A 56,001-nucleotide genomic window follows, 5' to 3' on the forward strand; every position below is an offset into this window, starting at 1 on the left:
TTCATGGTCTCGTAGTAGTGGAAGCCGAAACTCATGAGCAGGGTGGTGAAGACCAGTCCGCCCAGGGAGGGCATGAGCCCCGTCAGTCCGACGCCCAGGCCGAGCACGACCACGGACAGCGCGGCCAGCCGGTGTTCGGAGATGATCAGGATCATGTAGATGGCCAGCAGAGCCAGGAAGCCGGGGACCTCGCGCACGGACTGGACCACACCCATGCCCAGACCGTCCAGTCCGGCCACCTCCACGGCGAAGTTGTTGAGCAGGGTGCGCCAGCCCTGGAAGGCAGCGCTGGTGCAGATGACCAGCACCAGCAGGAATATGTACATGCGCCGTTTCTTGTCTGCGTCCGTCATGTGAATGGAATCCTTGGTTGGGGGGAGCAAGACAATAGGGCTTGGACCCGACAAAGATCAAGTGTAGAATCATCCCATGCCCGATACCCCCATTCTCGTGTCCGCCTGCCTGGCGGGCATCCGTTGCCGCTACAACGGCGAGGTCGAGTCCTTCGAGCCCGTGGTGGACCTGGTCCGCCGGGGCCGCGCCGTGCCGTTCTGTCCCGAGGTCTTCGGCGGCCTGCCCACCCCGCGCGCCCCGTGCGAGATCCGGGACGGCCGGGTGGTCGACGCCGACGGCGCGGACCGCACCGCCGAGTTTAGGCGCGGGGCCGGGGAGGGGCTCGCGCTGGCCAAGCTCATGAGCTGCCGCGAGGCCGTGCTCAAGGCGCGTTCCCCGTCCTGCGGCTCGGGCGAGGTCTATGACGGGACCTTCACCGCCACGCGCGTGGCGGGCGACGGATTCTTCGCCCGGCTGCTCAAGGAGCACGGCATCAGTGTGCGCACCGAGGAGGACCTGGAGGGGTGAGCCCACGTCTGGAATTCGCCGGGCTGCCCCTGGCCGTGAAGGCCAACCCGCGCGCCAAGCGGGTGCTGGTCAAGCTGGTGCCGGGCAGGGGGCTCGAAGTGGTCACGCCCAAGCGGTTTGATCCCTCACTGGTGCCCGGCATCCTTGAGGAGAAGCGGGCCTGGATCGAACGGACCCGCGACCACATGCTCGCGGCCGGGACCGACCTCTCGGGCACGGTGCCCGAACTGCCCGAAAGCATCGAGTACCGCGCCTGGGAGCGGATTGTCCGGGTAGACTACCTGGACCGGCCGGGTCCGGTCCGGCTGCTGGAGAATGCGTCCCGGTGGCAGGTCGCCGGGCCCCTGGTGGACCGCGAACCGATCATTGAGAAGCTGCGCGCCCAGACCGTGAAAAAGGCCCGCGAGGTGCTCCTGCCCTGGCTCGACCGGGCCAGCCGGAGGACCGGGATGGCTTACTCCGCCCTGCGCGTGCGGCGGCAGAAGACCCGCTGGGGCAGTTGCTCGTCGCGCGGGACCATCTCCCTCAACGCCAAGCTTCTGTTCCTGCCGCCGGACCTGGTGGACCACCTGCTCCTGCACGAGCTCTGCCACACTCGCCACCTGAACCACTCCAAGGCGTACTGGGCCTGCGTGGCCGGATATGAACCGGACTACCGGCGGCTGGAGGACGAGGTCAGCCGGGGCAATCGCTTCGTGCCCGTCTGGTTCCGATGAGCCTGGCAGAGGCGTGTTGTCGCACCGCCCTGTTTCCGGTTGACGGCCCGTTCCGGGTTTTGTAGGCTTCGAAACATGTCGAAGTCCAAGGCTGAAACCGGGCCCGCAGAGGGTCTTACCCCCGAAGACGAGCTGGAGCAGATGGCGCGCATGTTCAAGGCGCTGTCCAACCCGCACCGGCTGCGCATCTACCGCGAGCTGGCCTCCTGCGTGTGCGGGTCCGTGGCCAAGTCGCCCGAGGAGTTCCGCAACTGCCAGTGCGGGTTCGCCGACCGGTTCGGCCTGGCCCCGTCCACGGTGTCGCACCACTTCAAGGAGTTGCGCGAGGCGGGGCTCATCCACATGAAGCGCGAAGCCAAAAGCGTGCTCTTCTGGGTCGACCAAGAGGCCGCCCGCAAGCTGCGCCATGTGCTCAACGGATAGCGGGAAACGGCGGAGGGCCGGGGAGTTCTCTTTTTTTGGCTTATGTCTTCGATGATTCGTGAAGTCTAGAATGTCCAAAGCCGCGCGGCGAGTCCGTGCAACACAAGGAGCCTGTATGAAACTGATGGCCTTCAATGGCAGCCCGAGGAAAAAATGGAACACCGCGACGTTGATCGAGCACGCCCTGGACGGCGCACGCGAGGCCGGGGTCGAGGTGGAGCTGGTCCACCTGTACGACCTGGATTTCAAAGGGTGTTCGAGCTGTTTCGCCTGCAAACGGCACGGGCGCAAGGAGATCGGCGTGTGCGCGCTCAAGGACGAGCTCAGGCCGGTACTGGAGCGGTTCAAGGAGGCGGACGCCCTGCTGCTCGGCACACCTGTGTACTACGGCTGCGAGTCGGCCTGCACCCGGGCCTTCCTGGAGCGGCTGCAGTTCCCCTACCTGAACTACGCGGACTACTCCAAGCCGCATTTTCCCGGCAAGATCGCCACCGGGCTGCTCTACACCATGAACATACCGGAGAGCCGCCTGGAGCCTCTGGGCTACCCTCCCATGTTCGAGCGCACCCGCGCCAACCTGGCCCGGCACTTCGGCTCCTGCGAGCTGCTGCTGTCCATGAACACCACGCAGTACAGCGACTACGACAAGTTCGAGACCGGCTTCGACAAGAACGACAAGGCCCGCCAGCGCGCGGAGCAGTTCCCCCAGGACTGCCAGGCGGCCAAGGAACTCGGCGCGCGCTTGGCCATGGGCTACCAGTCCTGATCCACGCCCACTGCCGTCCAAAAGACCGGGGCCGACACGCGCAAGCATGTCGGCCCCGACCTTTACCCCCAAATCGCACCACGCCCCAACGCCCGCCAAAGCGCACGCCAGAACGCGCCCCGCCTCCGCGAAGCGGCACCAAAAAGTTTAGGAAGGGAGTGGGGATGGGGGTCCGGGAGAAGGGGAGAGGGAAAGCCCTTTACAAAGGATTCCCCTCTCCCCTTCTCCCGGCCGATCGCTGCTGTCCTCATCCGTAAGGCTCGAAGACTCGCCAACGGCTGGAGGCCCGGAGGCGTCTTAGCTCTCGGCGTCTTCGAATTTGGTTTGGATGATGGCGGCGTCCCGGGGACCGGCTTCGAGTTGCAGGGATTTGGACTGTCCGTGGCAGCGCACGCCTTCGGCGGTCAGGGTGATGTACCCGGCGGACAGGGCGGTGGTATAGGGCATCTGCTCGCGCATCTCGTCGAAGTTGATGCGGCTGGGGAAGATGACGGGCACGGCGGCGCCGGAAAAGTCTTCGAACATGATGTATTTCATGGGTGGGCTCCTTGCGGTAGACAGTAGCCGTTGGCCGTCCGCAGATCAAGATGTTGCCTGAACCTGTCCGACAGGATACACGTACACCCCATGCGGGAATACAAAAAAATCGGCGTCTGGCAGACCGCCTTCCTGGGCGATGCGGTCCTGACCCTGCCGCTGCTCAGGGCCCTGAAGGACCGGTATCCGGACGCGGAGATCCATTTCTTCGTGCGTGCCGGGGTGGAGTCCGTGTTCGCGGGCCAGCCCGAGATCGCGCAGGTGCGACCCTTTGCCAAGCGCGGCGCGCAGAAATCCCTGAACGCCGCGGTGCGTCTGGGCTGGGAGATCGGCCGGGAAGGCTTCGACCTGTGGATATCCACCCATACCAGCCTGCGCTCGGCCCTGGTGGCCGGGGCCACGGGCATCAGGCGGCGCATCGGCTACAACCGGCCGTGGTACAACCGGCTGGGCTACACCGAGACCGTGGACCGGCGCTTCGGCGAGCTGGCCGAGATCGAACGGCTCATGGAGTTGGGCCGGCCGTTGGGTATCACCGGCCCGGCCCCCGAAGCCCGGCTGGTCCTGCCCGAAGAGGCCATGCGGGCGGCAGACCGGTTCTGGAAGACCTCAGAGTTCGACCGGCCCGTGCTCGGCATCCACCCCGGCTCCACCTGGCCGACCAAGTGCTGGCCCGAGGAGTATTTCAGCGAGATCGTCCGCCGCGCCGCGGCTGCGGGCGCGCACGTGCTCGTCTTTGCCGGGCCGGGTGAGGAGGCGGTGGCCGCGCAGGTCATCGACCGGGCCCAGGCCGACCCGCACCGGGTGACCAACCTGGCCGGACAGCTCTCGCTCCCGGAACTGGCCGCCTACCAGGGCAGGCTCGACGCCTACCTGACCAACGATTCCGGTCCCATGCACCTGGCCTGGACCCAGGACGTGCCCCTGGTGGCGCTGTTCGGCCCGACCGTCGAGTCGCTCGGGTTCTTCCCGCGCGGCGGCCACTCCACGGTCCTGGAGAACAACGGGCTGACCTGCCGCCCCTGCGGCCTGCACGGGCCGAAAAAATGCCCCGAGGGCCACTTCAAGTGCATGCACGAACTCACCCCGGACCGGGTCTGGGACGCGCTCCGGATCAAGCTTGGGCTGTCGCAAGAGGAATTGTGAAAAAATAGTAATCAGTGTTGATTACTGCTTGTTTATATATGGAGAGAGTCTACCATACATATCCTGTATGGCCGCTGAACTATAGTTTGTACCTTTCCACGCCTTAAATTCACGCTCTATATTTTCAGCTGTAACTTTTTCCCCCTGTGACCTGAGGGATTCAGCACAATATAAAACAGTCCCTGCACATTCAAGGTTGTTGAAATCAAAGTCTTCGACAACCGTTTTGAACTCATTCAAATGGTTTTCGATCAGGGCAACCGCGTCTTGGGGTGGTTTCGAATATCCACTTAAATCGTTGACTTCAATTGTGTAGCTATTCTGTCTGATTTCATCCCAAAATGCCATACTTCCAAGTGTGCTAGCAAGATCAAATGAGAATGGCCCATATGTATAAGGCTCAAATTTAAATCCTGTAACAAACCCTTGTGTATTGAGAAAGTATAGAAATTTGTGCAAAACAACTTTTTGCAGAGGAACTTCATTTGACTGAAGGATCCTGAGCACATTTGCAACCATCTGCTTGTTCATATCCCTCATTTAGCACCCCTCTCTTCCGCTTCCAGTCCCATTAGCAATTTATTTGCATCAGAGTGTCTTGCCGGTTTGACGTACACTCGGAAAATGTGAACTGGTTCATCTGCTAGCTGTCTGAATATCCAAGATCGATCGGTTATGTCAACATACCGTTCTGGCCTTCCTTTACCTTCACGAGTTGACAGAGTTATTTTGCCGTACTGCTCTGCTGGAGAATTTTGAGCTTTCGCTTCCGAGCCGTCCGGTTCAGTTCCCCTTTTCAAAATTTCGACTGGCTGCTCTTGAGTGAAATAATCTTCCCCTTCAGCAAAGTCAGGAGCATCACGCAATTTGCGAACAAGTGCCTTGAAAAAAAATTTCCCCTCAGATGAAGAACTGGTTGTATCGATTACAGGGACAAGGTGTTCATTTCTGAAGATGTAATCTGACCATTCACTTTGTGACTCTTTTGCAGCTGTAATAATAGTATAATCATCAACAGTGGCAAGTCTCTCAAAGTCGGCAAAGACTATAGCTCCATTTTCAATTGTTAGAGGCAGGACGTTGGGCATCTCTTGTACGAATCGTCTTAAAACCCAATCATACCCACTACGTGTCCTGTGATAGGGTATTTGTAAGTTGTAGTGGTATCTAGAGACTAGAAAAGATTCTGCAACGTGTAAATCTGCCTCGTCGACGACAAGAGAAAAATGCCCGGTAGCGTCCTCTTCACGAGCAGCAAATATTTGTAAATACCGTGCGAAATCATACTCTCCGTATTTAACTCCACAGGAATGAGAATCTCGCAGGAGATAATCAGCCCTATCGGCATCAAGCTGTCCTGAAATAATTTCGTGAAAAAGTTTGTAATGTGCTGGTGGTTTTTTTGCGAGAAGGGCAGCGACAACAGAGGGGTTAATATTTTCTGATGTTATGACATCAGAAATGCCTGCATAGTTATTAATGATATATTGGCTAAGGTCTTCGTGACTTAACCCTTGTAACCATTCTTTTTCTACAGCATGAGAAAAAGGAAGGTGTCCAATGTCATGTAATAATGCAGCAAAACGTAAAGTTTTTATAATCTTAGCGCTAGGTTCTAAATTCAGTTGGGTGTGCTTATGATCCATTACCCCAGCGAGCATTAAAGTAGCACAGTGCATAACTCCAATTGAGTGCACAAAACGTGAGTGTTCCGCCGACGGATACACGTATTTTGTTAAGGCCAGTTGATGAATTCTGCGTAGCCTTTGAAAAATCGGTGAATCGATTATTTTTAGTTCAGCGTCTGTTAGGAGTATGAATCCGTAAAGTGGATCTCGAATGCGATGTTTAGCATCAATTTTTTTAAAATATTCTTCCACATCGTAGTCCTAGTTTAATGCATTTTTTATTCAACTACTCCATTTTACAAAGAACAGCAAGTACGTAATCTTGAGTTGCTAGTGTGTAAGCAATGTTGTCTCTTGTCGAACGGCGATAAAAAATGATCCATCGAATCTAACCTAACAGCATGAAAAAGGGCGGTTCCTTGCGGAACCGCCCTTTTGTTATCGGGTGACGGAACGGGTCGTTGCTAGCAGGTGCCTGCGCCCTTGCCGCTGGACTTGCAGTTGATGCGCGTGATGGCGCGCTTCAGGGCAGCCTGGTTGCGGGTGGCCTCAACCTTTTCCTTGGCGGCCTGGGCGCGCTCTTGGGCACGCTCCTTGGCCTTCATGGCGCGTTCCACGTCGATCTCGGTGGCCTTCTCGGCAATCTCGGCCAGGATGGTGACCTGGTTATTGCTGACTTCGGCGAAGCCGCCGGAGACGAAGACGTAGTACGCCTTGCCGTCTTGTTTGTAGTGAAGATTGCCGATCCCGAGTGCGGACAGGAAGGGCACGTGGTTCGGCAGTACACCGAATTCGCCCATGATGCCGGGCGCGCCCACGTATTCCACGTCCTCGGAAAGAACCTTCCGGTCGGGAGTGACAATTTCAAGCTTCATAGTGGCCATGAGTTACCTCGCTTACTGCTTGGCTTTTTCGATGGCTTCCTCAATCGGGCCGCACATGTAGAAGGCCTGCTCGGGCAGGTCGTCGTACTTGCCGTCCAGAATGTCGCGGAACGCCTTCACGGTGTCCTCGGTCTTGACGTACACGCCGGGAACACCGGTGAAGACCTCGGCCACGTGGAACGGCTGGGACAGGAAGCGCTGCACGCGGCGGGCGCGGGCAACGGTCAGCTTGTCCTCGTCGGACAGTTCGTCCATACCGAGAATGGCGATGATGTCCTGCAGGTCCTTGTACTTCTGGAGCACGGACTGGACTTCACGAGCGGTCGCATAGTGTTCCTCGCCCAGAACGTCCGGGGAGAGGATGCGGGAGGTGGAGTCCAGCGGGTCGACTGCGGGGTAGATGCCCAGCTCGGCGATCTGACGGGACAGAACCAGGGTACCGTCAAGGTGCGCGAAGGTGGTGGCCGGCGCGGGGTCGGTCAAGTCATCGGCGGGCACGTAAACGGCCTGAACCGAGGTGATGGAGCCCTTGTTGGTCGAGGTGATGCGCTCCTGCAGCTTACCAAGGTCGGTGCCCAGGGTCGGCTGGTAACCAACCGCGGAAGGCATGCGGCCGAGCAGCGCGGAGACCTCGGAACCCGCCTGGGTGAAGCGGAAGATGTTGTCGACGAAGAGCAGCACGTCCTGGCCTTCCTCGTCACGGAAGTATTCCGCACAGGTCAGGGCGGTCAGGGCGACGCGGGCACGGGCTCCCGGAGGCTCGTTCATCTGGCCGTAGACCAGGGCGGCTTTCTCCAGAACGCCGGCGTCCTTCATTTCGTGGTAGAGGTCGTTGCCCTCACGGGTGCGCTCACCAACACCGGCGAACACGGAAATGCCGCCGTGCTGCTTGGCGATGTTGTTGATCATCTCCATGAGAATAACGGTCTTGCCGACACCGGCGCCGCCGAACAGGCCCATCTTGCCGCCCTTGGGGAACGGGATGAGCAGGTCAACGACCTTGATGCCGGTTTCGAGCAGTTCGACGTTGGTGGCCTGTTCGGTGAAGGCAGGGGCCTCACGGTGAATGGGCATCCGCTTTTCACAGGGCACTTCACCCAATTCATCGACGGGCTTGCCGACGACGTTCATGATGCGGCCCAGAGAGCCGGAGCCGACGGGCACGGTGATGGGCGACTCGGTATCCGATGCCTCCATGCCGCGGACGAGACCTTCGGTGGCGTCCATGGCGATGGTGCGGACCACGTTGTTGCCCAGGTGCTGAGCGACCTCGCAAATCAGATCGGGTGCGTCCATGTTGTTGGGGTTTTTGATCTCCAACGCAGACAGAATGTTGGGAAGATTCCCTTCGGTAAATTCGACGTCGACAACGGCGCCGATTACCTGAACGATTTTACCAATATTAGCCATTTTTCATAGCCCCCTTTTATCCTTTCAGCGCTTCCACGCCGCCGACAATGTCCATAAGATCGCCAGTGATGGCGGCCTGCCTTGTCTTGTTGTAGAGCAAGGTCAGGGTGTCCGTCAGTTCGTCGCACGCCTTGGTGGCGTTATCCATGGCCGCCATACGGGCCGCGTGCTCGGATGCGGAAGTATCCAGCAGGGCGCGGTATACCTGGACCTTGATAAACCGAGGCAGAAGCTCGGCCAGCAGGCCCTCGACAGACGGTTCGTACAAGTAGTCTCCGGTGGATCCGGACTCGCCTTCGCTTGCAACCTCTTCCTGAGCAGCCATGGGCAGGACCGTCAGGTTGACGGGCGGCTGTTTGGCCATGCTCTGGAATTCGCCGAAGCACACGTGGACCTCATCGAGGTCGCCCTCGATGTACCCGGCGATCAGCTCGTTGCCGACGCTCGCCGCCAGGGTGAAGTCGAAGTGGGTCATGGCGTCGGCCTCGGCGCGCACGATCTCGAAATCGAGCTTGCGGAAGGCATCGCGGGCCTTCTTGCCGATGCACCAGACCTTGACCGTCTTGCCCTCGGCCGCCTTGGCCTGGGCCAGACGTTTGGCCGTGTTGATGATATTGATATTGAACGCGCCGCACAGCCCGCGGTCGGAGGTAGCGACCATGATTCCCACGGTCTTCACTTCCTCACGGACTTCCAGCAGCGGATGTACCGATTCGTCGGCACCGGCCGCCAAGTCGCCGAGCATCTCGTAAAACTTGTTCGCATACGGACGGAAGCGTTCGATACGCTCCTGTGAGTTGCGCAGTTTTGCCGAGGCCACCATTCCCATGGCCTTGGTGATCTGCTTGGTTTTCTTGACGCCAGTGATCTGATTCTGGACGTCTCTTAACGAAGCCATTCAATTACCCCTTAGGTTAAGCGCTGAAGCCTTTCTTGAACTCTTCGATCGCGGCCTTGAGGTCGGCTTCGACGGCGTCGTCGATTTTCTCTTTCTCGGCGATGGCGTCGAGAACGGCGGACTTGGCGTTGCGCATGAAATCCAGGAATTCGGCTTCGAACTTCTGGACGGCTTCAAGCGGAACTTCGTCGATGAAGCCGCGGGTACCTGCGTACAGCACGGCCACCTGCTCCTGGACGGTCAGGGGCTGGTACTGGGGCTGCTTGAGCAGCTCGACCATGCGGGCACCGCGGTTGAGCTTGGACTGGGTGGCCTTGTCCAGGTCGGAGCCGAAGGAGGCGAACGCCGCCAGCTCGCGGTACTGGGCGAGGTCGAGGCGCAGGGTACCGGCGACCTGCTTCATGGCTTTGATCTGCGCGGAACCGCCGACTCGGGAGACCGAGAGGCCGACGTTGATGGCCGGACGGACGCCGGACAGGAACAGGTTGGGCTCCAGGTAGATCTGACCGTCGGTGATGGAGATAACGTTGGTCGGGATGAACGCCGACACGTCACCGGCCTGGGTCTCGATGACCGGCAGGGCGGTCATGGAACCGGCACCCAGGGAGTCGTTGACCTTGCAGGCGCGCTCCAGCAGGCGGGAGTGCAGGTAGAAGACGTCGCCGGGGAAGGCTTCACGTCCCGGGGGGCGGCGAAGCAGCAGCGACATTTCGCGGTAAGCGGTGGCCTGCTTGGAAAGGTCATCGTAGCAGATCAGGGCGTGCTTGCCGTTGTCGCGGTAGAATTCGGCCATGGTCGCGCCGGTGTAGGCGGCGATGTACTGCAGGGGGGCAGGCTCGGAAGCGGTGGCCGAAACGATGGTGGTGTATTCCATGGCGCCGTGCTGACGGAGCACGTCGGCGACCAGGGCGACGGAGGCCTTCTTCTGGCCGATGGCCACGTAGAAGCAATGCACGTCGGTGGTCTTCTGGGCCAGGATGGCATCGACACAGACGGCGGTCTTGCCGGTCTGGCGGTCACCGATGACCAGTTCGCGCTGGCCGCGGCCGACCGGAGTCATGGCGTCGATGGCCTTGAGACCGGTGTAGCAGGGCTCGTGAACGGACTTACGGGCGATGATGCCGGGGGCCTTCATCTCAACCGGACGGGTCTCGGTGGACTCGATGGGGCCCAGGCCGTCGATGGGCTGGCCCAGGGGGTTGACCACGCGGCCCATGACGCCGTCGCCGACCGGGACCGAGTAGATCTGGCCGGTACGCTTGACCGGGTCGCCTTCCTTAACCCCGGTGTCGGAGCCCAGCAGGGCGACACCCACGTTGTCTTCTTCCAGGTTGAGGACCATGCCCATCAGGCCGCCGGGGAATTCCAGCAGCTCCATGGCCATGACGTTCTCAACGCCGTGCACGCGAGCGATACCGTCACCCACGTAGAGGACGGTGCCGGTCTCGCTCATTTCAACACGAGATTCGTAATTCTGAATCTGGTCCTGAATGATTTTGCTGATTTCTTCTGCTTTGATCTGCATTGCCCTACTCACCCCTTTTAATATTTTCTTTCAAAATCTGCAGCTGAGCCTTGAGGCTGGCATCCATGACCTTGTCCTCGACCTTGAGGACGATACCGCCGAGAATGGACTCGTCGGTGGAAAAGGACAGTTCCAGCTTCTTGCCGGCCTGCTTCTCCAGTTGGCTCTGGATTGCGGATTTTCTTTCCTCGTTGAGTTCGCTCACCGTGATGAGTTCACCGGTGACGACGCCGGAGACGGCATCCATCATAGCCTTGTAGTCGGCGGCGATGGCGGGGAACATCTCGACACGGCCGCGGTCGGCCAGCAGGTCGCAGAAGTTCTTGACCATCGGTTCCAGCGACATCCTGTCGACCAGCTGGCTCACGACCGCTTTCTTCTCCTCGGCGCTGAAGGCCGGGTTGCGGAAGAAGGCCATGGCTTCGGGAGCTTCCTCGATGGAAGCGCTGATGGCAGCCAGCTGTTCGCCGTATTTCGCCTGTTCGGCCTCGCCCTTGGCGGCGCCGACGGCAAAGAGTGCCTTGGCGTAACGGCGGGAAACTACGTTACCGATCAATTGAGCACCACCTTTGTTAAATAGTCATCCACGAGCTTGTCGTGGTCTTCGGCGCTCAGCTTCTCGGCAACGATCTTTTCGGCGGCGGCCACGACCATGTCGGCCATTTCGGCGCGGATGGTCTTGACGGCGGCCTGCGCTTCGTTGGAAGCGGTGCGCTTCGCCTGGTCGGCCATGGCGGCGGCATCGTTCTTCGCCTTCTCGATGATGGCGGTCTTGATGGCTTCGCCCTGAGCCTTGGCGTCGTCCAGAATCTGCTGCTTTTCCTGAGCCATGTTGGCGATGCTCGCCTCGACTTCCTTGAGCTTCTTCTCGGCCTCCACCTGACGGGCCTGCAGGTCGTCCAGATCCTGCTTGATGCCGTCACGGCGTCCGACGAAGAAGTCCTTGATCTTGGAACCCGCGGCCCACCAGATGATCGCGAGGAACAGCGCCAAGTTGATCAGCCGGAAGATATACCGCTCCAGCTGGTAGTCCGCAATGAACCACCCCTCGAGATGGGGACCGTGCTCACTGGCAAAGGCGACCGCGGAGATCGCCAGAGCGGTCAGCAGGACCGTAAAAAACAAGTACGTCCGTTTCAAAGTGGGAACCCTCCTCTTGTCTAAGCCTGGCCCAGGATCTTGCCTGTCGCCTGCTCAGCGTAGTCGTACACGTCCTTGGTCAGTTGCTCCATGGCAACCTTGACCTCGGACTGGATCTCGGCACGGTTGGCCTTGATCAGGCTCGAGGCTTCCTTGCCGGCTTCGGCCAGCATGGCCTGTTCCTCGGCCACGCCTTCGTCCTTGGCGGCGTTGCGGATCTCTCCGGCTTCCTTGCGCGCCTCGGACAACTGGGCCTCGTAGTCGGCCACTTTTTTCTCGGCGCTGGAGTTGAAGCCCTCGATCTTCTCCAGCTGGTCGGACATCAACCCCTTGCGCTTCTTGATGATTTCGCGGATCGGACGGATCAGCACGACATTCAGCAAGAAGATCATGACAATGAAGTTCAGACCTTGGATAAAAATTGTTTTGTCAGGTACTACCATACCATATGCCCCCGATGAGGTTGTGAATTTTGGCGCAAAGTCACTGGGAATTACCCAATTTCGCGGGTTGTGTCAAAGGCTTTTTGCCTTTGAACCTGCGTGAATTCAAGCTTTCGAAATCGGTCTAGGACGGATCGGAATTCTTGTCCGGCTTTGCACCTGCGGCGGCGTCCAGGCTGCCCATGACGAGTTCGCCTTCGAGCACCGCACCTTCCTCGACTACCAGGACCGGAGTCCTGATGTTGCCCTGCAAATTCGCGGTCTTGTGCAGGACGACTTTGTTCTTCGCCTCCACTTCACCCTTGATCCTGCCGGAGAGCACCAACTGGCCGACCTTGACCTGGCCGTCCACCACGGCGTCCTGACCGATGACCAGCGTTCCTTCGGAAACCACCTCACCCTGGAAGTTGCCGTCGATGCGCACCGCACCCTGGAAATGCAACTTGCCGTGATAGTTGGTTCCCGCCCCCAAAAACGCATTGATCTCATCTCTGGCCATGAAAACCCGCTCCTGCAAAACCTGGTTGTGAAAAAAGGGGCTTGTTCCGAGTCGATCAGGCCTGTTTGAACAGGAACCGGCGCATCGACACATTGAGCACAAGCCCGACGAGGCAAAAATTCACCAGGGTGGCGCTGCCCCCGTAACTGATGAACGGAAGCGGTATGCCGACCACTGGCATCAGCCCGAGGACCATACCCGTATTAATCAGGATTTGCCAGAAAAAATAGAAGAACACACCGGCCGCCAGGTAGGACCCGAACAGGCCTCGCGCGTCCCGGGCGATGACCACCATTTGATAAAGAAATACGCAGAATAAGGTCAGCAGAATCATGGTTCCGACAAAGCCCCATTCCTCCCCGAAAACGGCCACGGCGAAGTCCGTGTGGCGTTCCGGCAAAAAGCGGAGCTGGGACTGGGTCCCCTCCAGGAAACCCTTGCCCCAGAACCCGCCGGAGCCGATGGCGATCTCGGACTGGATGATGTGGTAGCCCGCGCCCAGCGGGTCGGTGGTCGGGTCCAGAAAGGTCATGATGCGCTGCTTCTGGTAGTCGTGGAGGAAGAACCAGGACAGGGGCAGCAGGCAGGGGATGGCCACCAGGCAGGTCTTGAAGACCCTGGCCGTCACGCCCCGGAACAGGATCATGCCGCCCAGGATCATCAGGATGGACAACCCCGAGCCCAGGTCCGGCTGCTTGATGATCAGCCCGGCCAGGACCAGGCCCACGCCGAACACGTAGGCCAGGCGAATAAAGTTCAGTGGTTCGCGTTCCCTGGACAATATTCGGGCGCCCACGATGAGGATGGCTATCTTGGCCAGCTCCGAGGGCTGGAAGTTCATGAACCCGAGGTCGAGCCAGCGCCGCGCGCCGTAGATGGTCTTGCCCGCGAAAAACACGGCCACGAGCAGGACCACCGTGGTCCAGAACAGGGGCCAGGCCAGGGTCTTGAGGTGGCGGTAGTCGAAGAACATGAAGACGACCATGCCGAACAGCCCCATGAGCCCCCAGAGGAGCTGGCGGTGGTAGAAGGGGGCCATGTTCATGCCCTCTTCCAGGCGGGTGCCGCTGGCCGAATAGAGGTTGAGCACGCCGATGAGGAAGAGGATCACGGCCAGGCCGAAGAGCGGCCAGTTGATATACAAGAGCAGCCTGCGATCAATCGGCACGGCGCTTCTCCTTGTGCTTGAGGGACAGGGCGCGAACGGCCCGGGCCTTGGCCTTCCGTTCCTCGGGGTTGGGGGTGACCTTGCCTTCGAAGAGATAGTCGATGACCGCCTTGACGATGGGCCCGGCCCCGGACCCGCCGTGCAGGCCGTGCTCCACCAGGCAGGCGATGGCGAAGCGGTGCCCGTCCTTCTCGGCGATGGCCGCCATCCAGGCGTGGTCGCGGAACCTGTAGGGGATCTGGTCGTCCTTGAGCTCTTTGAGTTCGTCGGTCAGCCGGACCACCTGGGCCGTGCCGGTCTTGCCGCCCACGACCACGCCCTTGGTGCGGATGCGGCGGCAGGTGCCGTGCGGGGTCTCCACCGTGTCGACCAGGGCCTGGCGGAGCAGTTCGATCTGGTCGGGGCGCAGGGGGATGTCCGCCTGGACCACGGTTTTCTCGTCTTTGAGCAGCAGGGGCTTGAGCAGCCTGCCGCCGTTGGCGATGCCCGCGAAGAAGCGGACCACCTGGAGGGGCGTGACCAGGGTGAAGCCCTGGCCGATGGCCATGTTCAGGTTGTCGCCGCCCTGCCAGGACTCGCCGAACCGTTTGAGCTTCCACTCGCGGGTGGGAATGTTGCCCGCTTTTTCGTGGGGCAGGCGGATGCCGGTCTTCTCGCCGAAGCCCACGGCCTTGGCGAACTCGCTCATGCGGTCCACGGTGAGCTTCTTGCCGAGCTTGTAGAAATAGACGTCGCAGGATTCCACCAGGGCGCGGTTCATGTCCACCTTGCCGTGACCGCCCCGCCGCCAGCAGCGGAAGATGCGGCGCCCGAGTTTGACGAATCCGGGGCAGAACACGGTCTCGTTGGGGGCGATCATGCCGTAGTGCAGCCCGGCCCCGGCGACTACGTGCTTGAAGATGGAGCCCGGCGGGTAGACCGACTGGATGACCCGGTTCTGCATGGGGTGCAGGGGGTTGTCCCGGAGCTTGGCCCACTGCTTGGAGCTCAGGCCCGAGGAAAAGTCGTTGGAGTCGTAGGACGGGGCCGTGGCCAGGGCCCAGAGCTGGCCGGTGTCGGCGTCCATGACGGCCACGCCGCCTGCCTCCTCGGCGAGCCAGTCCATGCACAGCTTCTGCAACCCCAGGTCGATGGACAGGGATATCTCGTGCCCGGCCTGGGGGTGCCTGAGGACCCGCTCCTTGAGCCGCCTGCCGTTGACGTCCACCTGGTACTGGGCCAGCCCCTTGCTGCCGCGCATGCGGTCCTCAAGCATGAGCTCGATGCCCTGCTTGCCCACGTAGTCGCCCAGCGCCAGGTCGGGCCGCCTGGCCATGTCCTCCTCGTCCGCCTCGGCCACGTAGCCGAGCACGTGGGCGAGCAAGGTGCCGTAGCGATACAGCCTGCGCGGCCGGAACTGGATCTCCAGGCCGGGCCAGCGCAGCTTGTTGGTCTCGACCAGGGCCAGTTGGGCGAAGGTCAGGTCCGGGACGATGATCAGCGGCTCGAACGGTTTCACCCGCTTGCGGTTCTTGTTGTACAGGGTTTTGAGCTCGAAGTAGTCCTTGCCGGTCCAGGCCGCGATCTGGTGGACCAGGCGGTCCACGTCCGGGCAGTCCTCGCGGATGATGCCGAGCGCGTAGGCGGGCTCGTTCACGGCCAGCAGGTCGCCGTTGCGGTCGCGGATGAGCCCGCGCGGCGAGGGGATGGACTCCTGGCGGAGCTGGTTTTCCAGGGCCTTGGCCTGGTACTCCTCGCTGCGGTGGATCTGGAGATACCACAGGCGGATGGCGAACAGGCAGAAGAGCCCCAGGATGAGCGCCTGGAGCAGGATCAGGCCCGAGCGGGGGGCCTGTTGTTCGGATTCGTTATAAAGGTCTGACATCCTGCCGCAACCTCGCGGGGAAGAAGTGGTCCGCCAAAAACCAGATCACGGGGAAGACCACGGCCTGGATCGCGCCCTGGATCAGGATGGGGCGCATGGGTACCTCCAGGTTGGCCAGGGAGGACAGGCCGTAGATCAGGGCCGGATGGAGCGCACCCATCCACAGGCCGAGCAGGGCCATGAACAGGTAGGAGCGGGCCTCGAAGAGCCAGCGCCCGGCAAAGAAGGCGGCGGCCAGCAGCCCGTACCAGGCCAGGCCGTAGCCGAAGGGCAGGTTGCCCGTGCCCTCGATCAGCAGAATCCAGATCACGGCCAGCACCGAGGTGCGCTGCCCGTTCTCCTCCTGGAGGGAGACGATCAGGGCCGGGGCGAAGACGTCGATGCCCGGCACTGTCCGCTGGGCCCATACGCCGAAGACGGTGTAGGCACCCCACCAGAGCACGGCCAGGGCGCTATTGGTCGGCAGCACCGCTTGCCTCCTCCTTCCCGGATTCGGGCCTGGCCGGGGCTTCGGGCGCGGCCGTATCGCCGGTCCCGGCCTCCACGGCGGCCTCAGGCTCGCGGCTGAGGAGCAGGACCTCTTCGAGTCCGGCCACGTCCACCAGGGGCTCGGCCTGGACCGTCAGGAACAGGGAAATGTCGGACCGCCTGATCTTGGTCACCCTGGCCACGGGCAGTCCCTTGGGGTAGATGCCGGACAGCCCGGAGGAGAGCAGCAGCTCGCCGGGATCCACGGGCGCGTTCTGGTTGACGTAGCGCAGTTGCAGCGGCTCGCCGTACCCTTGGCCCGAGAGCATGCCGGGCGAGCGGTTGTTGGCCCCGATGACCGCGATGCGGGAGTTGGGGTCGGTCAGGAGCAGGACCGTGGAGGTGGCCGCGCCCGAACGCAGGATGCGCCCGACCAGCCCCTGGAGGGAGGCCACGGGCATGTCGTCGGTCACGCCGGACGCCTTGCCCTTGTCCACGACCACGGTGTCGAGCGCGCCCGCCGGGCCCATGCGCTGGCCGATGACCCGGGCCCCGGAAAAGGTCCACTTCTCGGGGGCGCGGAAGCCGAGCAGGGCTTCCAGGCGGGCGGCGGACCGGGCCTGCGCGCCCATGAGCATGTTGGTCCGCCGCAGGTCGGCGGCCTCGGCCCGGAGCGCGTCGTTGTCCTGCTTCAGTCCCACCAGGTAGATGTAGCGGTGCCAGAAGCCGGAGACCTGCTCCGCGACCCAGATGCCGGGCTTGAGGATGATGCCGGAGATGTCCAGCCCGGTGTGGGAGGACAGGGCGTCCAGGTGGCCGGTGCGCAGGTTCCAGGTGAACAGGGACAGGTACACGAAAAGACAGGCCACGATGAGGATGGCGATCTTCTTGAGTCCTCTCATGCGTCCTTCCCCGCAAACTTATGAAAGCGCACAATTGCGGCTTCGGGCAATCGTGCGCTTTCGGATAACCGTTGTTTGGCCATATCGTCCGTTAGTCGGTGGTGATGTCCTTGTACAGGTCGATATTGTCGAGCGCCTTGCCCGAGCCGAGCACGACCGCGGTGAGCGGGTCCTCCACCACCGTGATGGGCAGCTGGGTCTCGTGCTGCAACAACTGGTCGAGCCCCTTGAGGAGCGCGCCGCCGCCGGTCAGGACGATGCCCCGGTCGACGATGTCCGCCGCCAGTTCGGGCGGGGTCTGCTCCAGCGCGATGCGCACGCCCTGGACGATGCCCTCGACCTGCTCGGAGATGGCCTCGCGGACCTCTTCGGCGGTGATGGGACGGTTCTGGGGGATGCCGGTGACCAGGTCGCGGCCTTTGACTTCCATGATCGGCTCCTCGTCTCCGAGCGGATAGGCGGACCCGATGTGGATCTTGATCTGCTCGGCCGTGGATTCGCCGATGAGCATGTTGTACTTGCGCTTGACGTGCTGCATGATCGCCTCGTCCATCTTGTCGCCGCCGATGCGCACGCTTCGCGCATAGACGATGCCGGACAAAGAGATGACGGCGATCTCGGTGGTGCCGCCGCCGATGTCCACGATCATGTTCGAGGTCGGTTCGGTGATCGGCAGGTTTGCGCCGATGGCCGCGGCCATCGGCTCCTCGATGAGGTAGACCTCGCGGGCCCCGGCGGATTGCGCCGATTCCTTGACCGCCCGCTTCTCGACCTGGGTGATGCCCGTGGGCACGCAGATCATGATCCGCGGCCGGACCAGGCGGCGGGAGTTGTGGACCTTGGAGATGAAGTGCCGGAGCATGGCCTCGGTGACCTCGAAGTCGGCGATGACGCCGTCCTTCATGGGCCGGATGGCCACGATGTTGCCGGGCGTGCGGCCGAGCATCTTCTTGGCCTCGGCGCCCACGGCGAGAACGGTCTTGCCGCCCCGCGAATCCTTTTTGACCGCCACCACCGACGGCTCCGAGAGCATGACGCCCTTGCCCTTGACATAGACCAGGGTGTTGGCCGTGCCCAGGTCTATGGCCAGGTCATTGGAGAATGAGCCGATGATTCTGTTGAGCAGGTTACCCATGTACCCCCCGTTCGAAATTCGAAATGTGTCAGAAACCTATGCGTGAAACGCGCTTTCCAATGGGCGGGAAGTGCGCTAGCGTACAATATGAACTGCAGATTCGTACCAAATGAAACCGGGTCTAGCAATATGCCAGCACTGGTTTGCCATTTTTTTCTCAAGTTTTTCTAAAAAAAATCATGGTCCGCATCCATCGACTGTCCGCCTACCTCCGCCGACGGTTCGGCGAACGGGTCCAGAAGATCCCCCTGGACGCCGGTTTTTCATGCCCCAACCGGGACGGAACCCTGTCCCGGGAAGGGTGCGTGTTCTGCAACCCGCAGGGCTCGGGGTCGGGCCTGCTCCGCCGGGGACTATCCATACGGGAACAATGGGATTTCTGGCGTGACATTCATGTGAAGAAACACGGTCTGTCCCGATTTACCGCCTATCTCCAATCCTATTCCAACACCCACGGGCCGGCCGCCAAACTGGCCGCCGCCCTGGACGGACTCGGCTCCCTGCCCGGCCTGACCTGCCTGGCGCTCGGCACCCGGCCCGACTGCCTGGACGAGGAAAAGCTCGACCTGCTCGCCGCAAGCCGCGAACGGCTCGGCCTGGCCGAGGTCTTTCTGGAGCTCGGCCTGCAATCGGCCAGCGACGCGACGCTTGCTCACATCAACCGGGGCCACGACGCCGCCGCGTTCGCCGGGGCCGCGCGGGCCGCCGCCGAGCGCGGACTGACCGTGGTGGCCCACGTCATGGCCGGGTTGCCCGCGCCGGACGGCCGCGAGGGGCTCGCCGAACTGCTCGACACCGTGGCCTTCGTCGACGCGCTCCCGGTGGGCGGGATCAAGTTCCACAACGTCTACGTCTGCCGGGGCACGCGCCTGTCCCGCTGGTTCGACGAGGGGCGCTACGTCCCGCTCACCCAGGCGGAGTACCTGGACTGGCTGGGCGAGGCGATCATGCGCCTTGATCCGCGCGTTGTCATCCACCGATTGAACGGCAACCCGGCCCAGGGCGAACTGGTCGTTCCGGCCTGGGCGGGCAACATGCGCCGGGTGCACAATGCCGTCCGTGCCCACTTCGTAGAGCGCGACATCTGGCAGGGCAAGTTGAACGGGGCGGAGGACGGCCCGCCCGAGTGGTTCGACCCGGAAAACGGGGAGGGGCGATGACCGGGACCTTCGGCGAATGGGTGCGCAGCGGCCGATTCGGCCTGCGTCTGGATTGGCGGGACGGACTGGTCCGCCGCATCGAGGTGGCCTGGGCCGGGGACGTGCGCGAGTCCGATCCTCTGTCCGCAGCCGGTGTGGGACTCAAGGCGGCCCTGCTGCGCTACGAGGCCCGCCAGGCTCCGGACTGGCCGGACCTGCCGTTCGATTTTTCAGGTATGAGCGAATTTCAGAAGGCCGCCATCGAGGAGCTGCGCCACATCCCGCCGGGGACCACCCGGACCTACGGCCAGATGGCCGCCGTGCTCGGCCGCCCCAGGGGCGCGCAGGCCGTGGGCCGGGCCATGGGAGCCAACCCGTTCCCGGTCCTCTATCCCTGCCATCGCGTGGTCGGCGCGGCCGGCGCCATGACCGGCTTCTCCGCCTCGGGCGGCATCGCCATGAAAAAAGCCCTGCTCCGCCTCGAAGGCGCGGAACAGGCCTTGTTGCCGGGGTTGGAAGAGTAGGAATGCCTCCGGGCCTTCAGCGGTTGGCGAGTCTTTGAGCCCTACGGATGAGGACAGCAGCGATCGGCCAGAGGGGGAAACTTTCGAGAAAGTTTCCCCCTCTGGACTCCCCCCCTCAAAGCTTTTTGTGTGCCTTCGGCAGGGGCTTACGGGTGCGGGAGGGCGTCCTTCTCCCTTTTGTCCTCTTTAAAAAACATCCGCGATTCGAGGCAGAGAAAACGGCGGAAGGCGTTCGCGTCTCGTCCTTCCGCGACCGCACGCACCTGAGCGAAGCGAACAGGGGATTCTTAAAAGTACCCACCACGTTTCTAAAAAGCCGCCCCCTGCCTTGTTTTTCAAACATGGCAGGGGGTTGCTTTTGGGTGATCAATGGTGATCCCAGATGATTTGCGGTGATTTCGGAAACGCTTTTACACGTCTTTTTACACATGCGCTAAGCAGAATGTCGTTTTATTCTAGCAGATTATAGTGATAAGTTAAGCCCCTGTCACCACGGCCATTTCATGGCGTTATGGAGCAAGGAGCAGTCTCATCCAGGCCGGTGTTGACGGCGTGAAAGGCCGTAAACAATCAACCGGAAGGTCGCTTACTTCCGTTATTTCAATGGGTTGAAAACGCCATATTTACCACAAAAACCATAGTTGCCGCTGAAAATGACACTTGGGTGACACGCAAAATTTGCCGGAAGGAGAAGCGGGAGGAATTGGTGCTCGCCCAATCGTTCGGTGTTCGACTCAGAAATAGTACACGCACCGGAGTTCGCCCCTGGCTGCGTTGAGCTTGTTGCCGAACTCGGTGTCGGAGGAACCGAGCGGCAGGATGAGCCGGGGCCTCAATTCGAAGTTGGACGTGAGCATGTAGGACGCTTCGGGGTTGAGGGAGAGGCTTCGGTCCCCGAGGTTCATGATGACGGTCGCCGTTGTCGTCAGATAGAGGATGTTGAAAGGCTCCTTTTGGGAGACTCGGAAATACAGGTAGTCCTGCCCGACGCTGCTCCGGTTGTAATCGGACGATACCTTTTTGCTTTTGTTCAGGTCGGCGGCGTTCCCCGTGGCCTGATAGGTGTCGTAGGCCGTGTGCACGTAATCGTAGTAGGTTTTCAGTTGCGAGGCGGTATACCCCTCTCCGTTGTGATAGTATTCAAGGAGATAGGTCGTCTCGTCCTCGGTCAGGTAGCGTGCGCCCAGGAGGAAGCTCCAGGCGTCGTGTTCGTGGATGCTGCTGGTCCCGTCACTATTGAAAACAGTCTGCTCATGGCCCAACCGGACCGCCGTTTCGCCGTGGATGGCGAAATTGTCGGTGATATTCGTGGCGAAGTCGATGCCGAGGGACGTATCGTAATGGTCGCCGCCCATGGCCATGACGTCTAGGTCCACATCGGCCAGCAGGAAGTAGAGTTTGCTCCCGTAGAGAACGCTTTCGTCCGTTGCCAGCCCCGTGTTCACCCGCTCCCATACGGGGACGACCACCGGGGTGAACGCCAATGTCTGCAACGGGCCGTCGAAGCTGAAGATCGCATCGGCGACGCCCATGACGTAGCCCTCGCGGCTCTGGTCCGGGTCGTCCACATCCTTCGGACGGCTGGCGAAGCTCACGGGGTTCCAAGCATATCCCTTGCCCCATTTGAGGACCTTTTTCCCGGCCTCCAGCGTGAACCGGGGGTCCGGCCTCCAGGAGGCCACGCCTTCCTCGAGCATGACTTGACCGGCCCAATGCTTGTCTTCCTTGAAAAAGCGTTCCGACGGCTCGTCAGGCTCGCTGGCCGCCGACAGGGGCAACTGGCTCCACCCGACGTCGGCACGTGGACGGGCATAGAATCCGAACGTCTCGTATTTCAGGGACATTTCGGGCTTGATCTGGAACAGCATGTCCGCCTGGAGTTCGTCCTTCGGGGAATCGAAGAAGCGTTGCTCGTACACCGCAGAATTCCTATTCATAAGACGTTCGTACATCCGAAGCTCGGCCTGCCCCCAGAACTCGAAGAGCTTTTCTTCCATCGCGGGAATATCAAAATCCGCATCGTACAGGGGCTCATCCTGGGCAAGGGCCGAAGCCGAGGCAGCCAGGATGAGCGCCAAGCAGAAGAACGGCCCGAGCCATGTACCGGCTTTCATCATTCTGCTTCCCGCCATCACTGACGAAGGGTTTCTATCCGCGGCAGGTAGTTGAGGGTGAAGACTTCATCCGAGAAGTCCCTGGCCTTCATCCGGGCGAAGATCATCACCGAGAGGTACCCCTTGTGGAGCGGGCTGTCCGTCTCGACAATGGCCGGGCGGACGAATCCGTCGCCGAAGTCGGTCATCTTCTTGAAATGCAGGGTTTTGATCAGCATCCCGGACGCCGCGAGACACTTGATCTCCGTCGGAACCAACCGGTCCTTGGCCACCAGCATCTCCAGCCTGTCATAGGCAACCTCGTTGGTCTTCGCCTTCAGGCGAAGCAAATAGGCGTCACCGCTTTCCTCCAAGGATTCGGGCGTATATTCGGCACTATAGTCTAGGCGCATGATATCGGCATTGTTGAAGATGCCACCCGTCACCGATTGGAGGCTGGTTATCCTGACCGGTTTGGCCACGCTCGGAATGTGGAGCCACATGTTGTCGCCTAGGCGCAAGGTCCCGCGCCCCTTGTCGCTGGAAGGCTCCAGGAAGACGGAGGCCACCATGTCCTGGCCTTTCTTGATGGTGTAGAGGACATATTCCCTTTTGCTCCCGTCCGGCTCGATGTTGATGAGCTTGCGGTAGGATTCGTAGCTGACCGGGGCCAGGTTGCGGTCCACGGCCAGGAGCACTTCCCCTGCATCCATGGCGGAAGCCTGATTGCCGCCGCCAAAAACAAGGCAGACGGCAGCAACGAACAGGACATATTTCAAAGAGTACATGTGCGGTATCCTCATGCGGTTATACGTGGCCGAGCGCATCGACGGGTTCCATCCGGCTTGCCTTCCACGCGGGTTGCAGCGCCGCCAGGGCGGAGGCCACCAGGACGATGGCCGACAGGAAGAGCATTTCGCCGGGGTTGATGTCCGGACGCACGATTAGGTTATCCATCCGCCCGAAGGAGAAGGCCACTCCAGCCGCCTTGAAGGCCAGCAGACCGCCCACGCCCAGGATCAGGCCGAGCGCCGTCCCCAGCACGCCCAGGAGCACGCCCTCGGCCACGAAAAGCGACATGATCGTTCCGGGGGAGGTTCCCATGGCGGCGATGGTCCCGATTTCCCGCACACGCTCGAAGACCGACATCAGCATCACGTTGAGCACGCTGATGAGGACGATGGCGACCATGACGATCTTCACCGTGACCAGCATCAGGTCGATCATGTTCGCGATATTGGAGAACGGCGACAGCTTGTCCCAGGTGTGCAGCTCGAAGGCGGGCTGCCCCTTCTTGTTCGTGAATCCGCCAAGCGTTGCCGTGAGCGACCCGGCGATGGACTTCAGCTTGTTGAAGCTGGAAACCCTGACCACGATCTCGGTGACCTCGCCCGGTTCGGTGCGCAGGAGGCTGCGGGCGTCCTCGATGTGCATGTAGGCGTCTTTTCCGCCCGGTCCCATGAGGTCTTCGATGATTCCGGCAAGCTGAAATTCCATGCCGTTTACCGAGCCGTCCTTGTTGGTGGCGACCAGCACCACGGAGTCGCCGGGCTTCATCCCCAGGCTCTTGGCCACCTTTTCGGGAATGACGACCTGACCCTTTTCGAGCAGGTCTTCGCCGGAGCCGGGGGCTCCCTGCTTCATCCTGCCGGCCAATGCCGTGCAGACGGCCATTTCCCGTTTCGGGTCGATGGCCGAAAGCCTGACGTTGGTGCTTTCCATATAGTTGCTGAGGACCGCGCCGAGCTTCAGCCTGGGCGCATACGCCTCCACGCCGGGGGTGGCGTCGAGGGTTTCCGCGATTTTCTTGTACGCCTGCCCCTTCATGTTCAGGTTGAGGGGCATGGTGTCGATGGATGAAAAATAGCCTTTGCGATGGATTTGCATGTGCCCGATAACCGAATCCGTGATGATGCCGATCATCATGGACTTGAACGATCCGGCGAGGCCCGAGAACATGACCACCATGCACACGCCGATGACGATGAGCAGGGAAGTGAGGGCGGTACGCCGTTTGTAGCGCGCCAGATTGCGCAGGGCGATCTTGAATATGTTAAGCATGGTCGTTGCCTCCCTGGATAAGCGGATTTCCGGCAAGCAGCCTGCCGTCCTCAATGCCGTGCACCACATCGGCGTGTTCGACGATGCGCGGGTCGTGGGTGGAGAAGACGAAGGTGGTCCCGTAGGTGTCCCGCATCTTTTTCATCAGATCGATGATCTTGTGGGCCGTATCATGGTCGAGGTTGGCGGTGGGCTCATCCGCCAGCACCACCTCCGGGTTGGTCACCAGCGCCCGGGCCACGGCCACGCGCTGTTTCTGTCCGCCCGAAATCTGGTCCGGCCGCTTGTCCTTCTGGTCCGTCATGCCGACGGCCTCCAGAACGGCCATCACGCGTTCCCGCCGTTCGCTCGCCGAAGTCCTGGTGATCATGAGCAGAGGGTACTCTATGTTCTCATACACGCTCAGGACCGGGATGAGATTGAACGACTGGAAGATGAAGCCGAGATGCTTGCCGCGAAAATTCGCCGCCTCCTTCTTGCCCAGTGTGTCCACCCTGGCGCCGGTCACCCGGACCTCCCCGGACGACGGCTTGTCCATGCAGCCGATGATGTTCAGCAGCGTGGTCTTGCCGCTGCCCGAAGGCCCGACGAACGTGACGAGTTTCCCTTTCTCGATAGAGACGGTGACCTGTTTCAGGGCTTCGGTTTCGACCTCCCCCGTCAGGTATTTTTTCGAAATGCCGTTCAGTTCGATCAGCGACATGGTTTTCTCCTGTATGCATGGCCCAAGGGCATTCCCCGGCCATGCCGTTAATCCCGTTCCGGTTTTCCTCCGGTCATTATCCCAAATCCGGGCCTGCGGCCTCCGTAATCCCGAATCGCCTGGATCAACCCGGAAAACTGATCCGGCCGCAACACGCTTTTCTCATGGAGCAGGAGACGAAGAACCTCGTCTTTCATGTCGCCCTGGTTCGCAAGAATCTTTTGCTGAATGACTCGGATCACCTCTTCATCGGCAACGGGTTTGTCCAGCAACTCAAGCAACTGCTTTCGCAACTGCATCGTTTCCCGGCGGATGCGGTCGGTGTTGGTCTTGAAGGCCAAGGCATAGGGCTCCAGTGCCTTCCATTGTTCGGGAGTCACCTGCACGCCTTCATACCTCGCTGCAAAAAACTGGTCACCAGAAGGGCGGGACTTTTCCAGCGGTGTCTGATTCTGCCCGGAAAAATGCTGCATCCCCCAGAACAGGATGAAAGCGACGTTCAATCCTACCGACAGGGCCAGCAAAGACCGCTTCAAATAATGCATGGTTTACAACCTCCCCCCCGTCGCTGAATCCGGCCAGCACTGCGGCTTCGATCGACCCGCCGGGAGCGGCGCTCAGGGACGCGAAGACCGTTTTCTCCGTCTGCATCATAGTCCGTTCCGAAACCGGATTGCCGTGGCTGTTCCACCCGAGCAGGCCGCCCAGAAGCAGGCCTGCCGCCAAGGCTGACGCCGTGGCCGTCGACCCCAGCCACCTGCGGGCGATCACCCGGAAGCCTCCCTTTTTCGGGGTGTCGAAATACTCCCGCGAAGCCCGGGCCATGATCCGGTATCCCAGATCGCCCGGCATCTCCGGAATGCTCAGGGAAGCAAGAGGCGCATCCAATGCCTCCAACCCGGCAAGACGCTCCCGGCATGACGCACACCCGTCCAGATGACGTTCCATATCCCGCATCTCCCGTTCGGGCAGTTCCCCGTCCAGGTAGGCGGAAAGACGTGTATGGCAATTTCGGCAATGCATGTGTGTCGACCTCATTTCCATTAAACGATCCAAGTCCGGAAAACCCCCGGCTTAGACCGAAAAAAGTTCATCGTGATCCCAGTTTATCCCGCAAGGCCTCGCGTCCCCTGGACAGCAGCCGCTCGACGCCCTTCCGTGACGTTTCAAGAACAACGGCCATTTCATCATAACCGAGCCCTTCATAGTACCGAAGCACGACGGCCATGCGAGGCCTGGGAGGGAGAGCGTCCAATGCCCGGCGCACGCGGGCCGCGTTCTGGTTCATTATCAACGCCTCCTCCTGCCCGGGAGACGAATCGGCCAATTCCGGATAGTCGTCCGCCTGTTCCGTTTTTTTTCTTTTGGCATGATCCAGGCAGAGCCGGGAGATGATGACGTGGAAGAAGGTCTTGAAACGCGCGGTACGGCGATAGCGGCCAGACGCGCCGAGCAGCCTGATGAAGGCGGCCTGGACGATGTCTTCGGCATCGTTCCCGGAGCCGAGAAAACGGCAGGCAACGCCCCAGGCCCAGGACTGGTGGCGTCGGACGAGTTCCCCGAAGGCCTGCCGGTCCCCGTTGCCCGAGGCCTCCAACAGGACTTCGTCCGGGAGTTGCGATCGGGACCTATCAGGCAATCCACCGCCTCCGGATGTTTCGAAGGCTCGCCCAGAACAGCGCCGCACAGAACAGGCCGAGTACAGGCAAGTCCAGATACCATGGCAGAATGTGGCCGCCATGGACAGCACCATGCAGGACGTCGGCCCCGTAAGTCAGGGGCAGTACGTAGGACACGGGCTGGAGCAGGGCGGGCAGCCTCTCGATGGGGAAGAAGAGCCCGCACAGGAAGATCATGGGAAAACGGAAGAAGTTGGAAAAGGTCTGCGCCTCGAACACCTCGCTGACGGCCACCGCGATGAACAGTCCCTGGAACGTGGAGGCCACCGCGATGAGGATCACTGCGGGGATGAACTGCGCCCAGGCGATCTGGGCGAGGTCGGTCAGGAACAGGGCCATGATCACGGGTACAAAGGCGTTGCACACGCCGAAAAAGATCGCCCCGCTCGTCTTGGCAAGCATCAGGAGCTCAAATGACATGGGTGCCAGCAACAGCCGTTCGAAGGAGCGGTTTTTCTTCTCGAAGGTCACCGTGACCGCGAGCATGGAGGTGGTGCCGAACAGGATGGAGATGGCCACCACGCCGGGGAGTAGCTGCGGAATGCTTTCCAGCCCGCTCCCGGAGCGGATGAAGAACATGGCTGTCCACGCCAGGGGGAAGATGATGCCCCAGCTCACGTTCGGCGGTTTCAGATAGTAGGTGCGCATGTCTTTTGCCAAGATATTCCAGAAGGCGATCAGCTTGTTCATTTCTTTCCCCCCTTCATCTCCTTCTCGTGATGCATGGCACCGGATTCTATGCCCGTTATCTGCACGAAAACATCCTCAAGCGAGAGGCGTATCCGACGCGCTTCCGTGACCGTGAATCCCTGTTCCTCGATTCGGCGCACCAACGGCCCCACATGCACGGGGGAGTCCGATTCCACACGGATCGACTGTTGCTCGGGGGGCGAGATAACCAGCGAGGGGAAGGCCTGGCTCAACCCTTCACGAACCTTTTCCGTCAAGGCCTCCTGGCAGGTGATTTCGAGGACATGCCGTCCTTGCAGGGGCTGGATCAGGTGTTCCACCGAGTCAACGCCGACGATGCGCCCGGCAACGATGAAGGCGATGCGGTCGCAGAGCCGTTCGGCCTCCTCGATGTAGTGGGTGGTCAGGAAGATGGTCGTCCCGGCCTGATGCAGGTCGGCCACGAGCTGGCGTATCTGGCGTCCGCTGGCCACGTCGATGCCCGTGGTGGGTTCGTCGAGAAACAGGATGTCCGGCCGGTGGATGATGCCCGCCGCGATGGTGAGCTTCCGCTTCATCCCCTTGGAGTACCCGCCGAACTTTCGGTCGGCAGCCTTGACGAGATCGAAATCGCGCAACAGCGCCTTTGCCTGCTCCCGGCGCTCGTCCTTCCGGATGCCATACAGCGATGCGCAGAAACACAGGTTCTCGAACCCGGTCAGCTCGGGGTAGAGGTTGCTCTCGTCGGGGACAACGCCGATCAGGTGCTGGGCGACCCTCGGGTTTTGGGTGCAATCGACGCCGCAGAGTCGAATGTTCCCGGAATCCGGGCGGGCCAACCCGGTGAGCATGTTGATGGTCGTGGTCTTTCCAGCCCCGTTCGGCCCGAGAAATCCGAACAGCTCTCCCCGCTCCACGGCGAATGACACGCCGTCCACGGCCTGCACTCCTTCAAACCGCTTGCTCAGGCCTTCGACCGCTATTGCTTCGTTCATCATCAGGATGGACCTCCCGAACCGATTCTTGTTTTGATCTGTTTCGGCGTATTCATCAAACCCCATAAAAACCCTGATGTAACAGCTTGGCGCACAATCCGAACAGGAGCAGGCTGAACAGGAGCCTGACCGTCCGGCCCGTCAGCCTGGTACTCATCAGCCTCGCTCCGGCCTGACCGCCGAGAAAGGCGACCACCGCCGCAGGTAACAGGAAATACCAATCGACCTCCCCCATGGATGCGTATCCCAGGAAGCCGGTGAGTGAGGAAAAGCAGACGATGAAGGTGGATGAAGCGGCAGCCGTCTTGGTCGGAATTTTCAAGAAGAAGATAAGCAAGGGGACGATGAAGACCCCGCCTCCGATTCCCAGCAACCCGGCCATCAGGCCGATGACCGCGCCGATAATCGCCCCGCCGATAATTTTGGTTGTTCTTGCCCGCTCCACCGTCCGGTCGTCGCCCTTGGGCGAAAACAGCATGCGCACCGCCGCCAGAAAGAGAATGACGGCCATGATCATCAGGAACGGTTTCGTTTCGATCCGGGTGTTCAGGTAAGCGCCGATCGGCGCGGCCGCTGCGGAAAACAGGATCAGCGGGATCGAAAGGGAGAAATCGACCATCCCCTTTCGCGAATAGGCGTACGCCGCCGATCCCGCAGCCGTGAGGTTCAGGAACAGGGATGCGGCGGCCGCCTCGCCCTTCGCCATGCCCAGAAGCACGAACAGCGGCGAGAAGACAAGCCCGCCGCCGAGACCGACCATGGTCAGCAGGAGTGAGATGAAAAATACGCCTGCAAGCAAGACAACGGGTAGGCTCATATGCGGTCCTTGACGATGTGTTCAGGCGATTGTTCGCAGCTGGCCGGGGGACTCCGAGCGCCCACCCTGGCTGGTGTATCGCTTCAATCTGTTGATCGGGAAAAGTCGAGTCGCGCCGGCTTCGGAATATCTGCGGGTCCCGAACGAATTGCTTCCCAGGCAATCTTTCGGCACGAGTTGCGGGTTTCTCCACAGGCTGTCTATTCATACCATTTCACAACAAATTTGGCATGCTGAACACCCCGTTCGCGAGGGACCGCAATTCCGTCATGGTCTGCCGGTTAATCCCGTAATGCACGAAATAGCCCTGCTTGTCCGCAACAACGAGGTCCGCATCCCTCAGGATGCGCAGGTTCTGGGATACGGCTGAAGGAGTGACGCCCAGCCTCTTCGCCAAGGCGTTTACGCACAAAGGGCCGCCTTTCAGCAGCTCCAGTATCCGTATGCGAGTGCCGACCGAGAGGACTTTGAACATACTGGCTTGTTTTTCAAAATTGACCATTGGTTCCTCGATGTGATAAAGAATCTATGCATATACTTATTTAAAAATGGTGTAAAGTCCACCATTCCCAACAATGGTCTCGCCGAGGTTTTTGTTCAACTTGGAATGGAAATAATCTATACTTAGGCAATGTCAAATAGAAGGAGTCTCTATACAAGTCTTGATCATTCTTTCCAGCAACGACCCGGAAGTGAAATGGAACACTGTCCGTTTCGGCAACTTCCTGTTGAATGAGGGCGAGGACGTCACGTTGTTCCTGAACGCCAGCGCCGTTGATTTGTATGCGGGCGATTCGGATACATTCCCGATCGCCGAACAGGCGAAGATGTTCGCCCTGAGTGAGGGCGTGCTGGTAGCCTGAGGGAAGTGCCTGAGCATCCACGGTGTGGATGAAAGCGAATACGTCAAGTTGTCCAGCCTGAAATTCCTGTATGCGGAAATGATAAAGGCAGACAGGATTCTCAACTACTAGATGAAATATAGAAGGAGCCTTGAAAAAGGCGTCGCCATGTTTCAGAAAATTCAGTTCCCTCACATTTTAAATGTGGTGGGCACTTAATTGCATCGTGTTCTACCGCAACAGGTTATACTACTTTTTGTTTGTCATCGCATAGATGTAATTCTTAAGCTCAATCTGAAAACTTAGATGACAACGGCAATCCGACTTTTGACCATCCTGGCACAGATGGTTCTCCGGGCATTTGTTGCATGCATTAATTTCTTCAAGAAGCCGCCGAATGTGATCGGGATCGTGGCTTTCGCCAATTTGCTTGAGAATGTCTGTCAGCGTTTCTCTTTGTACACATAGCATCGCCTCCCGGGGAGAAACGGATTGCCGGTTTATATTGGTCAATATCCAAAAAAGTTTAGAATGTATTTGATCGCAGTAAACACCATGACGCCAGACAGCATCCACTTGATGGCCTTGGCTGGCACAAACTTTTGGCATCGAGCCCCAAGATACATCCCCGCCATTCCTCCCGCTCCGAACAGTATTCCCAACAGCCAGTCGGGAGCCACGGAAAGGTTTGGGTAGAAAGGTGCGATGGCTTGGTAAAAAGCGACGCCTGCAACCGATGTGACAAAGGTTCCCATCAGTGCGGCACCTGCGACGATATAGACTGGAAGCTCGAAAAAAGTAATAAAGAACGGGGCGATTATTGATCCCCCTCCTATCCCGTAAATCCCCCCCACTATGCCGACAATGAAACTGAGAAGAAAAATTCCCCAGAATGAAACGTCATAGGCTTCCCCGTAGAACGTGAACCCGAGTCGCTTTAGATTGAAACAAGTGACTGTCGTGGCGGGCGCGGGCGCCGCCCCCTTCGGACTAGTGTTTCGTTTGACCATTTCCCGAAAGCGTGCTTCGCTTTCCCTCTTGGCCCCGCCATTTGAGTTCCCCAGCACGTCCCTCACCATTTTAAACCCGATATATAGGAGCACACAGGCGGTAAACAGCTTGAAATGCTTCGGGTCCGGCAAATAATGCACCCTGACCATGGCGCCGATAAAGACACCTGGCAGCGTGCCGAGGACGACGATCCATGTCAGCGGCCACACCATTCGCCCCTCGCGCCAGTAACGATATACTCCGCTTGGGATGGCAACGACATTGAACACCTGGTTGGTGGCGCTGACGGATGGATTCGTATACCCGATGAAGGACATCTGAAACGGCAAGAGCAGAAAGGCACCGGAAACGCCGCCCATTGAGGTGAAAAAAGAAATGACGAACGCCACAAAAGGTGGAATCCAGAGCGCGACTTCGATATCAGCAGTTTGGAAGTACATGGAATCGACCGCCTTTTTGTGATAACATTTGTCAACAGTCACGGAAGTGTCTATATTCGTGACAGTAAAGTTTCGGCAAGTCAATACCAATGTGAGCGAGGTCGAATGATTATCGTCGGGCTTTCTTCAAGCTGCCATGGTATTTTCAGGGGCAAGCAGCAACTCTCAGCAATCAAAGGCTCTTAGTAATGACAGGTTTCAACCGAAGTGATGATGGACGGATTCTTTCCATTGCGGAAGGAGAGGAGTGCCTGAGCCACTCCCAACTGAATCGATTGGAGGATTCTTTCCGGGAGTGGGCTGGAAAATCAAAACGCGACGATGTTCGTTTGTCCAGACTAAGCGTTTTGCTCATTTTCCTTCTGGTCAGGTATACGGGCGCAAAGTTGAGCGAAGTATTATCGATCAACATACATACCGATCTCGATTGGGCTCGCCATCTGGTGATTTTTCGTTCGAATGGGAATGAGAGAGCGGAACCGAGGGAAGTTCATATTTCACGATCTCTTGCCGACGAGATCAGGGGGAAGATCGAAACCTTGAAATCTCACAAGGAGTCAGAAAGACTGCTTGATTTGGACCCTGGTTTTGTTCGGCGCAAATTTTATGAACGGGCTTTGGAATGTGGGTTTCCAAAGCGGCTGGGCGGTCCGGAAGCCATCCGCAAGGCGAGAGGCGTGGAGTTGATGCAAAGCAACATCCCCTTGCCCGCTGTGCAGATGATGCTGGGGCACTCCACCCCCAATCTCACCTCGTCCTATGTCGCGTTCTCCAAGGATGAAATTCAAGCTGTTGCTCAGCGTTTTCTGGAAAAGGAATCCGGCCGCAAAACAAGCGCACGAAATAGTTTTTTTGGAAAAGTGTCAGAAATCTTGAGGGGCGACATACAAACACGCGTCGTTATGGAAACCCTAGAAGGGAACTCCATCATCACCGTAATCACGAATGACAGTTTGGAGCGGCTTGGCTTGAGCTTAGGCAGATTGATCACAGCCGAGGTAAAGGCTCCGCTGGTAATCTTGCATGGCGGTGAAGCATCTCCGAAATGCAGCACGGAAAACAGACTCAGGGGAGTGGTGACCAGAATAACCAATGGAGAGGTCAACACGGAATATATCGTCAAGATTTCTGAAACAACTGAAATATGCGCCCTTGTCACTTCCTCCCCAAGCTCACCCTTTGAATTAAATGTTGGAGACTGTGCATGGGCATTGTTTAATTGTTCCGCCGTGGTGCTTCACGTTGACTGATGACCTCCTGCCGATGGTTTCCTCGATTTGTATTATACAAGACTACAAGGGCTTTTCTGGGAGCCACCCCCCTTGAAGTCTGCTTAAAATAAACTGGACTCTTAAGAGACGTTGCGCCGCACGTTGAATTGGCATTTGCGGGTAAAGACAAAAGGGACTCACTCTTCCCCTAGAATCCTGTCCCATGCCGCAATGTGGTTTCGGAAGCCGTACTCGACCATCTCGAATTTTCTGCCCAAATTTTTGGCTGCGACCCCAAGCGTCCCGGTGCCGGCAAAGGGATCAAGAATGGTGTCGTCTTCTTTGCTCAATGCGGTAACCAGAGTCTCAATTACCGACAATTTTTTTTGCGTTGGGTGAAGGGTCTTTTCGCCCTTCTTGGTTGACCATTCCTCATCGGGGTCAGGCATCATCCGTTCATTCCCTGATGTTTTTCCAGCGACCACATAATTTTTATAGCGGCCTTCCTTGTCGAAATATGAATTTTCTGAGCACACATGCAGCCCGAGTTCGAAGCTCTCCTGAAACATCCCCTTGTTGGTGCCTCGTGAATCCGGTTTGCACCAGGCATATTTGCGCAACTTGGTAAAATAGCGGGAAAGCTCTCGATACCAATCGCCGAATTGGAAATCCGAGCAGAACACAAAGACATTGCCGCCAGGTTTCAGAACGCGATGGAATTGGTAGGCTAGAACGTCGATCCGAAGCTTTTTGCAATCCCAATCCTTGCCGGCGATACCGATCTCGAAAGGCGGGTCGGTGATTATGGCCTCGTACCGGTGGGAAGGACAATTCTCCAAAAAAAGGAACGCATCATCGTTGTGGATGTCGCCGTCTTCGGATCGACGAGGTTACCCCCAGATGGTCTTGTTTCCGTAAATCAATCACGAATCACCTGCCACCGGCTTTCCATACGTCGGCTTTTGGTTTTCCAAGATGAATTCCCGCATTCGTTGAAGCGATTTTGAACTCAGCCCAGGGTTGAGAGCTTTGCGCCGCTTGGCTCGTTCTTTGGGATTTGCAATCGTGTGGCAACTGTTGGCGGCATTAGCCATTTCCGGGTCATTCTCCAGTATGCTCATCAGCGCTCTATACGTGTCGTTGTGCATGGTGACGAGAACGATTCGAACGAACTCCGGAACAGGAAGGTCATAGGCAAGGGAGAAGTCGAGTACCCGATCCAGTGGAATCGAAGCGTCCCCCTTTTCGATCTGGGATATGAACGAGCTGGAGCACCCCAATTTCTGGGCGACCCATCTGAGGGGCTTGTGCCGATTCTCCCGGACAATCTTCAGATAAAGCCCGACTTCTTCTTTCAACAATTGTTCCGGGGTCTTCACAGGGGTGAGGTCAACGTCGTCATCTTCGGCCATGGTTAATCAACCACCTTGTTAACAGTGTTAAGCAACTAGTTGTTTAACACTGTTAATAAATAAGTTGATAATCAGCAGCAAGGGATTTGTTGCTTTTTTGGGGTGGATGCGTGAGCAGGGACCTGAGGATATCCCTTGAGCCGGAGTCGAACCCGCCATCCCTCTCGCCGTCGCCTGCGGTAATCACGACGCAAGCAAAGCCGTCGGGGCAAGGCCGCCCGGCTCGCCGGGTGCCCGAAGGGCCTGGCCTTGCTCCGGCGGCTGCTTGCGTCACGCTCGTGGAAAATCGGCGGGAGGGAAAGAAATCGTGCCGCCGGAGCTTGCGCGAAGGTTTCGTGGCGTCATATGGTAGGGCATATCCACCGGATAAATTGGTCACCAAAAGGAGGTATGACGCACCTAAGGCGCGTTCATAAGTTTTGACGAAGTCTAAACTGATGAACGCTTAAGTAGGCACTAACACGCCGTAACATCTAACACTTCGCTGCCGTTCATTTCCAAACGGCACACTTTCACATCCTAACGCCAGGCTGAAACACAGCACCCCGCCGGACAAACGACAGGTATCTAGAAATCTGCCGTTGTCGTAATTCCCCCACGGCCATCGCTTATGCGCAGGACAAATGAGCTTGCGTGGTGGCACCCCTTATTGAATGGATTCTCAGGATTTTTCCTTCTGTGGGAAATGGACATTGATTTGTTCCGTGTCGGTTGTTGTGTGGCGCATTCGCGCCATAGGCAGGTCATTTCCCGGCAAGCGGGGAAGGTCCGATCTGCTTTGTCCCGGGGCGCTGCCCCGAACTTCAGGAAGGAGATCCATATGAAATCCATCAGTCTGGTACTGGGCGCGAACAGGGCAACCCTGTCCGGCCCGCGCTCGAAACAGCACAGAATCCGGCAGAATGCCAAAGCCTTCGCAGGCCGGTTGCGTGAAGCCGGGTTTGGAGTCCGCAAATGGACCAACATTTCCAACAAGCATTTTGCGGCCGTGGCCGCCAAGATGAAAGAACAGGGCGTGGGTGACGGGCGCATAGCTGAAATTTTTTCGGCAGCCCGTCACCTGTGCGAAACTTACGGCAACACCCGCATCAGCCCGACCAACGACGTGTTCGGCGTGAAACGCGGGACCATTGCCAACGCCAACAGCAAGGCGGTTGCCCCTGAATTTGTCTTGGGGGCAATCGCCAAACTGGAAGCTGAATCCTCATATGAGCACGGTCCCCGGTGTGCCGCTCAGATCCGACTTCAGTACGAACTGGGGCTCCGACGAGAAGAATCGGCGAAAGTCGATCTGATCAACGATTGGGACAAGGAAGCCCGCACTCTTCACATCCAGTATGGCTCGAAGGGTGGGCGCCCTAGGACGCTGCACAATCTCTCCGATCGGCAGCAGGATGCTCTTGAGAGAGCTCTGCCATACGTCAGTCAATCCGACAGGCCGGGGATTCATAATCTCATGCCGAGCGGGATGGGCGACAAATGGCAGGAAAAGCTGTCCTACGCGGCTAGGCTTTGCGGCTTCACCAAGAAGGAAAGCGGGTGGACGCTGCACAGCAACCGTCATGAGCGGTTTCATCGCATGTACGTCGAGCACACGGGTTTCCAGCCGCCCAACCAGCACGAATCCGTGGAAGCCTTCCAAAAGACCGCGCGGGACACGGCTGGGGACGAATGGCCCCGGCTCGACGCCGAAGCCCGTGACGACATCGAAGTCACTGCAGGCCATTCCCCTGGCCGCCGTGACGTATCCGATGCCTACCTTGGCAGTTCCCGTTAGAAGAAGCCCCGCCCTTTTCGGTGGGGCTTCCCTTTTTGGGCGTGAGGTTACCTGAAGATGAATCGCCTGAGCGATTCATCTTCAGGTAACCGTCCTCCCCGCCCGTCGGCTTGTGGCCGATGGGCGGGGAGGACTTTCGCCCCTCATGAGCGACTCATCGAAAAAAGTGAAAATACCCTATCTCGATTCCTTGAGGTCAAAGGTGCCGGTGTGATCAGACTTAAGGGTTGGCTGGGAGTCCCGCAGCGGGACAGGTGTTTAACCCTTTGGTTTAGGTCGCATGTCGAACGCATTGAAGGTCAAGGATGTCGCCCGAATTCTGAATTGTTCGGAAAGCCTGGTCAGGACTCCGGCCATGCTTGCCGCGCTGGGGGCTTTTCGGATCGGTAAACGGGGCATCCGATTTCACCATGAGCTGCTCAAGGCGTACATCGCCAGGGGACAGCTCGGCCATGCAGAAAAGGCGCCAATCTCGGACGAAGGCGGAAGCCGGTCCGATTTGACGGATCGTCATGGCATTTGGTAACTTCAATGATGGTAAGCGACCTTTCCTGCAGGAGAAAATATGCCCTACAAGGAAGGAAAACGGTGGAGGGGTGTGGTGCGTTTCACCCCGACACATGGTCCGATCATCAGGCGCACGAAGTTCTTTGAAACCAAGAGACAGGCAGGGGATTGGGAAGGCGAAACCGTCAAGGCATTGAAGGTGGCCGACCAGAGAAACCCTGCCAAGGCCGATGTGATTGGCCGGGCTCTGACCGTGACGGAATGGGCGAATCGTTACCTCGATCACGTCGAGGCCACGATGTGCCGGAAGACCTACAACGAAAAACGGTTGGCTTTCCAGCGGCTGGGGGCTTTCCTCAGGGACGACCGGTCGCTGGTTGGGCGAATCAGTCTTCACGTGGCTCTGGAGCATCTGGCCATGGTCTCCAGGACGGTAACCGGGAATTCGGCGAACAAGGATCGCAAGAATCTCGCCGCTGCCTGGGTGTGGGGAATCAAGTACCTCAATCTGGACAGGGACAATCCCTTCCAGCATGTGGACAGGTTCCCCGAGGATCGCCACCCGCGCTACGTCCCGCCGCTGGACGATTTCCGCAAGGTGGTGCACCTGGCGGGACCTCGTCGTAGGCAACTGCTGTTGCTGGCCTTCCATACCGCGCCGCGCAGGAGCGAGCTTTGGAAACTCAAGTGGAGCGAGGTCGACTTCGGATCAGGGCTTGTCGGCTACTGGACAAGGAAGCGGCGAAGCGGAAACGCGGAATTCGATGAGCTCCCCATGTCCGCAGGGCTTCGAGCCAAGCTGGCCGAATGGAAGCTGGTGTCCGGCGCCGAGGATCTGGTCTTCGGCAATCGGTTCAACGGTCTTCTGGACCCGAACAATCGGTGGCTGAAGCGGTTGTGCGCCGAAGCCGGGGTGAAGCCGTTCGGCTTTCATGGCATCCGTCACCTGGCGGCCCGAGTGGCTATCGACAACGGTGCGACCATCATGGAAGTGAAGCATCTGCTTCGGCACAAGTCCATCGCCACGACCCAGCGCTACATCCTCCGGACGAAGAAGACCACCGGTGCCGTGGATGCCCTGGATGCAGCATTGGTCGATGCGGTCGGAGGCCGAGTCCGGAAAAATGACACTTGCGGGTGACACGTGGAAAGGAAAAGGCCTTACGCGGTGTGCGTAAGGCCTTGTATTTCCTTGGCGTCCCCAAGGGGATTTGAACCCCTGTTAACGGCGTGAAAGGGCGCGAACAACCCACCGGAATTTATTTCAATTGGTTAACAGCACCACATTCATCACGAAAATGATAGTCCCCATTGGAAATGACACGTGGAAGACACGCGGCCAATTAAAAAACCAGGCCTATCCCCCCATTCATCGTGACGCCATAAAATCCACACTTTTTCACACTGAAACCTCGTGACCCCGCCACCGAAGCCGAACTCCCTTCCCGGACCATCGAGGAACAGGTCGGGCATCCTGCCGAGGATGCGACCGACTTGAGCCGTCTGACGTCCGGAGACCGGGCCCGCCATGGATGAACCCGGTGTCGTCATCCGGAAGAGCGCCCGCAACATATTCCCGCTTTTCCTGCATGTTGTGCACAGTGGTGGGGCCAACCCAGACGCTATTTGCCAACCGTTCTCAAAGTGCGTTAAGACTCGGGCTGCCCAGCAACATCTCCATATCTCGACGAAGGACACGCATGCCGGATTCCAGTGCAAAAACGGACAACCAGTTCGAAGAAAAAATACTGGCCAAGTATTTTGAAGAACTTCCCGGCATTGTCTGGCGAATTGACGTGGTCAGCAACGAGATCACCTTCCTGAACAAATACGCGGCCTCTCCCGAGGGCGAACGGATTAGGGCCATGCTGCAGAATCCGCAGGTCCCCCAGGAGGTCGTCCTCTCCGAAGACCGGCAGCAATTCTGTTCCTGCCATCAGTTGATCCTCAGCCGCAGGAAAACGGCTTGTTCGTTCCGGGTGCGCACGGAATCCGGGCGGATGAAGTGGTTCAAGCTGATGAGCATGCCCGATCCGGCCTACCCGCGTTGCTCCCTGGGGCTTCTCATGGACATCTCCGTCCATGCGGAGGCCATTCTCAAGGCCTCCGGGAGCCCCAAGCTGGCGGACAAAATCGACTTGGTGGACGCCCCCGTCCTGCTGATCCGTTTCGTGGACCGGACCGTCCATCTGGCCAACCAAGCCGCCCGGCAACTCCTGGGGCACGACGAACAGGCCCTGTCGCGCCTGACCCTGCAGGATCTGCTGCGGGACAATCCAGACACCGCCCTGTACCAGATCTACGAGGAGCTCATCTTTTCGGACCACTGGAACGGCGACCTGCTCATAACCGACGCACAGGGCCGGAGTCATCTCTGTACCGCCCACATCCAGGCGGTTGCGCGCCAGGAGGACAATCTCCTCTGGGTGACCTTGTACCACCACAACAACTGCACGGCCTGCGAGGGGTTGCCCGTGCGGGGCAACGACATCGTGTCTCCGGGGTTCTCCAAGGCCTCGCTACGGCGCTGCGCCTCCGTCAAGACGCTGCTCAAGGCCCTGCTCAAGGCCCTTCCCGAGAAATCCCCCACCGACGGCCTGCTGCTGTCGCGCATCTTCATCAGCAGGAACGTCGTGTCGGTCACCGGCGTGGGCGCTCCGTTCGACAAGGACCCCGAGGAACTCGCGCATCCCTACGAGGGATCCATCGCGGAAAGCATCCTGCGCTTCAATCAGCCCAGTCACGTGGTGGCGGAAACATCCAAGAGCATCAAGGCCATCGACTGGGCCCTGTTCATCCCCCACGGCATCCGCTCCTATTACGCCCAGCCGTTTTTCACCGACGGCGAGTTGACCTACGTGCTGATCTTCTGCTCGACCGAGCCCGACGGCTACGATCCGGACTCCGACGCTCCGCTGAAGGCACTGCACCAGGAGTTCCTCGTCAATCTGGAACGCTGCCTGGCCCGGAAGCGCTGATTTTGGTCCAACCACCTCGGCCCGTCCGACCGTCTCCGTCCCGTAACAGGGGCAGGTGTCGGGTTTTTTTGCGTTCTTCGCGGTCTGTCGGCCTTTCCCATAATTCCATAGAAAATTAAGGCGGTTCCCGAAACCGGGCACGCCTTTCGATTTCGTGTTCCCCAATCTGGTTGGACCAGTTTTGGGCATTTATTCGTGTTTACCCTTGCCATCTACATTTTTGAAGCCGTAATGCTGTTTTAGAACAGGCAAGCGAAAGTTGTAACCCAAAACTGGTTGGACCAGATATGCAAACAACAACACAGCGTCCTATTATTTGCCGTAAGATGGTGGACATGCTCAACGGCGGAACCTTTGCCGTCGGCGACAAGCTGCCCGGGGAGCGCCGACTGGCCGCCATGTTCGAAACGAGCCGGAACACCGTGCGCGAGGCCCTCTGCAATCTCGAATCCATGGGCTATCTCGAAATCCGGGAGAAGAGCGGCTGCTACCTGAAGAGCCTGGAGGGCCGCCTGAACTGGGAGAGCCTGCGCGTCCGCACGAACGCGGCCGCCTTCCGCCAACTGATCGAGGCGTTGAGCCTGATCGCGCCCGGCCTGGCCCGCTCCCGGGCGGGCAAGCTCTCGGCCTCGGACATTGCCAGGCTGGAGCGGGCCACGGCCGACATCGGCCAGACCATCGTCAACTCGGACCTGCCGACCATCGGGCACCGCTTCATCTATTTCTATCTCGCCCTGGCCGAAATCGCGTCCAACGACTATCTCACGCTGTTCCTCAAGGAGCTGGGCATGGCCTCCGCCACCCTCTCGAACAGCGGGGGAGGGCTCGCCGAGGTGCAGGTGGACTCCCTGTTCGCCTACCATGTCGAGCTGTTCAACGCGCTCAAGGGCGGTCAGGCGGACAGCGCCGAGCAGTTGGCCAAGGAGTGCGTCCAGGCCCTGCGTCGGCTGGTCTCGCCCGAATACTGATTCCCCCGCTCGAACCGCAGGTCGGGTTGCACGATGAAACGAAGAGAATTTTTCAGCCGATTGATGCCCTTCGGCGGCCAGGCCGGGGAGCAGCCCCGGGGCACTGCACAATCAACGGAAACGACCACGCCCATGACGGAAAAGGAGCTTTTCCTTCGCGCCATGGCCATGGGCATCGATCCGGCTACCGTCACCCCTGAACAACTGGAAACCCTGATTTCGAAATCTGCCCCCACAACAACATTGTAACAAGCAGAGTTACGGCTCGGGGACCGATCACCCCCGACCGGCCAACTTGGGTAGGAGTGTAAAATGAATAACAGTAGTGTCAGCTACCTTGAGAGTCGGAAGCTGGTCAAACGCTGGAGCGGGCCTATCCCCGCGCTGGTGAACACGATCGTCATACTGGCTTTTTTCTACGCCACCTGGTGGATATTCCAGGACCCGCGCGGGCTCATGCGCATGTATACTCCCTATGTGGGGTACATGGTCTGCCGCTGGCTCCTCATCCTCTTCATCTGGGTCGCCTACATTTTCGATTTCTGGCCGTTCAAGCGGTCCTGGCTCAAAAACACGCATCCCTTGATCAAGGGTGCGGTACTCACGCTCGTCAGCGTGGCGGCCATGGTCATCCTCATCAAGGGCTTCTTCGTCGAGATCCTCGGCAACTTCGGCATCGCCTACTTCGACCCGGCCAGGCTCGAAGCCATGGGCATCACCGACTTCTATTCCATTGAATACGCGGCCGAGGCGATCATGATGTTCGCGGCCATCGCCTCCTGGCTCTCGCCGAGCTGGGTGGTGGCCTGCGAAAACGCGCCCTGGCAGAAGCTGGACCAGCCCGCCCGCGGCATCACCATCGCCGTGGTCACCTTCTTCCTGAGCATGATCGTCTACTTCCTGACCATGCATTCGCACATGGCCATCCTCTTCTACCCCTGGCAGAAGTTCACGGCCATCTGTCCGCCGTACTGGGAGCAATTCGCCAACACGGTCTCCGGCAACTTCCACATCGCCTGGATCATGTGCTGCACCGTGGTGGTCTGGCTCTTCGAGACCATATGGGAACGCTACCCCTTCAACCTGATCAAGAACAACGCCCTGCGCAGGACCACCTCCTTCTTCGGCATCATCGCCATCGCCGTGTGCCTGTGCTTCTTCCTGTACTACGCGCAGGATCTGGTCTGGGGCGAGACCATCCGCGGCACCCGCCGCCTGATGGCCCCGGACTGGCGCTGGCTGCACGTCGGCGAGATGGCCATCTTCTGGCTCGTGCCCTCCCTGTACCTGGCCTTCTACTGCAACAACTGGCCGACCAAGTTCAGCCGGCCGGTCAACGTCTGCATCCGCACCCTGTTGAGTGCCGCCATGGCAGCCGTGGTCTACATCATCTACTACAAGACCTCCCATCTGTTCCTGGGAACCCAGAAGGGCTTTTCCCATCCCCAGCAGTTCCCCATGATCCCGATGATCTGGCTGATCAACATCTTCCTGATCAACTTCTGGTTCATGGACGGCTGGCCGGGCTGGAAGGCCGTGCCCAAGACCGAGGTCGAGCTTGAGGAGATCAAGGAAGAGGTCGTGGCCCATGACGTCAAGTGGACGCCGGGCCTGGCCAAGGGGCTCGCCGTGGGGTTGTGCGTCGGTGTGCTGTTCTACTTCGCCCTCATCAGCATCCTGCCCTGGATCGGCGACAACTTCACCATCATCAAGTAAGCGGGGAACAAGGAGAATATTATGAGCAACGAGAAGAAAAGCATCAGCAGGCGCGACTTCGTGAAGGGCGCCGCCACCGGCCTGGTCGTCGGCGCGTTCGCCAGCATGGGCGTGTACTCCTACACCTCCTCGGCGTACAACCGGCTGCCCAAGATCGAAAGAAAGATGCAGGACTTCGGCGCCTGCCGCAGCGTCCGGGTGACCAACATTTCCGAGACGAGTTGGTTCAACAACGCCCACCTGATCGGCGACATCCACGAGGCCGGGGGCCTGCTGGTCAACCAGTACACCCTGAACTGGGCCCCGTTCGCCAACGGCAAGGGCTCGGCCAAGGGCTCCTACGACGAGGGCATCGGCTCCATCAAGGAGCTTCTGCCCAACGACCTGCAAAAGGCCTGGGAGATCCAGAAGAAGCTGGCCCTGCACCCGGAGAACCCGGGCGGCTATTCCTGCCTGCTGGAGGTCGAGGCCCTGGACGGCACGATCCACAAGTACCTGCTGGACACCGGTTGGTCCTACGAGTGGATGGAGAACAGCTTCAAGCGCGAGGGCATCGACAAGATGCTCGAAGAGCAGCAGATCGAGGCCCTGTTCATCTCCCATGAGCACTGGGACCACTTCTGGGGCCTGCCGGTCACGGTCAAATACGACAACCGCATCCCCCTGTACGTGCACGACGGCTTCTACAAGGAGGGCCTCCAGTACATCAAGGACTGCGGCTACAAGGGCGAGATGACCGTCGTGGACAAGCCCATCACCGAGATCATCCCGGGCATGGCGCTGCTCAAGTTCGACGTGCCCATCATCAACCGCGTGTTCGGCGAGACCTCGCTGGCCTTCAACATCAAAGACAAGGGGCTGCTGCTCATCTCCGGCTGCTGCCACCAGGGCATCCTCAAGTTCGCGGACTTCGCCCACGCCAATCTCAAGTACGACAACGACCGGTTTTACGGCATATACGGCGGGCTCCACATCTCCCCCTTCGAGGACTGGGACCCCAAATACGACGACCTGGTCATCTCGCTCGGCCAATGGGGCTTCGAGCGCATCGGCTGCAACCACTGCACCGGCCACCTGACGGCCAAGAAGTTCATCGAGTCCGGTTATCCGGTGGTGCGCGGGACCGCCCGCTTCCGCTCGGCCTCCAAGGACTATCTCGGCAATGGAGACAAGATCAGCTTCGGCTGCTGACCGGTCCGGACGAAAACGACAACAGGATGTGCGAACGGGTGATCCGCCGGACGTGAAACCGGTTGGCCGACACCCAGAAAATATCCGTGCAACCCCATCCCCATCAGGCCCGGTCCGCCGTTACGGCGGGCCGGGCCGCCCCCAAACGAGGTACCGCCATGCAACTCACCGCCGTACTGCCGAATCAACACCGCCCGAACAGACGGGTCGACCTGCCCGGAATGCTGACCAACTGCCTGCTGGCGGCCTGCCAGTACCGGGAGTTCAAACGGCTGGTCGGCTGGAAGGGCATGGCCGTGTGCCCCAGGGCGCCCCAGGGCTGGACGTTGAGGCTCCGCTCCCGGCCGGGCGTCTTCGGGCTGGCCACGGAAAAGACCTGGACGGATGACCGGGGACAGCACGCCCATCTCGGGCTGTACTATTTCCCGGCGGCCGACGAACCGCTGCTGGAGTCCATGTCCCTGGCCGCGAACCTGGCCGCGGTCCGGCCGGACTATCTCGAAACCGTCCGCCGCTTCACGGCCATGGGCGAATGGCCGGCCCCCTTCCGCATGGGCGGGCTGTCGGCCTGCCTCGCCCCGGAGGAGACCGGACTGCTCCTGCAATGCGGCGCGTTGAGCCGGAAACTGAGCGTCGCCAGGGACGGCGTGCGGACCCCGGACAACCAATGGGTCATCCGCCCCGGCGAGGCCGAGGAGGACTTCCCGGCCCATGCCCTCGGACTGGATTTTCTGTTGCTGCTGGGCGCGGCCGTGACCCGGAGCCTGGAAGAGCCGCCGTGCCGGGTCGGGCGCGCGGTCGTCGCGGACCACGGCATCGTCTTCGATGGCGCGGGCGGGCGGTCGCGTCTGGACGACGGCATCGAGCGGATCACCGACCTGCTCTGCTGGGGCGACCCGGAAACACCGGCCGCCGTGGCCGCGTTCTCCCCGGCCCGGTGCCGGACGGCCGCCGGGCCCGCCTCCAGGGACACGCTGCCGCCCCCGCTAGACGACGCCCTGTTCTGGAAGACCCACGACCTGCGCGCGCTCTCCCTGGACCAGGCCTATGCCCCGGCCTTTGACGGCCGCCCCGGCCTGATCGTGCTCAGCGGGTTCCTCGGTTCCGGGAAAACCACCTTCCTCAACCAGTTGCTGGAATACCACTCGTCCCGCGACGAATTGGTCGCCATCATCCAGAACGAGATCGGCCAGACGGGCGTGGACGGCAGGCTGCTGGAGGGCGACGACTCCATCGTGGAGCTGGACGAGGGGTGCGTCTGCTGCACCCTGGCGGGCAACCTCTCCAAAGGCATCGAACGGCTCAAGGCCCGGTTCTCCCCCAAGGTCATCGTGCTCGAAGCCACCGGGCTGGCCAATCCTTTCAATATTCTTAACGAGCTTGAAGAGTTGCGCCCCCTGGTGCGCCTGGACTCGGTGACCACCCTGGTGGACGCGGCCAACGCACCGAAGCTGCTCGCCGGGCACGAGATAGCCCGCGACCAGGTCGCGGCGGCGGACACCATCCTGCTGAACAAGTGCGACCTGGCGGGTGAGGACGAGCTGGCGGCCCTGCGCGCGACGCTCCGCGAACTGAACCGCCGCGCCGTGCTGGTGGAGACGGCATTCGGCGGCGTCAATCCCGGCCGCCTCTATGACACGGACCCGTTCGAGCAGCGCCCGTGTTCGCTGCCCGCCATGCCCCACGCGCACCGCCACGATCACTCCCACGAGGGCTTCACCTCGCAGCGGTTTCTCTTTCCGTCCGCCCTTGACCGCGGCCGACTCCTGAAGGCCCTGGACGACCTGCCCGAGTCCGTGTTCCGGCTCAAGGGGATAGTCCGCCTGGTGGACGCTCCGCAGCCCGTGGTGGTCCAGTATGTGTGCGGCCGCCACGAGCTCTCCTCCTTGGGCGACGACTTCGACCAGGAGGGCTTCCTGGTGGCCATCGGCAAGGATCTTGCCGACCTCCCCCAATTGCAAGGACTGCAAGGAGCGAACGCATGAGTCTTCTGCAACAGGGCGGCTTCATGATGTGGCCGCTGCTCATTCTGTCCGTGGCGGCCCTGGCCGTGATCCTGGACCGCCTCGTGGTCTTCACCACCCGCCGCTTTCCCTCCGCGCAGGCGCTGGACACCCTGCTCGAAACCTTCCGCACGCAGGGCAGGGCGGCCGCCCTCGGCAGCGTGGAGGAAACGGCCCCGGCCTTTACCGCCTTTTTCGCGGCTTGCTTCTCCCCGGACAGGGCGCATCGCGAGGCGGCCATCCAGGCCGCCGGGGACGAGATCCTGTTCGGGTTCAACGCCCGGCTCGACTTCCTGTCCACGGCCGCGGCCACGGCCCCGCTCATGGGGCTGCTGGGGACGGTGCTGGGCATGATCAACGCCTTTTCCCGGCTGGCGTCGGCGGCGGACGTGGACATCACCGTTCTGGCCGGGGGCATCTGGCAGGCCCTGCTGACCACGGCTGCCGGGCTGTGCATCGCCATCCCGGCCGTACTGGCCCACCGCTGGTTCTGCCGTGAATACGACAAGATCGCCCATGCCATGCAGCACGCGGCGCGCCTGATCCCCGTCCCGGATACGGAGCCATGATCAACTTTAAGAGCAACGCCCCCAGGCCCGCCTCGCCGGACATCACCCCGCTGCTGGACGTCGTCTTCATCCTGCTGATCTTCTTCGTGGTCTCCGCGGTCTTCACGGCCAAGGGGGTGGACATCGAGCTGCCCTATGCCGAGACCGCCCGGGCCGTGACCGGCAGGTCCATGGAAATCGAACTCAGGGAAAACGGCGATATCCTCTGCGATACCGCGCCGATCACCCTGAACGATCTGACCCACCTTCTGCAAAACACCTTTGACCGGCCCGTTGCCCTGCAACCGGACCACATCCTGCTCAAATCCGCGCCCCGAGCGCGGGTCGAGCGTTTCGTGCGGATCGTCGACATGGTGCGCAAGACCGGGTTCAACAACCTGATCATAGCGACCGACACCCGCCACAACGAAACAGGCGGCACGGAGCAGTGACCCCCCGGCAGACGATCTGGACCTGCCTGGTCATCTCCCTGTGCCTGCACTGGCTGTTGCTGGAACAGCACTGGCATCAGGCTCCGGTCCCTTCGGGCGAGACCGTCGTCGTCCCGGTGAACTTCGATCTCTCGGTGGCCACCCCGGGGACCATCGGCCTTTCCCTGGATCAGTGGGGGGCCGACGAGCAGGAAAAAACCGACCATGCGGACGCGGCCAGACGCCTCCGCCAGCAGGCCCTGAAGAAATTCCTAGCCCAGGTCCACAGCGCCGTGGAGCACCGCAGACGCCCGCCGGGCAGCGACCTCGACGACCTGATCGGCAATGTCCGCTACCGGTTCCGCATCCGCCCGGACGACACCTTCTCCGACATTGTCATGCTCCACTCATCGGGCGACCCCAGGCTCGACGCCGCGGCCCGGGAGGCCATCAGGTCCGCCAGCGGCAACGTCAAGCGTCCCGCCATCCTCAAGGGCCGGTCCTGGACCATCACCATCACGGTCAAATACCAGTATTCGCTCTGAGCGGAAGCAGGGCCGGTATTCCATGCTCCGGAAGCCCTGCCTGAAGGCCGAGGTCGACGACGACACCTTCCACCGCTCCCGAGCGTCGGGCACAACCTTGTCCACGCGGACCGGCGGAGCACGGAGATCTATCTGGAAAAACTCCGTGACGTGGAACGCGACGCCATGGACGTTTACGAACGGGAAAGCCGCAAGGATGATGACAAGGTTGCCTGACAACTTCACACATGCGACTTACACACAAAACGGCTTGCAGGCGTCAGCCTGCAAGCCGTTGAAAAACCAAAGAAAAGACCGGGAAGCAACACACGAAGAGTGTGACTATTCTTAAAAGTACCCACCACGTTTCAAAAAAGCCGCCCCCTGCCTTGTTTTTCAAACATGGCAGGGGGTTACTTTTGGGTGAAAGCTGGTGTTATTCGAGGTCTTGCGGTGATTTCGAAATGGGAATCACATATTTCTTCACACACCTCGAGTCAAAAATAAGTTAATTTTTCAATTAGTTATAGTGCTATTCGCAAATGTTGTCAACTTAAGTGGGGTAAGGAGAAAATTTCAATGGTGCCGAAGAGAAGATTCGCAACTCTTCAGATTTCGGCGTCGTGGCAATATGTTGATTTTGTTTGAATATTACTTTTTCGCATATTCTTCCTGTTTGAAGAGTGACCTAGCATTTTGCCCCGGATTCAGCAAGGAGTATCAAACTACTTGAGTTGCTTGCTGTTTCGCGTCGCTTGTAGTCAGCTATCTGCCCAACATGTTTTCCACCCCTTCTCGAGCAAACCAATCTGTGCTTTCTGATATTCTATGCCCCCATGGTATGCTTCCGATCCCAGTGTTGATATATCTAAAACAAGCGGACTTTGACTTTTCTAAACGGAGGAAGACAATTGAAAAAAATGATCACATTCTGGTCGTTCATTCCGGTTACAACAAATGCAGCGTACTGCGTTTGAGATTGATTTACCTCATGTCTGTACCGCTTCAAGGAGTTAGTGAGATTATTGGTGAACTCATTTCCGAGGCTGGTGTTTGAATTGTTGACGACAGTGATCTTATATCCGGCAAAATCGACTGTGGATATTTTCAGGATAGAAATGATGATAATAGCGATAAATATGTTCTTTTTCGTGTCATCTTCTTTGAGTGATTTGTACCGCGAAACTGTTGTAAGGCTTTCCATTGTTGTGTTTTTCAAGCATGCACTAATGGCAAATTCGCTCTGCACGTGAAAATTCTAATCCCTTGCATTCGCCAAGAGAACACGCCGTTTCAAGGTCTCGACAACTGGTGGTAGACATCCCCAAAGCAATTTTTGCGAGCCCTCGATTGAGGTATGCATTTGCAAGTTTTGGGTCCAGTTGAATAGCCCTGTCAAATTCTGATATGGATTTTTTGAACTTATCTTGTCGGAAATAAAGAAGTCCTAGATTGTAATGAGCCTGTGCATTTGGAGCTAGGTTGATAGCCTTTATAAAATCTTGTAGAGCCAAATCAAAGCGTCCAATGGTTCCATAGACGACCCCGCGAAGGTCATACGCTTCTCCATTCTCTGGGTCTAAATTAATGGCCTTGCTATGGTCTTGAATTGCACGTTCATATTGGCCAAGAATATAGTAAGTAATCCCGCGGAAGCTATACGTAAATGCATAATTCGGGTCTATGTTGATGGCTTTGTCATAGTCTTGAATTGCTTGTTCATATCGGCCAAGTTCATGATAAACTAAACCGCGATGCTGGTATGCTGCTGCAAACTCTGGGCCTAAGTTAATGGCTTTGTCATAGTCTTGAATTGCTCGTTCATATTGGCCGAGCTCATAGTAGGCCCTCCCTCGGTTATAGTACGCGGATGCGAATTTCGGGTCTATGTTGATGGCCTTGTCACATTCTTGAATTGCATGTTCATATTGGCCATGTCTATAATTGGCTATCCCGCGGTCGAGGTGTGTGTCAGCTTCTCTGTTGTACGATTCTGCTTGAGTTCCAAAAGCAAGGATAGAAAATAAAAAAAAAATTGTAATTGTAAGCTGGAATTTTGATACTCCTGACTTCATACCGCCTCCCGTATAGTTGTACATGCTGCAGATTTTGTGGTGTTATGAGAACTGTTCTTCTAAATATTGAGTCGAGAATAGACAGAAAAAGTGACAAGCTGAAATGATTGTACAAATTTTTCTTTATAATTATTGCAGATTATAAATTAATTGGCAATATTATGATATGTTTTTTTGAAAAATGGGTGATGCCCTTGCGCGTCGATTTTCCGGCGTGATATCCTTAATACATAACCGTAGGTTACTTTAGTATTGCATAGGAGGTAAAACGCACACAAGGCGCGTTCATAAGTTTTGACGAAGTCTAAACTGATGAACGCTTAAGTAAGCACTAACATGCCGGAACACCAAACACTTCGCTGCCGTTCATTTCCAAACGGCACGCTTTCACATCCAAACGCAGGCTGGAACACAGCACCCCCGCCGGACAAACGACAGGTATCTAAACATCTGCCGTTGTCGAAATTCCCCCACGGCCACCGCTTTATGCGGGGGACGAACGAGCCTGCGTGGTGGCACCCCTTATTGAATGGATTTTCAGGATTTTTCCTTCTGTGGGAAATGGACATTGATTTGTCCCGTGTCGGTTGTTGTGTGGCGCGTTCGCGCCATAGGCGGACCCGTGGGTTCGCTTTGTCCCGGGGCACTGCCCCGAACTTCAGGAAGGGATCTTCCATTGAAATCCATCGGCCTGGAAAACGAAAAACACGACATAGCGCTGGGGCATCCCCGCAGAATGCCCACCCATGACAAAAAATCCAGTTTCAGGTTGTCCGGCGGGGCTGACAAGTCCGCCCCACCGGACAACCGCCCTTCCCGCATGTCGGCTTGAGGCCGACCAGCGGAAAGGGCTTTTATGCGGACTGGATCGCCCTCTGGTGAGATGCCTTTTTCAATGACCTCTCCGTTCCCTCAAGAACGAGTGAAAATACCCTATCCCGATTCCTTGAGGTCAAAGGTGCCGGTGTGATCAGACTGAAGGGTTGGCCGAGTTGGCGGGCGGTTCGGTGGCTGCCCCATGGGGAACGAAGACAATCCGGAAGGCACATGACTTTTGACACCAAGCTGAAGACCCGCGTATTATGCGCCAAGGACGTTGCCGCGTTCCTGGGCAAAAGCGTGGACTGGGTCTACGACCATGCCGAAGCCGTCGGCGGCGTCAAACGTGGTGGGTCATGGTTCTTTCCGAACGAGGAAGACATCTATGACCGTCTATTTCAAGGCCGGGAAAGGGTACCGGTACGATTTCATGGTAAAGGGCAAGCGCTACACCAAGGCGTGGTTCAAGGGGAAACAGGCCGCAAAAACGGCCGAGGTCAAAAGAAGGGAGGAAGTCGAAAAGAAACTGGAGCTGGAAGCGACGGGCGACATGGCCTTGCTTGATCTCCTGAACCTGCGGTTGGATTACCTGCTGGACCGTGCGTACTCGGAGTCGCACTACAAGAAGACCAAGCTCCCGGCCCAGCGGCTTTTGGACTACTTCGGCAAGGTGCCGTGTTTCGCCATCACCCGCTTGAAGGCCGATGAGTTCCTGATGGCCGTGGTGAAGGAACGGACCCCGGTCGCCGGCAACAACGACCTCAAGGTGCTCCGGGCGGCATTCTCCTGGGGCATGAAGCGGGGTCAGCGGTTCATTCAGGACAATCCCTTTGCGGGGCTGGAGACGTTCCCCAGCGACAAGCCCAAGGAAAGGAAGAAGACCCCCAAGAGCGACGAATTGGACCTGATGATCGAAGCGGCCCAGCCCAAGCACCGCCCCTACCTGTGGGTGCTGCGGGAAACCTTGGCGCGGAGCATCGAGGTCCACCGGCTCACCTGGAATCGGGTCAACTTCGAGGAACGGTACGTCGAGCTGGAAACGCGCAAGAACAAGAACCGGGAACCGGTGCTGCGCCGGGTGCCGATGACGGACAAGCTGTACGAAGTCCTTTCCGACCTGTACGCGGACCGTGATCCCAACAAGGAATGGGTGTTCTGGACTCGGAGCTACAACGCCGAGACAGGCGGGATGGAAGAAGGTCCCTACAAGCGCGGCAGGTATTCCATGCTCCAAAAGGTCTGCCGGGATGCCGGGGTGGATTACTACACCTTCCACCGCTTCCGGGCATCGGGCGCATCCGTGATGGACAACAGCGGGGCCCTGCTTCCGGGCATCCAGCACATCCTTGGCCACGCGGACCGGCGGAGCACGGAAATCTATCTGGAAAAGCTCCGTGACGTGGAACGCGACGCCATGGATGTTTACGAACGGGAAAGCCGCAAGGATGATGACAAGGTTGCCTGACAACTTCACACATGCGGTTTACACACAACGACAAAACGGCTTGCGGGCGTTAGCCTGCAAGCCGTTGAAAAACAAAAGGAAAGACCGAGTAGCAACACACGAAGAGTGTGACTATTCTTAAGGCCCTCGGCCTTAAGCGGGTCCAGGGCAGCGCCCTGGTCTCCCCGAAGGGGCCGCCGGAGGCTTTCTCCAGCCCAATGTCAGCCCACGTATTCGAAACCGATCTTGTCGATGGCTTCCTTGATGTCGTCCTTGCTGATGGGCGTGGGTTCCTCGTATTTCACGTCGCCGGTCAGGAGGTCGACGGACACGTCCTTGGCGCCCAGTTTCTCCATCACCTCGGTCACGGAATTCACGCAGTGCTGGCAGCTCATGCCTTTGACTTTCACCGTTGCCATGGTTGACTCCTTTTGGTTGTGTTCTATCCCTTGAAGAATCTGAGCCTGAGCGCGTTGGACACTACGGTCACCGAACTCATGGCCATGGCGGTCCCCGCGATCATCGGGTTGAGCGTGGGGCCGCCGAAGATGTGCAGCACGCCCGCGGCCACCGGGATGCCGATGACGTTGAAGGCGAAGGCCCAGAACAGGTTCTGCTTGATGTTGCGCATGGTCGCGCGGGAAAGGTTGAGGGCGGTCAGGATGGCGTGCAGGTCCGAGTGCATCAGAACCACGTCGCCGGATTCCACGGCCACGTCGATGCCCGAGCCCATGGCGATGCCGATGTCCGCCTTGGCCAGGGCCGGGGCGTCGTTGATGCCGTCGCCGACCATGGCCACCTTGCGGCCTCCGGTCTGCAATCGGTCCACTTCCTCGGCCTTGCGGTCGGGCAGGACCCCGGCCACGACTTCGTCGATGCCCGCGCGTCCGGCGATGACCCGGGCGTTGGTCTCATTGTCGCCGGTGAGCATGACCGGGGTGAGCCCGGCCTTCTTCAGGGCGGCGACCACCTCGGGGGTCTCCTCGCGCATCTCGTCGGCGATGGCGAACAGGGCATTGAGCTTGTTGTCCGAGGCGAAGTAGACCACGGTCGCGCCCTGCTGCTCGTAGTGGCCCACGGCCTCCTCGGCAAGGGCGTCGTCGCCGAAATTAAGCCCGTGCTCCTGCATGAACGCCCAGTTGCCGATCATGACCTCGCGGTAGCCCACCTTGGCCTTGATGCCCTTGCCCAGGATCGCCTCGAACTCGTCGGGCGCGGGGAAGTCGAGGTCCTTTTCCTTGGCGTAACGGACCACGGCCTGGGCCAGGGGGTGCTCGGACTGGCTCTCGGCCGAGGCGGCCAGGTAGACGGCCTCGGTCTGGGCCATGGTGCCCCGGACCATGGTGATGGCCGCCACCTCGGGCCGCCCATGGGTCAGGGTGCCGGTCTTGTCGAAGACCACGGTGTTCAGGCTGCCCGCCTCCTGCAGCGCCCGACCCGACTTGATCAGCACGCCGAGCTGCGCGCCGCGTCCGGCCGAGACCATGATGGATACGGGCGTGGCCAGCCCCATGGCGCAGGGGCAGGCGATGACCATGACGGCCACGAAGATGCGCAGGGAGAAGGGGAAGCCCGCCTGGCCCAGGAAGTACCAGGCCAGCCCGGCCACGAGCGCGGTGAGCATGACCGCGGGCACGAAATAGAAGCTGATGCGGTCGGCCATGTTGGCGATGGGGGCCTTGGACCCCTGGGCCTCCTGGACCAGCTTGACGATGCGGGCCAGCATGGTGTCGTTGCCCACGCGGTCGGCGCGCATGGTCAGCGCGCCCGAGGTGTTCAGGGTGCCGCCCGCCACCGAGTCGCCGGCCTGCTTGCCAACGGGCATGGGCTCGCCGGTCAGCATGGATTCGTCCACCGAGGAGCGTCCGTCGGTCACGGTGCCGTCCACCGGGATGCGCTCGCCGGGCTTGATCAGCAACAGGTCGCCCGGTTCCACCTCGGCCACGGCGATGGGTACCTGCTCCCCGTCCTTGAGCAGGGTGGCCGTGTCCGGAGCGAGCTGCATGAGCGCGCGGATGGCGTCCGAGGTCTTGAGCTTGGAGCGGGCTTCGAAATACTTGCCCAGCGAGATCATGGCGATGAGCACCGCGGCGGACTCGTAGTAGAGGTCCAGGGCCAGGACGTGCGGGTCGCCCAGGCCGAAGACCAAGGCCAGGGTGTTCCACAGGGAATAGAGGAAGGCCGCGCCCGTGCCCATGGCCACCAGGGAGTCCATGTCCGGGCCGCCGCGCAGCAGCGCGGGCACGCCGTGGAGGTAGAAGTTGCGGCCCGACCAGACCACGGGCAGGGTCAGCAGCAACTGGACCACGGCGAAGGTGGCCGGGGAGTGCGCGGGGTCGAGGAAGGCGGGCAGGGGCAGGCCCCACATGTGGCCCATGGACAGGATGAGCAGGGGCAGGGCGAAGCAGAAGGCCGGGATGAGCGCCCGTTTCTGGGCGGAGAGCCGTTCTTCCGCCTGCTGGCGGCGTTTCTCGATGAGGTTGCCCTCCTCGGAACGCACCTCGGAGGAGAAGCCCGCGTTCTTGATGGCGTCGCGGATCTCGCGTCGGGAGACCAGGGAGGGGTCGAAGACGAACTTGCCGGTCTCGGCCGCCAGGTTGACCGAGGCCGTGTCCACGCCGTCCAGTTTGCCGACCACGCGTTCGATGCGCGACGAGCAGGAGGCGCAGCTCATGCCGCCGATGTTCAGGTCCAGGGCGCTCAGGCCGCCCGCCACGGGCATCTGCGGTTCCTCGAACTCGGCCTCGAACCCGAGACCCTTTATCCTCTTGCCCACTTCGTCGGTGGACACGGCGCCCGGATCATAGGAGAGGGCCATGGTTTCGGCGGCCAGATTCACGGCGACGTCGTCCACGCCGTCCATGTTGCCGACCACCTTCTCGATGCGCGCCGAGCAGGACGCACAGTGCATACCCTTTATCTGTGCCGTTACTTTTTCCATGTTGATAACCTTTTTCAATGTAGTCCCAATATGGACACTTGCGGCCGCTTTGGCAAGGGGATGGGGGGTATATTTATCGGAGCGGGACATCTCCCTTGGCGGTCTGGGCGGCCCCCCGCTCAGGGCCGGGCTTCGCCCATCTCGGGCGGGAGTTTGCGCCGGCACGCTAGCCCCGGTTCAGCCCCGCGGCCACCAGGCGGATCAGGTCGTAGGGGTGCGCCCCGCCCAGCGCCTCGAAGACCGGGGTCATGGCGGTGATGCCCTTGCCGCGGAAGTCGCGCAGGGCGGCCTCGATGGTCTCCAGTTCCCCGTCGGGCAGTCCGGCCACGCGGCGGTAGTCTATCTTACCCATGTTCACGGCCAGGATGAGGTGCCGCCAGATGGACGAGGGCTTGAGCCCGCGCGCCTCGGCCACCCCGTTCACGTCGCCGAGTTCGAGGAACAGGTCCAGGGTGGACTGGGCCGTGGCCGTGAAGTCCGGCTTGGCCTCGGCCTCCCTTTTCTTGGCCTCGCGCACCGCTTCCGGGATCTCCGGGATATTGTCGGGGCGCCCGTGCTCCTCCTCGTGGGCCCTGAGGCTCGCCAGGAAGGTCTCGCCGAAGCGTTCCAGCTTGCTCGCGCCGACCCCGCTCATGCAGGCGAACTCCTCCATGTCGCGCGGCCGGAAGCGCACGAATTCCAGCAGGGTCTTGTCCGCGAAGATGGCATACGGCGGCACGGACTGGGCCTCGGCCATGGACAGGCGCAGGTCGCGCAGGCGCTCGAACAGCGCCTCGGCCTCCCAATTGGTCAGGATGTCCTCGGCCAGGGCCGGGGCGCGGCGCTGCTTCTTTTTGCCCCGCTTGGGCAGGGCCGGGTCCTTGCGCAGCCGCACCGGCATCTCGCCCTTGAGCACGGGCCAGGAGCGCTCGTTCAGGGTCAGGGCGTTGAACCGCTCCAGGTCCACCGAGCACAGCCCGGCGGCCAAAAGTTGACGGTAGACCGATTTCCACTCGTCCTGGGTCATGTCCTTGCCGATGCCGTAGGTGGACACCCGGTCGTGGTTGAAGCGGACGATCTGGTCGGTGTTCGCGCCGGTCAGGACCCCGGCCAGGTGGTTGACCCCGAAGCGCTGCTCGGTGCGGAAGATGTTGGACAGCGCCTTCTGGGCGATGACCGAGCCGTCAAAGGTTTCCACCGGGCTCAGGCAGTTGTCGCAGTTGCCGCACGGCTCGATGTGCTCGCCGAAATAGGCCAGCAACGCCTGGCGGCGGCAGGACGCGGTCTCCAGAAAGGCGAACAGCGAGCCGAGCTTGGCGTGCTCGATGCGCTTGCGCGTCTCGTTGGCCTCTCCCGAGTCGATCATGGAGCGCAGGACGGCGATGTCCTGCATGCCGTAGCACATCCAGGCCGAGGCGGGCAGGCCGTCGCGCCCGGCGCGTCCGGTCTCCTGGTGGTAGGCCTCCAGGGATTTGGGCGGCTCCAGGTGGCAGACGAAGCGCACGTTGGGCTTGTCCACGCCCATGCCGAAGGCCACGGTGGCGACCATGATGACCCCCTCCTCGCGCATGAACCGTTCCTGGTTGTCGAACCGCTCGGCCGCGGACAGCCCGGCGTGGTAGGGCAGGGCGTTGTACCCGTTCTTCCGGAGAAATTCGGCGGTCTGCTCGACCTTCTTGCGGCTGAGTCGGTAGACGATGCCCGCGTCTCCCGGGTGGTTCTCGTCGATGAACCTTTTCAGCATGCGCGTGGGATTCTTCTTGGGCACCACTGTATAGGTAATGTTCGGCCGGTCGAACCCGGTGGCGAAGACCCGGGCGTTCTCCAACTGCAGGTTCTTGACGATGTCTGCCTGGGTGGGCTTGTCCGCCGTGGCGGTCAGGGCCAGGCGCGGCACGTCCGGGAAGCGTTCGCGGATGATCGACAGTTGGGTGTATTCCGGCCGGAAGTCGTGGCCCCATTGGGACACGCAGTGGGCCTCGTCGATGGCGAACAGGGCCGGGTTGCAGCGGGCGAGCATGTCCAGGAAGCCGGGCCGGCAGAGCCGCTCCGGGGCCACGTAGAGCAGGTCGAGCCGGCCGTTTTGGGCCA

The 56,001-nt window shown here is 59.8% G+C and carries 56 protein-coding genes, 1 tRNA gene and 1 pseudogene (2 of these 58 only partly in view); 22 read left to right on the forward strand and 36 right to left on the reverse strand.

Going from position 1 to position 56,001, the window contains the following annotated elements:
- Positions 1–353: the 5' end (the start) of an MFS transporter gene (locus V8V93_RS04005; RefSeq protein ID WP_338669087.1), read on the reverse strand. Its footprint begins 802 nt before the window's first position; only the first 353 of its 1,155 coding nucleotides appear in the window; its start codon is at positions 351–353; its stop codon lies off the left edge, out of view.
- Positions 354–429: 76 nt separating this feature from the next.
- On the opposite strand from V8V93_RS04005, the gene V8V93_RS04010 reads away from it, so the two are divergent.
- The 4 genes from V8V93_RS04010 (at position 430) to V8V93_RS04025 (ending at position 2,766) form a co-directional block, all read left to right on the forward strand.
- Positions 430–861, forward strand: coding sequence for a DUF523 domain-containing protein (locus V8V93_RS04010; RefSeq protein WP_338669088.1), 432 nt, complete (start codon positions 430–432; stop codon positions 859–861).
- Entirely contained in the window at positions 858–1,577 is a 720-nt protein-coding gene (locus tag V8V93_RS04015; protein WP_338669089.1) for a M48 family metallopeptidase, read from the forward strand. Before V8V93_RS04010 ends, V8V93_RS04015 begins: the two co-directional genes overlap by 4 nt.
- Before the next feature lie 75 nt (positions 1,578–1,652).
- Positions 1,653–2,000, forward strand: a complete 348-nt coding sequence (locus tag V8V93_RS04020) for an ArsR/SmtB family transcription factor (protein WP_338669090.1) — start codon at positions 1,653–1,655, stop codon at positions 1,998–2,000.
- 115 nt (positions 2,001–2,115) lie between these two features.
- Complete coding sequence (locus V8V93_RS04025) at positions 2,116–2,766, forward strand: flavodoxin family protein (protein ID WP_338669091.1); 651 nt, start codon at positions 2,116–2,118, stop codon at positions 2,764–2,766.
- Positions 2,767–3,063: 297 nt separating this feature from the next.
- Here the strand turns inward: V8V93_RS04025 and V8V93_RS04030 are convergent, their stop codons facing one another.
- On the reverse strand, positions 3,064–3,303 hold the full coding sequence (locus V8V93_RS04030) for a hypothetical protein (RefSeq protein ID WP_338669092.1): 240 nt from the start codon (positions 3,301–3,303) through the stop codon (positions 3,064–3,066).
- A 90-nt stretch (positions 3,304–3,393) separates the two neighbouring features.
- Between V8V93_RS04030 and waaF the strand changes: the two genes are divergently transcribed.
- Positions 3,394–4,449, forward strand: coding sequence for a lipopolysaccharide heptosyltransferase II (gene waaF, locus V8V93_RS04035; protein WP_338669093.1), 1,056 nt, complete (start codon positions 3,394–3,396; stop codon positions 4,447–4,449).
- 21 nt (positions 4,450–4,470) lie between these two features.
- On the opposite strand, the gene V8V93_RS04040 is transcribed toward waaF, so the two are convergent.
- From V8V93_RS04040 to V8V93_RS04110, 15 genes are all read right to left on the reverse strand, one after another.
- Positions 4,471–4,980 carry a hypothetical protein gene (locus tag V8V93_RS04040; RefSeq protein ID WP_338669094.1) on the reverse strand — a complete coding sequence of 170 codons (510 nt, stop codon included), beginning with the start codon at positions 4,978–4,980 and terminating at the stop codon, positions 4,471–4,473.
- Between the two features lie 5 nt (positions 4,981–4,985).
- Complete coding sequence (locus V8V93_RS04045) at positions 4,986–6,329, reverse strand: HD domain-containing protein (RefSeq protein ID WP_338669095.1); 1,344 nt, start codon at positions 6,327–6,329, stop codon at positions 4,986–4,988.
- A gap of 212 nt (positions 6,330–6,541) precedes the next feature.
- Positions 6,542–6,961: a F0F1 ATP synthase subunit epsilon gene (locus tag V8V93_RS04050; protein ID WP_338669096.1), complete on the reverse strand. Its 420-nt coding sequence runs from the start codon at positions 6,959–6,961 to the stop codon at positions 6,542–6,544.
- A 12-nt stretch (positions 6,962–6,973) separates the two neighbouring features.
- Positions 6,974–8,371 (reverse strand): F0F1 ATP synthase subunit beta, encoded by a 1,398-nt coding sequence (gene atpD / locus V8V93_RS04055; protein WP_338669097.1) that lies wholly within the window; start codon positions 8,369–8,371, stop codon positions 6,974–6,976.
- A gap of 16 nt (positions 8,372–8,387) precedes the next feature.
- Positions 8,388–9,269 (reverse strand): F0F1 ATP synthase subunit gamma, encoded by an 882-nt coding sequence (locus V8V93_RS04060; protein WP_338669098.1) that lies wholly within the window; start codon positions 9,267–9,269, stop codon positions 8,388–8,390.
- A 16-nt stretch (positions 9,270–9,285) separates the two neighbouring features.
- Positions 9,286–10,794, reverse strand: a complete 1,509-nt coding sequence (gene atpA / locus V8V93_RS04065) for a F0F1 ATP synthase subunit alpha (protein ID WP_338669099.1) — start codon at positions 10,792–10,794, stop codon at positions 9,286–9,288.
- 4 nt (positions 10,795–10,798) lie between these two features.
- On the reverse strand, positions 10,799–11,350 hold the full coding sequence (atpH, locus tag V8V93_RS04070; protein WP_338669100.1) for an ATP synthase F1 subunit delta: 552 nt from the start codon (positions 11,348–11,350) through the stop codon (positions 10,799–10,801).
- Positions 11,347–11,934 carry an ATP synthase F0 subunit B gene (locus tag V8V93_RS04075; RefSeq protein ID WP_338669101.1) on the reverse strand — a complete coding sequence of 196 codons (588 nt, stop codon included), beginning with the start codon at positions 11,932–11,934 and terminating at the stop codon, positions 11,347–11,349. Before V8V93_RS04075 ends, atpH begins: the two co-directional genes overlap by 4 nt.
- 20 nt (positions 11,935–11,954) lie before the next feature.
- Entirely contained in the window at positions 11,955–12,326 is a 372-nt protein-coding gene (locus V8V93_RS04080; RefSeq protein ID WP_338669102.1) for an ATP synthase F0 subunit B, read from the reverse strand.
- 175 nt (positions 12,327–12,501) lie between these two features.
- Positions 12,502–12,876, reverse strand: coding sequence for a bactofilin family protein (locus V8V93_RS04085; protein ID WP_338669103.1), 375 nt, complete (start codon positions 12,874–12,876; stop codon positions 12,502–12,504).
- Positions 12,877–12,931: 55 nt separating this feature from the next.
- A complete protein-coding gene (rodA, locus tag V8V93_RS04090) occupies positions 12,932–14,044 on the reverse strand; it encodes a rod shape-determining protein RodA (RefSeq protein WP_338669104.1) in 1,113 nt (370 codons plus the stop codon).
- Entirely contained in the window at positions 14,034–15,908 is a 1,875-nt protein-coding gene (gene mrdA, locus V8V93_RS04095) for a penicillin-binding protein 2 (RefSeq protein WP_338669105.1), read from the reverse strand. The genes rodA and mrdA overlap by 11 nt, the downstream gene beginning before the upstream one ends.
- Complete coding sequence (locus V8V93_RS04100; protein ID WP_338669106.1) at positions 15,892–16,377, reverse strand: hypothetical protein; 486 nt, start codon at positions 16,375–16,377, stop codon at positions 15,892–15,894. The genes mrdA and V8V93_RS04100 overlap by 17 nt, the downstream gene beginning before the upstream one ends.
- A complete protein-coding gene (gene mreC / locus V8V93_RS04105) occupies positions 16,361–17,278 on the reverse strand; it encodes a rod shape-determining protein MreC (protein WP_338669107.1) in 918 nt (305 codons plus the stop codon). Before mreC ends, V8V93_RS04100 begins: the two co-directional genes overlap by 17 nt.
- A 91-nt stretch (positions 17,279–17,369) precedes the next feature.
- Positions 17,370–18,413 (reverse strand): rod shape-determining protein, encoded by a 1,044-nt coding sequence (locus V8V93_RS04110; protein WP_066799352.1) that lies wholly within the window; start codon positions 18,411–18,413, stop codon positions 17,370–17,372.
- Between the two features lie 179 nt (positions 18,414–18,592).
- Between V8V93_RS04110 and V8V93_RS04115 the strand changes: the two genes are divergently transcribed.
- Both V8V93_RS04115 and V8V93_RS04120 read left to right on the forward strand, forming a co-directional pair.
- Entirely contained in the window at positions 18,593–19,573 is a 981-nt protein-coding gene (locus tag V8V93_RS04115) for a TIGR01212 family radical SAM protein (protein ID WP_338669108.1), read from the forward strand.
- Positions 19,570–20,076, forward strand: a complete 507-nt coding sequence (locus V8V93_RS04120) for a methylated-DNA--[protein]-cysteine S-methyltransferase (RefSeq protein WP_338669109.1) — start codon at positions 19,570–19,572, stop codon at positions 20,074–20,076. Before V8V93_RS04115 ends, V8V93_RS04120 begins: the two co-directional genes overlap by 4 nt.
- A gap of 734 nt (positions 20,077–20,810) precedes the next feature.
- Here the strand turns inward: V8V93_RS04120 and V8V93_RS04125 are convergent.
- From V8V93_RS04125 to V8V93_RS04170, 11 genes and pseudogenes are all read right to left on the reverse strand, one after another.
- The gene (locus V8V93_RS04125) at positions 20,811–22,193 is read right to left on the reverse strand and encodes a hypothetical protein (RefSeq protein WP_207264476.1); all 1,383 of its coding nucleotides are present in this window, start codon (positions 22,191–22,193) and stop codon (positions 20,811–20,813) included.
- Positions 22,194–22,207: 14 nt separating this feature from the next.
- Positions 22,208–22,957 (reverse strand): outer membrane lipoprotein-sorting protein, encoded by a 750-nt coding sequence (locus tag V8V93_RS04130; RefSeq protein WP_207264479.1) that lies wholly within the window; start codon positions 22,955–22,957, stop codon positions 22,208–22,210.
- A 19-nt stretch (positions 22,958–22,976) separates the two neighbouring features.
- Complete coding sequence (locus tag V8V93_RS04135; RefSeq protein ID WP_207264498.1) at positions 22,977–24,230, reverse strand: ABC transporter permease; 1,254 nt, start codon at positions 24,228–24,230, stop codon at positions 22,977–22,979.
- Positions 24,223–24,933 (reverse strand): ABC transporter ATP-binding protein, encoded by a 711-nt coding sequence (locus tag V8V93_RS04140; RefSeq protein ID WP_207264500.1) that lies wholly within the window; start codon positions 24,931–24,933, stop codon positions 24,223–24,225. The genes V8V93_RS04135 and V8V93_RS04140 overlap by 8 nt, the downstream gene beginning before the upstream one ends.
- A 47-nt stretch (positions 24,934–24,980) precedes the next feature.
- Positions 24,981–25,478, reverse strand: coding sequence for a periplasmic heavy metal sensor (locus tag V8V93_RS04145; protein WP_207264502.1), 498 nt, complete (start codon positions 25,476–25,478; stop codon positions 24,981–24,983).
- A gap of 415 nt (positions 25,479–25,893) precedes the next feature.
- Positions 25,894–25,977: pseudogene (locus tag V8V93_RS19470) on the reverse strand (zf-HC2 domain-containing protein); the annotation flags it as partial.
- Between the two features lie 46 nt (positions 25,978–26,023).
- Positions 26,024–26,572 (reverse strand): RNA polymerase sigma factor, encoded by a 549-nt coding sequence (locus V8V93_RS04150; protein ID WP_207264506.1) that lies wholly within the window; start codon positions 26,570–26,572, stop codon positions 26,024–26,026.
- Positions 26,565–27,302, reverse strand: coding sequence for an ABC transporter permease (locus V8V93_RS04155; RefSeq protein ID WP_207264509.1), 738 nt, complete (start codon positions 27,300–27,302; stop codon positions 26,565–26,567). The genes V8V93_RS04150 and V8V93_RS04155 overlap by 8 nt, the downstream gene beginning before the upstream one ends.
- A complete protein-coding gene (locus tag V8V93_RS04160; protein WP_338668034.1) occupies positions 27,299–28,279 on the reverse strand; it encodes an ABC transporter ATP-binding protein in 981 nt (326 codons plus the stop codon). Before V8V93_RS04160 ends, V8V93_RS04155 begins: the two co-directional genes overlap by 4 nt.
- Before the next feature lie 52 nt (positions 28,280–28,331).
- Positions 28,332–29,093, reverse strand: a complete 762-nt coding sequence (locus tag V8V93_RS04165; RefSeq protein WP_338668033.1) for a sulfite exporter TauE/SafE family protein — start codon at positions 29,091–29,093, stop codon at positions 28,332–28,334.
- A 214-nt stretch (positions 29,094–29,307) separates the two neighbouring features.
- Positions 29,308–29,595 carry an ArsR/SmtB family transcription factor gene (locus V8V93_RS04170; RefSeq protein ID WP_207264518.1) on the reverse strand — a complete coding sequence of 96 codons (288 nt, stop codon included), beginning with the start codon at positions 29,593–29,595 and terminating at the stop codon, positions 29,308–29,310.
- Positions 29,596–29,746: 151 nt separating this feature from the next.
- Between V8V93_RS04170 and V8V93_RS04175 the strand changes: the two genes are divergently transcribed.
- A complete protein-coding gene (locus tag V8V93_RS04175) occupies positions 29,747–30,067 on the forward strand; it encodes a DsrE family protein (protein ID WP_338670205.1) in 321 nt (106 codons plus the stop codon).
- Between the two features lie 377 nt (positions 30,068–30,444).
- On the opposite strand, the gene V8V93_RS04180 is transcribed toward V8V93_RS04175, so the two are convergent.
- Entirely contained in the window at positions 30,445–31,386 is a 942-nt protein-coding gene (locus V8V93_RS04180) for a sulfite exporter TauE/SafE family protein (RefSeq protein ID WP_207264520.1), read from the reverse strand.
- A 188-nt stretch (positions 31,387–31,574) separates the two neighbouring features.
- Here V8V93_RS04180 and V8V93_RS04185 point away from each other — a divergent pair, with 188 nt between their 5' ends.
- Positions 31,575–32,636, forward strand: coding sequence for a TOBE domain-containing protein (locus V8V93_RS04185; protein WP_207264522.1), 1,062 nt, complete (start codon positions 31,575–31,577; stop codon positions 32,634–32,636).
- Between the two features lie 158 nt (positions 32,637–32,794).
- Here V8V93_RS04185 and V8V93_RS04190 read toward each other — a convergent pair whose 3' ends face one another.
- The gene (locus V8V93_RS04190) at positions 32,795–33,436 is read right to left on the reverse strand and encodes a DNA-methyltransferase (protein WP_338669110.1); all 642 of its coding nucleotides are present in this window, start codon (positions 33,434–33,436) and stop codon (positions 32,795–32,797) included.
- A gap of 84 nt (positions 33,437–33,520) precedes the next feature.
- Positions 33,521–34,009, reverse strand: a complete 489-nt coding sequence (locus V8V93_RS04195; RefSeq protein ID WP_207264524.1) for a helix-turn-helix domain-containing protein — start codon at positions 34,007–34,009, stop codon at positions 33,521–33,523.
- 820 nt (positions 34,010–34,829) lie between these two features.
- On the opposite strand from V8V93_RS04195, the gene V8V93_RS04200 reads away from it, so the two are divergent.
- The 3 genes from V8V93_RS04200 (at position 34,830) to V8V93_RS04210 (ending at position 37,434) form a co-directional block, all read left to right on the forward strand.
- Positions 34,830–35,786, forward strand: a complete 957-nt coding sequence (locus tag V8V93_RS04200; protein WP_207264525.1) for an integrase domain-containing protein — start codon at positions 34,830–34,832, stop codon at positions 35,784–35,786.
- A 280-nt stretch (positions 35,787–36,066) separates the two neighbouring features.
- Positions 36,067–36,312 (forward strand): helix-turn-helix domain-containing protein, encoded by a 246-nt coding sequence (locus tag V8V93_RS04205; RefSeq protein ID WP_207264526.1) that lies wholly within the window; start codon positions 36,067–36,069, stop codon positions 36,310–36,312.
- Between the two features lie 39 nt (positions 36,313–36,351).
- Complete coding sequence (locus V8V93_RS04210; protein WP_207264527.1) at positions 36,352–37,434, forward strand: tyrosine-type recombinase/integrase; 1,083 nt, start codon at positions 36,352–36,354, stop codon at positions 37,432–37,434.
- Positions 37,435–37,486: 52 nt separating this feature from the next.
- Here V8V93_RS04210 and V8V93_RS04215 read toward each other — a convergent pair.
- Positions 37,487–37,570, reverse strand: a tRNA-Glu gene (locus tag V8V93_RS04215).
- Positions 37,571–37,993: 423 nt separating this feature from the next.
- On the opposite strand from V8V93_RS04215, the gene V8V93_RS04220 reads away from it, so the two are divergent.
- The 9 genes from V8V93_RS04220 to V8V93_RS04260 all read left to right on the forward strand — a co-directional run bounded on the left by V8V93_RS04220 (position 37,994) and on the right by V8V93_RS04260 (position 46,673).
- Positions 37,994–39,271: a PAS domain-containing protein gene (locus tag V8V93_RS04220; RefSeq protein ID WP_338669111.1), complete on the forward strand. Its 1,278-nt coding sequence runs from the start codon at positions 37,994–37,996 to the stop codon at positions 39,269–39,271.
- 335 nt (positions 39,272–39,606) lie between these two features.
- Positions 39,607–40,239, forward strand: coding sequence for a FadR/GntR family transcriptional regulator (locus V8V93_RS04225; RefSeq protein WP_338669112.1), 633 nt, complete (start codon positions 39,607–39,609; stop codon positions 40,237–40,239).
- Between the two features lie 33 nt (positions 40,240–40,272).
- Positions 40,273–40,488, forward strand: coding sequence for a hypothetical protein (locus tag V8V93_RS04230; protein WP_338669113.1), 216 nt, complete (start codon positions 40,273–40,275; stop codon positions 40,486–40,488).
- Positions 40,489–40,551: 63 nt separating this feature from the next.
- Positions 40,552–41,955, forward strand: coding sequence for a hypothetical protein (locus tag V8V93_RS04235; protein ID WP_338669114.1), 1,404 nt, complete (start codon positions 40,552–40,554; stop codon positions 41,953–41,955).
- Positions 41,956–41,976: 21 nt separating this feature from the next.
- Positions 41,977–43,146 (forward strand): MBL fold metallo-hydrolase, encoded by a 1,170-nt coding sequence (locus tag V8V93_RS04240; RefSeq protein WP_338669115.1) that lies wholly within the window; start codon positions 41,977–41,979, stop codon positions 43,144–43,146.
- A gap of 158 nt (positions 43,147–43,304) precedes the next feature.
- The gene (locus V8V93_RS04245; RefSeq protein WP_338669116.1) at positions 43,305–45,131 is read left to right on the forward strand and encodes a CobW family GTP-binding protein; all 1,827 of its coding nucleotides are present in this window, start codon (positions 43,305–43,307) and stop codon (positions 45,129–45,131) included.
- Positions 45,128–45,718 (forward strand): MotA/TolQ/ExbB proton channel family protein, encoded by a 591-nt coding sequence (locus V8V93_RS04250; RefSeq protein ID WP_338669117.1) that lies wholly within the window; start codon positions 45,128–45,130, stop codon positions 45,716–45,718. The genes V8V93_RS04245 and V8V93_RS04250 overlap by 4 nt, the downstream gene beginning before the upstream one ends.
- Positions 45,715–46,149, forward strand: a complete 435-nt coding sequence (locus V8V93_RS04255; RefSeq protein ID WP_338669118.1) for an ExbD/TolR family protein — start codon at positions 45,715–45,717, stop codon at positions 46,147–46,149. The genes V8V93_RS04250 and V8V93_RS04255 overlap by 4 nt, the downstream gene beginning before the upstream one ends.
- Positions 46,146–46,673, forward strand: a complete 528-nt coding sequence (locus V8V93_RS04260) for an energy transducer TonB family protein (RefSeq protein ID WP_338669119.1) — start codon at positions 46,146–46,148, stop codon at positions 46,671–46,673. The genes V8V93_RS04255 and V8V93_RS04260 overlap by 4 nt, the downstream gene beginning before the upstream one ends.
- A 1,205-nt stretch (positions 46,674–47,878) precedes the next feature.
- Here V8V93_RS04260 and V8V93_RS04265 read toward each other — a convergent pair.
- Positions 47,879–48,727, reverse strand: a complete 849-nt coding sequence (locus V8V93_RS04265) for a tetratricopeptide repeat protein (RefSeq protein WP_338669120.1) — start codon at positions 48,725–48,727, stop codon at positions 47,879–47,881.
- A gap of 1,204 nt (positions 48,728–49,931) precedes the next feature.
- Between V8V93_RS04265 and V8V93_RS04270 the strand changes: the two genes are divergently transcribed.
- Positions 49,932–51,011 (forward strand): tyrosine-type recombinase/integrase, encoded by a 1,080-nt coding sequence (locus tag V8V93_RS04270; RefSeq protein WP_338669121.1) that lies wholly within the window; start codon positions 49,932–49,934, stop codon positions 51,009–51,011.
- 200 nt (positions 51,012–51,211) lie between these two features.
- On the opposite strand, the gene V8V93_RS04275 is transcribed toward V8V93_RS04270, so the two are convergent.
- From V8V93_RS04275 to recQ, 3 genes are all read right to left on the reverse strand, one after another.
- Positions 51,212–51,409 (reverse strand): heavy-metal-associated domain-containing protein, encoded by a 198-nt coding sequence (locus tag V8V93_RS04275; RefSeq protein ID WP_338669122.1) that lies wholly within the window; start codon positions 51,407–51,409, stop codon positions 51,212–51,214.
- A 23-nt stretch (positions 51,410–51,432) separates the two neighbouring features.
- Complete coding sequence (locus tag V8V93_RS04280) at positions 51,433–53,931, reverse strand: heavy metal translocating P-type ATPase (protein WP_338669123.1); 2,499 nt, start codon at positions 53,929–53,931, stop codon at positions 51,433–51,435.
- A 166-nt stretch (positions 53,932–54,097) separates the two neighbouring features.
- A protein-coding gene (gene recQ / locus V8V93_RS04285; protein WP_338669124.1) for a DNA helicase RecQ crosses the window boundary here: on the reverse strand, positions 54,098–56,001 show its 3' portion. 301 nt of this gene lie beyond the right edge of the window; 1,904 of the gene's 2,205 nt are visible here — the last part of the coding sequence; its start codon lies off the right edge, out of view — the gene reads right to left on this strand; it ends in the stop codon at positions 54,098–54,100.

Source organism: Pseudodesulfovibrio sp. 5S69 (assembly GCF_037094465.1).
In the GTDB taxonomy this organism is placed as follows: domain Bacteria; phylum Desulfobacterota; class Desulfovibrionia; order Desulfovibrionales; family Desulfovibrionaceae; genus Pseudodesulfovibrio; species Pseudodesulfovibrio methanolicus.

What these genes read in the sequence shown, in the direction of transcription:
- atpA (WP_338669099.1), bottom strand. Translation starts at nt 10,794, where the DNA reads ATGCAGATCAAAGCAGAAGAAATCAGCAAAATCATTCAGGACCAGATT.
- V8V93_RS04040 (WP_338669094.1), bottom strand. Translation starts at nt 4,980, where the DNA reads ATGAACAAGCAGATGGTTGCAAATGTGCTCAGGATCCTTCAGTCAAAT.
- V8V93_RS04020 (WP_338669090.1), top strand. Translation starts at nt 1,653, where the DNA reads ATGTCGAAGTCCAAGGCTGAAACCGGGCCCGCAGAGGGTCTTACCCCC.
- V8V93_RS04110 (WP_066799352.1), bottom strand. Translation starts at nt 18,413, where the DNA reads ATGGGTAACCTGCTCAACAGAATCATCGGCTCATTCTCCAATGACCTG.
- atpD (WP_338669097.1), bottom strand. Translation starts at nt 8,371, where the DNA reads ATGGCTAATATTGGTAAAATCGTTCAGGTAATCGGCGCCGTTGTCGAC.
- V8V93_RS04230 (WP_338669113.1), top strand. Translation starts at nt 40,273, where the DNA reads ATGAAACGAAGAGAATTTTTCAGCCGATTGATGCCCTTCGGCGGCCAG.
- V8V93_RS04125 (WP_207264476.1), bottom strand. Translation starts at nt 22,193, where the DNA reads ATGATGAAAGCCGGTACATGGCTCGGGCCGTTCTTCTGCTTGGCGCTC.
- V8V93_RS04245 (WP_338669116.1), top strand. Translation starts at nt 43,305, where the DNA reads ATGCAACTCACCGCCGTACTGCCGAATCAACACCGCCCGAACAGACGG.
- mrdA (WP_338669105.1), bottom strand. Translation starts at nt 15,908, where the DNA reads ATGTCAGACCTTTATAACGAATCCGAACAACAGGCCCCCCGCTCGGGC.
- V8V93_RS04115 (WP_338669108.1), top strand. Translation starts at nt 18,593, where the DNA reads ATGGTCCGCATCCATCGACTGTCCGCCTACCTCCGCCGACGGTTCGGC.
- V8V93_RS04050 (WP_338669096.1), bottom strand. Translation starts at nt 6,961, where the DNA reads ATGGCCACTATGAAGCTTGAAATTGTCACTCCCGACCGGAAGGTTCTT.
- V8V93_RS04205 (WP_207264526.1), top strand. Translation starts at nt 36,067, where the DNA reads ATGTCGAACGCATTGAAGGTCAAGGATGTCGCCCGAATTCTGAATTGT.
- V8V93_RS04060 (WP_338669098.1), bottom strand. Translation starts at nt 9,269, where the DNA reads ATGGCTTCGTTAAGAGACGTCCAGAATCAGATCACTGGCGTCAAGAAA.
- mreC (WP_338669107.1), bottom strand. Translation starts at nt 17,278, where the DNA reads ATGAGAGGACTCAAGAAGATCGCCATCCTCATCGTGGCCTGTCTTTTC.
- V8V93_RS04255 (WP_338669118.1), top strand. Translation starts at nt 45,715, where the DNA reads ATGATCAACTTTAAGAGCAACGCCCCCAGGCCCGCCTCGCCGGACATC.
- V8V93_RS04200 (WP_207264525.1), top strand. Translation starts at nt 34,830, where the DNA reads ATGAAATCCATCAGTCTGGTACTGGGCGCGAACAGGGCAACCCTGTCC.
- V8V93_RS04180 (WP_207264520.1), bottom strand. Translation starts at nt 31,386, where the DNA reads ATGTACTTCCAAACTGCTGATATCGAAGTCGCGCTCTGGATTCCACCT.
- V8V93_RS04155 (WP_207264509.1), bottom strand. Translation starts at nt 27,302, where the DNA reads ATGAACAAGCTGATCGCCTTCTGGAATATCTTGGCAAAAGACATGCGC.
- waaF (WP_338669093.1), top strand. Translation starts at nt 3,394, where the DNA reads ATGCGGGAATACAAAAAAATCGGCGTCTGGCAGACCGCCTTCCTGGGC.
- V8V93_RS04170 (WP_207264518.1), bottom strand. Translation starts at nt 29,595, where the DNA reads ATGGTCAATTTTGAAAAACAAGCCAGTATGTTCAAAGTCCTCTCGGTC.
- V8V93_RS04280 (WP_338669123.1), bottom strand. Translation starts at nt 53,931, where the DNA reads ATGGAAAAAGTAACGGCACAGATAAAGGGTATGCACTGTGCGTCCTGC.
- V8V93_RS04220 (WP_338669111.1), top strand. Translation starts at nt 37,994, where the DNA reads ATGCCGGATTCCAGTGCAAAAACGGACAACCAGTTCGAAGAAAAAATA.
- V8V93_RS04250 (WP_338669117.1), top strand. Translation starts at nt 45,128, where the DNA reads ATGAGTCTTCTGCAACAGGGCGGCTTCATGATGTGGCCGCTGCTCATT.
- V8V93_RS04030 (WP_338669092.1), bottom strand. Translation starts at nt 3,303, where the DNA reads ATGAAATACATCATGTTCGAAGACTTTTCCGGCGCCGCCGTGCCCGTC.
- V8V93_RS04275 (WP_338669122.1), bottom strand. Translation starts at nt 51,409, where the DNA reads ATGGCAACGGTGAAAGTCAAAGGCATGAGCTGCCAGCACTGCGTGAAT.
- V8V93_RS04085 (WP_338669103.1), bottom strand. Translation starts at nt 12,876, where the DNA reads ATGGCCAGAGATGAGATCAATGCGTTTTTGGGGGCGGGAACCAACTAT.
- V8V93_RS04265 (WP_338669120.1), bottom strand. Translation starts at nt 48,727, where the DNA reads ATGAAGTCAGGAGTATCAAAATTCCAGCTTACAATTACAATTTTTTTT.
- V8V93_RS04185 (WP_207264522.1), top strand. Translation starts at nt 31,575, where the DNA reads ATGACAGGTTTCAACCGAAGTGATGATGGACGGATTCTTTCCATTGCG.
- V8V93_RS04135 (WP_207264498.1), bottom strand. Translation starts at nt 24,230, where the DNA reads ATGCTTAACATATTCAAGATCGCCCTGCGCAATCTGGCGCGCTACAAA.
- V8V93_RS04025 (WP_338669091.1), top strand. Translation starts at nt 2,116, where the DNA reads ATGAAACTGATGGCCTTCAATGGCAGCCCGAGGAAAAAATGGAACACC.
- V8V93_RS04165 (WP_338668033.1), bottom strand. Translation starts at nt 29,093, where the DNA reads ATGAGCCTACCCGTTGTCTTGCTTGCAGGCGTATTTTTCATCTCACTC.
- V8V93_RS04130 (WP_207264479.1), bottom strand. Translation starts at nt 22,957, where the DNA reads ATGTACTCTTTGAAATATGTCCTGTTCGTTGCTGCCGTCTGCCTTGTT.
- V8V93_RS04120 (WP_338669109.1), top strand. Translation starts at nt 19,570, where the DNA reads ATGACCGGGACCTTCGGCGAATGGGTGCGCAGCGGCCGATTCGGCCTG.
- V8V93_RS04160 (WP_338668034.1), bottom strand. Translation starts at nt 28,279, where the DNA reads ATGATGAACGAAGCAATAGCGGTCGAAGGCCTGAGCAAGCGGTTTGAA.
- V8V93_RS04145 (WP_207264502.1), bottom strand. Translation starts at nt 25,478, where the DNA reads ATGCATTATTTGAAGCGGTCTTTGCTGGCCCTGTCGGTAGGATTGAAC.
- V8V93_RS04225 (WP_338669112.1), top strand. Translation starts at nt 39,607, where the DNA reads ATGCTCAACGGCGGAACCTTTGCCGTCGGCGACAAGCTGCCCGGGGAG.
- V8V93_RS04080 (WP_338669102.1), bottom strand. Translation starts at nt 12,326, where the DNA reads ATGATCTTCTTGCTGAATGTCGTGCTGATCCGTCCGATCCGCGAAATC.
- V8V93_RS04240 (WP_338669115.1), top strand. Translation starts at nt 41,977, where the DNA reads ATGAGCAACGAGAAGAAAAGCATCAGCAGGCGCGACTTCGTGAAGGGC.
- V8V93_RS04140 (WP_207264500.1), bottom strand. Translation starts at nt 24,933, where the DNA reads ATGTCGCTGATCGAACTGAACGGCATTTCGAAAAAATACCTGACGGGG.
- V8V93_RS04235 (WP_338669114.1), top strand. Translation starts at nt 40,552, where the DNA reads ATGAATAACAGTAGTGTCAGCTACCTTGAGAGTCGGAAGCTGGTCAAA.
- V8V93_RS04010 (WP_338669088.1), top strand. Translation starts at nt 430, where the DNA reads ATGCCCGATACCCCCATTCTCGTGTCCGCCTGCCTGGCGGGCATCCGT.
- V8V93_RS04270 (WP_338669121.1), top strand. Translation starts at nt 49,932, where the DNA reads ATGACCGTCTATTTCAAGGCCGGGAAAGGGTACCGGTACGATTTCATG.
- V8V93_RS04195 (WP_207264524.1), bottom strand. Translation starts at nt 34,009, where the DNA reads ATGGCCGAAGATGACGACGTTGACCTCACCCCTGTGAAGACCCCGGAA.
- V8V93_RS04210 (WP_207264527.1), top strand. Translation starts at nt 36,352, where the DNA reads ATGCCCTACAAGGAAGGAAAACGGTGGAGGGGTGTGGTGCGTTTCACC.